This is a genomic window from bacterium (assembly GCA_013360195.1).
Taxonomy (GTDB): domain Bacteria; phylum Electryoneota; class RPQS01; order RPQS01; family RPQS01; genus JABWCQ01.
This window is the reverse complement of record JABWCQ010000016.1, coordinates 57672-115342: the sequence shown is the minus strand read 5'-3', so window position 1 is coordinate 115342 and position 57671 is coordinate 57672. Positions and strand designations below refer to the sequence as shown.

General features: G+C 52.8%; 26 protein-coding genes and 1 pseudogene (2 of these 27 cut by a window edge). 8 read left to right on the top strand and 19 right to left on the bottom strand.

What is annotated here, in order from left to right; all coding sequences use genetic code 11:
- Window positions 1-3804: the 5' portion of a glycosyltransferase gene (locus tag HUU59_11535; GenBank protein ID NUO20071.1), read on the bottom strand. 1998 nt of this gene lie to the left of the window's left edge; the window shows 3804 of its 5802 coding nt (coding positions 1-3804); the start codon lies at window positions 3802-3804; its stop codon lies beyond the left edge, outside the window.
- A gap of 553 nt (window positions 3805-4357) precedes the next feature.
- Between HUU59_11535 and HUU59_11530 the strand changes: the two genes are divergently transcribed.
- Both HUU59_11530 and HUU59_11525 read left to right on the top strand, forming a co-directional pair.
- A complete protein-coding gene (locus HUU59_11530) occupies window positions 4358-5452 on the top strand; it encodes a trypsin-like serine protease (protein NUO20070.1) in 1095 nt (364 codons plus the stop codon).
- Between the two features lie 168 nt (window positions 5453-5620).
- Window positions 5621-7024, top strand: coding sequence for a chloride channel protein (locus tag HUU59_11525; GenBank protein NUO20069.1), 1404 nt, complete (start codon window positions 5621-5623; stop codon window positions 7022-7024).
- A gap of 68 nt (window positions 7025-7092) precedes the next feature.
- Here HUU59_11525 and HUU59_11520 read toward each other — a convergent pair whose 3' ends face one another.
- Together HUU59_11520 and HUU59_11515 are read right to left on the bottom strand one after the other, a co-directional pair.
- On the bottom strand, window positions 7093-8601 hold the full coding sequence (locus HUU59_11520) for a T9SS type A sorting domain-containing protein (protein NUO20068.1): 1509 nt from the start codon (window positions 8599-8601) through the stop codon (window positions 7093-7095).
- A gap of 240 nt (window positions 8602-8841) precedes the next feature.
- Entirely contained in the window at window positions 8842-10284 is a 1443-nt protein-coding gene (locus tag HUU59_11515; GenBank protein ID NUO20067.1) for a deoxyribodipyrimidine photolyase, read from the bottom strand.
- Between the two features lie 326 nt (window positions 10285-10610).
- Between HUU59_11515 and HUU59_11510 the strand changes: the two genes are divergently transcribed.
- The 3 genes from HUU59_11510 (at window position 10611) to HUU59_11500 (ending at window position 19957) form a co-directional block, all read left to right on the top strand.
- Complete coding sequence (locus HUU59_11510; GenBank protein ID NUO20066.1) at window positions 10611-12407, top strand: T9SS type A sorting domain-containing protein; 1797 nt, start codon at window positions 10611-10613, stop codon at window positions 12405-12407.
- A gap of 210 nt (window positions 12408-12617) precedes the next feature.
- Window positions 12618-15245: a hypothetical protein gene (locus tag HUU59_11505; protein ID NUO20065.1), complete on the top strand. Its 2628-nt coding sequence runs from the start codon at window positions 12618-12620 to the stop codon at window positions 15243-15245.
- Between the two features lie 188 nt (window positions 15246-15433).
- Window positions 15434-19957, top strand: a complete 4524-nt coding sequence (locus HUU59_11500; GenBank protein ID NUO20064.1) for a hypothetical protein — start codon at window positions 15434-15436, stop codon at window positions 19955-19957.
- Between the two features lie 77 nt (window positions 19958-20034).
- On the opposite strand, the gene HUU59_11495 is transcribed toward HUU59_11500, so the two are convergent.
- The 13 genes from HUU59_11495 to HUU59_11435 all read right to left on the bottom strand — a co-directional run bounded on the left by HUU59_11495 (window position 20035) and on the right by HUU59_11435 (window position 47375).
- Window positions 20035-21879, bottom strand: coding sequence for an Ig-like domain-containing protein (locus HUU59_11495; protein NUO20063.1), 1845 nt, complete (start codon window positions 21877-21879; stop codon window positions 20035-20037).
- Between the two features lie 61 nt (window positions 21880-21940).
- Window positions 21941-25390: a hypothetical protein gene (locus tag HUU59_11490; GenBank protein ID NUO20062.1), complete on the bottom strand. Its 3450-nt coding sequence runs from the start codon at window positions 25388-25390 to the stop codon at window positions 21941-21943.
- 7 nt (window positions 25391-25397) lie between these two features.
- The gene (locus HUU59_11485; protein ID NUO20061.1) at window positions 25398-26216 is read right to left on the bottom strand and encodes an ABC transporter permease subunit; all 819 of its coding nucleotides are present in this window, start codon (window positions 26214-26216) and stop codon (window positions 25398-25400) included.
- A 1-nt stretch (window position 26217) separates the two neighbouring features.
- Window positions 26218-27093, bottom strand: a complete 876-nt coding sequence (locus tag HUU59_11480; GenBank protein ID NUO20060.1) for a sugar ABC transporter permease — start codon at window positions 27091-27093, stop codon at window positions 26218-26220.
- Entirely contained in the window at window positions 27086-28348 is a 1263-nt protein-coding gene (locus tag HUU59_11475; GenBank protein ID NUO20059.1) for an extracellular solute-binding protein, read from the bottom strand. The genes HUU59_11480 and HUU59_11475 overlap by 8 nt, the downstream gene beginning before the upstream one ends.
- The gene (locus HUU59_11470; protein NUO20058.1) at window positions 28305-30515 is read right to left on the bottom strand and encodes a hypothetical protein; all 2211 of its coding nucleotides are present in this window, start codon (window positions 30513-30515) and stop codon (window positions 28305-28307) included. Before HUU59_11470 ends, HUU59_11475 begins: the two co-directional genes overlap by 44 nt.
- Window positions 30516-30528: 13 nt before the next feature.
- Window positions 30529-31602 carry a sn-glycerol-3-phosphate ABC transporter ATP-binding protein UgpC gene (gene ugpC / locus HUU59_11465; GenBank protein ID NUO20057.1) on the bottom strand — a complete coding sequence of 358 codons (1074 nt, stop codon included), beginning with the start codon at window positions 31600-31602 and terminating at the stop codon, window positions 30529-30531.
- 27 nt (window positions 31603-31629) lie between these two features.
- Entirely contained in the window at window positions 31630-34332 is a 2703-nt protein-coding gene (locus HUU59_11460; GenBank protein ID NUO20056.1) for a hypothetical protein, read from the bottom strand.
- Window positions 34333-34334: 2 nt separating this feature from the next.
- Window positions 34335-38522 carry a T9SS type A sorting domain-containing protein gene (locus HUU59_11455; protein NUO20055.1) on the bottom strand — a complete coding sequence of 1396 codons (4188 nt, stop codon included), beginning with the start codon at window positions 38520-38522 and terminating at the stop codon, window positions 34335-34337.
- A 173-nt stretch (window positions 38523-38695) separates the two neighbouring features.
- A complete protein-coding gene (locus HUU59_11450; protein ID NUO20054.1) occupies window positions 38696-40189 on the bottom strand; it encodes a T9SS type A sorting domain-containing protein in 1494 nt (497 codons plus the stop codon).
- A gap of 63 nt (window positions 40190-40252) precedes the next feature.
- Window positions 40253-41275: a PorV/PorQ family protein gene (locus HUU59_11445; protein NUO20053.1), complete on the bottom strand. Its 1023-nt coding sequence runs from the start codon at window positions 41273-41275 to the stop codon at window positions 40253-40255.
- A complete protein-coding gene (locus tag HUU59_11440) occupies window positions 41272-44739 on the bottom strand; it encodes a hypothetical protein (protein ID NUO20052.1) in 3468 nt (1155 codons plus the stop codon). The genes HUU59_11445 and HUU59_11440 overlap by 4 nt, the downstream gene beginning before the upstream one ends.
- Window positions 44739-47375 carry a TonB-dependent receptor gene (locus tag HUU59_11435; GenBank protein NUO20051.1) on the bottom strand — a complete coding sequence of 879 codons (2637 nt, stop codon included), beginning with the start codon at window positions 47373-47375 and terminating at the stop codon, window positions 44739-44741. Before HUU59_11435 ends, HUU59_11440 begins: the two co-directional genes overlap by 1 nt.
- 332 nt (window positions 47376-47707) lie before the next feature.
- Here HUU59_11435 and HUU59_11430 point away from each other — a divergent pair, with 332 nt between their 5' ends.
- The 3 genes from HUU59_11430 to HUU59_11420 all read left to right on the top strand — a co-directional run bounded on the left by HUU59_11430 (window position 47708) and on the right by HUU59_11420 (window position 52238).
- Window positions 47708-49147: a T9SS type A sorting domain-containing protein gene (locus HUU59_11430; GenBank protein ID NUO20050.1), complete on the top strand. Its 1440-nt coding sequence runs from the start codon at window positions 47708-47710 to the stop codon at window positions 49145-49147.
- Window positions 49148-49722: 575 nt separating this feature from the next.
- Window positions 49723-50418 (top strand): response regulator, encoded by a 696-nt coding sequence (locus HUU59_11425; GenBank protein ID NUO20049.1) that lies wholly within the window; start codon window positions 49723-49725, stop codon window positions 50416-50418.
- 41 nt (window positions 50419-50459) lie between these two features.
- Entirely contained in the window at window positions 50460-52238 is a 1779-nt protein-coding gene (locus HUU59_11420) for a PAS domain-containing protein (GenBank protein ID NUO20048.1), read from the top strand.
- 61 nt (window positions 52239-52299) lie between these two features.
- On the opposite strand, the gene pruA is transcribed toward HUU59_11420, so the two are convergent.
- The 3 genes and pseudogenes from pruA to HUU59_11405 all read right to left on the bottom strand — a co-directional run.
- Window positions 52300-53847 (bottom strand): L-glutamate gamma-semialdehyde dehydrogenase, encoded by a 1548-nt coding sequence (pruA, locus tag HUU59_11415; GenBank protein ID NUO20047.1) that lies wholly within the window; start codon window positions 53845-53847, stop codon window positions 52300-52302.
- A 235-nt stretch (window positions 53848-54082) separates the two neighbouring features.
- Window positions 54083-57138 (bottom strand): annotated as a pseudogene (locus HUU59_11410) (efflux RND transporter permease subunit).
- Between the two features lie 9 nt (window positions 57139-57147).
- A protein-coding gene (locus tag HUU59_11405) for an efflux RND transporter periplasmic adaptor subunit (protein ID NUO20046.1) crosses the window boundary here: on the bottom strand, window positions 57148-57671 show its final stretch. Its footprint extends 934 nt past the window's final position; the window shows 524 of its 1458 coding nt (coding positions 935-1458); the start codon falls outside the window, past its right edge; it ends in the stop codon at window positions 57148-57150.

Genomic DNA, 57671 nt, shown 5'->3' with positions numbered 1-57671 from the left:
GTCAAGGGCAGGCGAGTTTGATGTTACCACAGGTCTGCCGGTCGCCAGTGCGCGCGTCAGGCAAGCTGAGCCTTCAAATCTCTGACTCTTGTAGTTCAACACAATGACGTCGCAGGCCTGCAGCGTGACGGTCAATTCCTCTTCCGGAATGTAATCGGAGAGGAAGCGGATTTTGTCCGTCAATTTCAGTTCGATGACCCGATTCATGCATTGCAGGAGATACTGTTGTCCCTCTTCGCTGGACGGATGCGGCGCGCCGATGATGAGCAGCTTCGCATCGGTCATTTCAAGCAGCTTGGGAAAGGCCTCAATCAGTTCAAGCACGCCTTTGTGCGGGTCCATCATGCCGAAGGTTGCGACAACTTTTTGGGCGGGATCCCAATCGAGAGCGAGTTTGGCTTCGGTAACGTCGGAAAATAGCAGTTCACCGACGGGAATGGGCATACATTTCACGCGTTCCGGTGGCGCGCCGAGTGCAATCAGTTCAACGGTGTTTTGCGGGTGATGTACCCAGCAGGCGTCGCTGAAACGGGCGATTTCCGCGAGTCGTTCATCGCGGGTTTCGGTCGCATGAAAGGTGGTGACCAGGCGAATTCCGTGCGCACGTGCTTGCTTCATGAGCTCAAGGAGCCAGCCGTCCAGAGCGAAAATGCCGCCGTGATTTATGTGCAGGACTTCTATTTTGTGTTTCAGCAGCTGCGGCAGAACATCGCGGCCGCCGTCCTTGTCGCGACTCCAGCAGCGCACGATATTGGGCAAATCCGCGGCGGTCAAATCGGTAGTGCGCTCAGCGAGAATCAGCACGGTTTCGCCTTGATTAGTGAGCGCTTCACACAACTGCTCGGCATAGATAGCAAGTCCGCAGCGCTGGTGGTAGGTGGTCAGGATGGCGACCCGCGCGTCATTCACATCGGACATGAGAACCCCCTTCTTGTCGAGCGGTGTAATGCGACCGTCAGCCAGACGCATGAATCCGTCTTCGAGATAGTATTTGTCGGAGTCATTGAGCATCAGGTCCTTCCAGCGCGCCAACAAGCGTTGGTAGTTCGCGCCGTTTTTGTCGTGCCCTTTGACGGTTTTCGATTCGTGATGAACGATTTTGCTGTCGGGGCAATACCACACTTTGCGGCGGGTTTGCGTGACTTTCATGCAGAGATCAATGTCTTCACAGGAGTTGACGAAACTCTCGTCAAATCCGCCGACCTCCATGAAAAGCTGCCGCCATATCATCAGACAGCTTCCCGCGATGAATTGAAACGCGCGCGGTTTGTTGACGGCAGGATGTGTGTGCTGCAGCTGATTATTATAGATGCTGTGCACGATGCCGCGTTCATCGCAGACGATACCGGCCTGCTGAATTGTGGAGCGGTCGGGATAGAGCTGCATGTTTCCGACGATGCCGATGGAGCGGTCTTCGGAAATGGCCTTGACCATAGCGTCGAGCCAATTCGGCAGCACTTCCGTATCGTTATTCAGAAAGACAACCAGCTGTCCGGTGGATGCGCGCGCGCCGTCATTGCAGGAGCGGGCGAAGCCGTAGTTGCGGTCATGGGTGATGACGGTAACCCTGTCCCCCAGGGACTTCAGATACTCCGCCGTGCCGTCCGTTGAGCCGTCGTTCACGACGATGATTTCAAACGGCGTGTGCTCTTGCGACGCGAGCAGCGAATTCAGGCAGGCCTGTGTGTAGGTCAGGTTGTTGTAAACCGGGATGACAACCGATGCGACAGGTTTTTGTTTTGGCAGCACCGTCACATCAGGTTTGGCGACGAAGATGAATTGTTGAGCGGTGAGCTCGTTCAAGTCGTCAGGACTGACATCGCGCAGCACGAGCCCGCCTAAATCGAGGGTGAGATTGTCATGCGGTAGCGAGGTCATTTGCGATTCAAACAGCGGGTCGCGGACGGTTTCGACAAGTTCAGCTCGCAATCCGGCAGTCGCGAAGAGCCGTTCCATGTCCTTGCGGGCGAAGAAGCGCAGATGAGTGCTGTCGAGAATGCCGTATTCCTGATAGTTCCAAGAGCCTTCGAGCAGCTTACCAATAACGCCGAGATTGCGGACATTGGGCAGACTGGCGATAATGCAGCCCGCAGGTTTCAAATGCACCATCAGTTTCTTGAGGGCTTTCCACGGGTCAATCAGGTGTTCGAGAACGTCACCGCAAAGAATGCAGTCGAATTGCCGCGGAGCGAACGGCAGGGTGTCCGCTTCAACATCGAGGACATGCACATCGGCAAGCACTTGACGCGCGACATTGGCGACTTCCGGATGAATTTCAATTCCGGACACGCGGGCGCCCGTAAGCTGGTTGATGAGTTTACCGGTGGCGCCGTTGCCGCAGCCGACATCGAGCACTTCGCGGGCGGTGACGGGAACCAGTTCAGCCAGATTGCGCCGCGCATTCGCGTAGTAGTAGTCGGGTTTAAGAGTTTGCTTTTCGACTTTTGCGGCCTGCTTGTGCTGAAAATTCGGGCGGCCGTCCCACGGCGCGAGCGTCATATGCGGCTGGTCGAGAAGGTGCTCGTAGTAGCCTTCGTTCGCGTGCTTGATATCCTTGGATTTGTTCCACTGATATTTGCGGACGCGGTCTTCGGCGAACATGTAGCCGAGATGCTCGATTTTAATATCCGCGCGAATCCGTTCGCCTTGCAGGTTTTGCGGAGTCCGTTCGCAATGCAGATTTCCGGCGTGCGCGGTAGGTTCGAAGCGGAGTTCGTTCCACTTCTGAGAAAGCGGCCGGAACAGACAGGGGTGATAGATTCCGGTGTAGATACCGTCGGTGCGATAGTGCCTGCGGTCGTTCCAAAGATAGAGAAATTCGAAATCTATCTGCGAGACACTGGACGGGCAGTTTCGGATCTGATGGAGAATCCTCTGCGGCGCGGTGGGTTCGAGAACTTCGTCGCCGTCAATGCAGAGCATCCAATCGAACTTGTGTTCGAGTGCCATCGCGAACATGCGATTCTTGTCGCGTGCTTTGTCCGTTTCGGATTCGATTTCCTGCCTGTAGGCGGTGACGGCGGGATGAATTCGGCAGATGTCGGGTGTCTTGTCGGTCGAGCCGTCATCATAGACAATTATTCCGTCACAAATGCGGGCGGCGCTGTCGAGAACTTCGCGCAGCCAGCGGTCTTCATTGCGAATATTCATCATCGCGAAGATGACGGGATGACGGAGGGTTTCCGAGTTTGACGCCGTGGCGATAAGCGTGTCGTTGTCAACGCTGATGCTGACGGAGTCGAAGTAGAGTTCAAGTGAATTCCGGAGAGTCGAATCCGTAAAGAGTGTGACGTGTCCGGGATGATAGGCCGCGAGATTGTCAGGCACAGCGACGGTCAGATAGCCGTTGTCGGCCAGCAGGCGCGAACATTCCTTGACCAGCGGAACCGAGTGACCGATTTCAGAGAAGACACCGGTGATGACGATGCCGTCGAAACTGCCGTCAGGGAGGGGAATGCGGGGACCGTCAATGAGTAATGCTTTGACGTTTGCGTCCTCCATGCGAGACAGCGAGCGGCGAACATCTTCGGTGGCGGCAAGCGCAAGCGGAGACCAATCGGCGAGCGTGACTTTATAGCCGAGTTTAATGAATTCTCCGGCTGCAGCACTGCGGCCGTTCCCCAGAACTAAAACGCGGCCGTTGCGCTTGGTATGCTTATGTACGGATTTAACGAGACCTGTTGGTGACGATGGAGTCGTTCCGAGGAATTCGTTATTGCGATCACTACGAACAGAAAACAGCTCATCGCGACGCTGTTTCAGGATATCGAACGGAGACTTGTAAAAAGGGTTTGGGGTGGCCATGGCCGACTGCCTTCAGGCAAAGTTCTGTGAATTGAGAAATTACATATAACATTTAGCAAAGCCTGTACCACGAAAAGTGGAGGTTTTGGTTATTGTTTATATATAATTTACCTCAAGACAGATGTTGCCTTAGGCAGAAAGTACCCGCTTACTCCGAAGGGAATGGCCAGTGGAAAAACAGGTTGGTGCGATGATCAACACAAAGGAATAAATCCGCATCATGGGGAAGGAGACACGGAAGCCAAGCGGCGGCATTGGATTAGCCGGATTGGTGAAACGGTGTGCAAATCAATCGAATCAACGTGCATAATATAATACTGAAATTACGTTTTGTCAAGCTTTTTTTCAAAAATTATGCAAATAATAGATAAACATATGTTCAATTTGAAATTAGGGACAGGTTTGCCGGACAGGATATTGGACTTACGTAGCCGGAGAAATAAAAAAAGGAGGCATGGAGTGAGGAAATGGAGGTGCAACTCAGGTAGCTAATGCAGAGTCTTGTTATATAAGTAATTATAAATTGGGAACAGGTTTGATGAAGGTTTCGCTGTTGTTGCTCCTGCTAGTCTTTCAGGTTAACGTAGATTTGCGTGCGATGATCATGCGGCATGACCGCCCGGATTCGCTTTATCTTGAGTTGGGAAATCAGTTTCCTTGTGTGGGACAGATCATGAGAATGGGCGGGGCAACGCTGATAGCACCGGATGTGGCGGTGACTGCGGCGCATGTTGCCATGGCAATACAGCAGCGAAATCCAACGGTAGAATTAGGCGGCGAGCTATACGGAATAAAAGAGATGCTCATTTTTCCGCAGACATCACAGCGCGAATTCAATCCTGATCTTGCATTGCTGCGACTTGACCGCGAGGTAATCGGGATTGAGCGAGCGAGGCTCTATACGCTTGAGCCTGAAGCAGGGAAGGCAATTTATTTCGTCGGCTGCGGAAACTCAGGGAACGGCAAAGAGGGAGTGACCATTCGCGACGGGAAACGGCGCGGAGCAAGCAATATCGTAGATTCGGTGTCGGCAACCGAACTCTACTTTGATCTTGATTCGGCGGAAGGCGCAACGGAGTTAGAGGGGATAAACGGCCCCGGAGACAGCGGCAGTCCGACACTATATAAAGAGGACGGCAAGGTCTATCTTGCCGGAGTCAGTTCGCGCGGAGTTCCGGGACCGCAAGGTGTGTTTCGATATGGTTGCGGTGATATTCATGTGCGGGTGAAGTCGTTCGCGGGGATAATCGAGGAGCTGTTGATCAACCCGGAGAAGTGGGACCAGGATGGATACCGGCGCATCATTCCGTCAGAGCGTGCCATGCCGGAGCTGCCTGAAGATGCGCGGGGAGATATCATCGGTGAGTTTGTGCGCGTATTTGCCTCTCGCAAAAGCGAGGAGTACGAAAGATTTTCGCAGCGCTATCGCACGGCGGAGGTGCTTGCGAAGCGTACGCCGGAGGAGCGGAGCGAGTGGTACGAACAGAGTTTGATAGATTATGGAGTCATCGAGCCGGTCATCGTGCGGGAAGTGAATGCAGAAGAAATCGAAACGCAGATGATCACGGAAATCGGAGCGTTGCTGACATTCCGGTTCACATTCAGCGGCGATGAGCCCCTTAAGCTCGAGTCCGTATCGATAGAATAGTACAGAGGGGCAGAAGGGGAATCAGGCCGCAGCGTGCTGCGGCCTTTTTCTGTTTACTCGAATTCAGTAAAATGGTGAATTGGGTTGCGGGAAGCAGTCAGAAGGCGTATATTCAGGGGCATCTCGGCGCACGGAAGACAAAAAGCAGGACAGTCAGCCTCAGAACAGATGAGCCACATATCCGATTCAGGCCGCACGGTCGCAGCGACATTCACAGAGCAGTCCGCACTGTTCATCTCACTGATACGGTGGACAATATTGTCACTGGCAGTGGGGGGGATGGTGGGCTGCTCGACGTATGCATTTGTGACGCTGCTGGACAGTGCGAGTAAGAGCACGTCAGAGTTTTCGTATCTGATATATTGCCTGCCGGTGACGATGGTCTTAGTGGTATTCCTCATCAGAAGACTTGCTCCGGATGCGGAGGGACACGGCACGGAGCGAATCATCGACGCTGTCCACAATGAGAGCGGACGAATCCGGCTGCGAGTTGTGCCTGTGAAAACGCTTGCGACCATCATGACGATTGCCGGAGGCGGCAGCGCAGGCAAGGAGGGTCCGGCAGCTCAGATAGGAGCATCGCTGGCATCAGGGTTTGCAGGATTGCTCAAGCTCAGCGACCGTGACCGGAAGAAGCTTGTGGTCTGCGGAATATCAGCAGGATTCGCATCGGTGTTTGGAACACCGGTCGCTGGCGCGATATTCGGGATTGAAGTCTTGTTCCTTGGACAACTGCTGTATGATGTTCTCGTGCCGTCCTTCATCGCGGGAATCACTGCTTATCAGGTGGCATCGTACTTGGGTGTTCACTACTGGAGTCATACAATTGTAGATGTGCCCTCGCTGGAGGGAGGGTATGTGATTCAACTTGTGCTGACAGGCGTGGTGTTCGGAGTTGTGACCGTGGTGTTTATTGAAGTTGTGCGCTGGCTGAGAAAGCTGTTTCCCTATTTATGGCCGAACTCATATCTTCGAGCCGCGATGGGCGGGATGCTGCTCATAGGAGTTTCGGTGGTATTCGGGCACTCGGTGCTTGGTTTGGGGACGAACTATCTTGAGCTTCTGTTTGAAGGAGAACCTGCAGCAAGAACGGATTGGATAGGAAAAATCATCGCGACGGCGATCACGCTGGAGTCGGGAGGATCGGGAGGTGTGGTCACACCGATATTCTTTATCGGTGCCACATTCGGGAGCATGTGGGGATCTTTGATCGGGGTGAATCCGGTGACGATGGCCGCACTGGGAACAACGTCGGTGCTGTCGGGAGCTGCAAACACACCGATTGCGGCATCAATGCTCGCCATAGAGATGTTCGGACCGCAGATCGGGCCATATGCGGCGGGGTGTGCGATGGTTTCATTCATCATGACCGGGCACCGGAGTATTTATCCGAGTCAGGTGTTATCAGCGTCAAAGAGCGATTCTCTTCGCAGTCCGTTAAATCGTCCGCTGGAGAGTTCCTCGACGGGCATATCGGAAGAAGGTCAGGAGGAGCTTGAGCGGGTGTACTCGCTGCCGCGGCGGTTATGGGAATTTCTGTCGAGGGGCATTTGGCTGAGCGGGCGCAAGTGACGAGTCCCGTATGGGAGAGAAAGAGCCGCGAGAAGTCGCGGCTCTTTTGTTTGGCAGCAGAAGAGAGATTACTTCTGCAGGAGCATTTTGCGGGTTTCGGTTTGGACGCCCGCCGTGAGTTGATAGAAATACATTCCGCTGGCGAGGTTGGCCGCATTGAAGGCGGCGACATGACGGCCTTCGGGCAAGGCACCGTTTGCGAGCACAGCTACGCTGCGGCCAAGCATATCGAAGACTTCGAGTTTCACATCGGAAGCGGCGGTCAGAGTGAATTCGATGTTGGCAACAGGGTTGAAGGGATTCGGATAGCTCTGCGGATTCTGAATAGGGAACCAGTTGCCGTCGGCAGGACGGGCAACTTCGGCGGGAACGATGGGCGGCGGGGGGAGTTCTTCATCATTGCGATAGTGGAAGACACGACCGGCATATGTGGAAAAGTAGCCGTTGCCGGGGCTGGTGAAGCAGAGGCTGCTGATGCGGCTGACGCAGGGAGTTTCGAGCTGCGTCCATGTGACACCGCCGTCAACGGAGCGTGCGATGTAGCCGCTGTCACCGCAGACCCAGACGAGATTTTCGGTGACCATTTGCACTTTGAACAGTTCGCGATTGGTACCGCTGGAAACTTGAGTCCAGTCTTCGCCGCCGTTAGTGGTGCGGAAAATCATGCCGTCCGTGCCGACGACGACGCCGAGCTGTGCGTTCCACATATCGATGGAGTGGAAGGTGCTGTCGTAATCTGAAAAGCTGTTTTGTTCAGCCCAGTTAGCGCCGCCGTCGGTTGTCATGTAGATACGACCGCGATTGCCGCACATCCAGCCATTTGACCTGTCCAAGAAGTCGAGGCTGGTAAAATAGAAGAGATGGCCGTGAGCTGCGGGGGTCCACGATGCACCGCCGTTTGTTGTACGGGGACGGAGGCCGTGCCAGCCGCATGCCCAACCATAGAGAGAGTCGGTGAAATGAATGTCGCGGGTAAGTTCGCCGGCGATGTACATGTTTTCCCAAGTGACACCGGCATCGGTAGTGCGGTGTATGTAGCCGTCGTCACCGCAGGCCCAGCCGAGTGTTGGAGTCAGGAATTGGAGTGAGCGTGCGCCTTCGGTGAAGCGCGAGAGAGTCCAAGAGTCTCCGCCGTTTATCGTGTAGTAGACACCCAAGCCGGTTGCACAATAGCCGTGCAAGGAATCGGTGAACACGACATCCTGCAGTCCGAAATTAAATTCAGGCGAAGTAAGCTCGTTCCAAACGGGATCGGTGGAAGTTGCAACATCGAGCGTGGCGCGCAAATTGGAATTGTAGAGGTCGGTGTAGTTATGCGAGCCGCGAACGGTCATACGTCGTGACCAGCTTGCACCGGGCTGAATGATGCCGCTGTAGAATTCACCTTGATAGGTTGTGATGTAGCGGTTTTGTCCGCTTTGGTTCAGCCAGCGCACGGTGTCGCCGATGTCCACATGGAGGTAGAACGGGGAGATGCTGCCGTTTTCGAGAATAACTTCGTGAGTGGTTGCCTTGGCCATTCCAATGGCGAAGAGGATTGAAGTAAAGAGGGAGATGAATCGAAGGTGCAAGCGCATTGTCGTCTCGTTGGTTTGTTTGTATTTGACAGACCTTAAGACAAAGCACGTGCCAGAGGCGAAGATGTGATCGGAGCAGCCGCCGGAAAGCCGCCGCTAAACTACAGCTTGATCAGAGTTTACCAGGGAGAATGTGACGAATGTGAAAATGCGGACGGGTAGGACGGAGGAGATGGAATAGTTGAGTAAAATCTGTGGAATTCGTGCCTCAGTGTGGCGGACGTGTCCAAGAAAATTCAGCTACGAGTATTTGGCAATGTAGTGTTTGACGGAAACTTTGCGGGCGGTGTTTTCGCTGCTCATATAGCGGACTTGTCCGAAAATTTCGCGCTCTGGAAACCATGGGCGGTCATAGCGGCCAAGACACCACAGTATACCGGAGTAGGAATTTGGGTCGCGGCCGTCAAGGGCGAGTTTGTCGTTGAGTTCAATCATAACCTCAAGAGCTTCTTCTGGAGAAGATGTCCACTCGAGAATCTTCTTTCCCCACAACATCCGTAGGTAGTTGTGGATTCTTCCTTCCCGCACGAGCTGAGTTTGTGCGGCATTCCAGAGCGGGTCGTGCGTGGCGGCTTGTTCGAACTGTTCTTTGGTGTAGAGCCACTTCCGCCGGTCGCGCTTGTGTTCATTCAGAGATTTCAGAGCCCACGGAGGCAGAGACGAAAAGTCCTTGTAATCCTCGCGCAAATGATTGAAGTTGTAACCAAGCTCACGCCAGGTAACGAGTTCATCGAGAAAACTCTCGGCATTCGGGCTCATGTTCCACCAGCCTTCCTTTTTCCCTGCGACGGAATCGGCAAGCTTATCAACAGACCAGCGCTCGAGTTTGGCAAGGTCGGAGAACACCCTGTGCGCGCTGATGTGTCCGAAGTGCAGATAGGGACTGAGCCCACTGGAAAAGTCCTGCTCGGGCTGATTTCGGTCTGCGGCATAGCGGGGGAGTTTGTGTGAGAGGAATTGAGCCAATGCCGATTCGGCGGCCGACGTGCCTCCACGGATTGATACAGGCTGCACCTCATGCAATAGCGGTAAGTTATTTGTCCAAGCTAAATCAGCGAGCAGTTTCTCTGGATTTGCGACAGGCCAAGTTGCGGGGATGCGAGAATCCAGCTTCAACGGAGGCAAAGAGACATTTGCAAGCGGGTCGGCGGCAGGAAAACTTGCAAGATGGTCGCGGAGATTTTTCTGCAGGAAGCGGCGGAATGCGAAGGCGGTTGGAAAGGTAACTTCGGCGGCGCGCAGGGGGAGCAGCCCGCAGGAATCAATGGCTTCGATTCTACAGGGGAAGGACGCGGCAGCGTCGGCAACAAGCTCGCGATGCATGGCCATGGGAAAATCGTCCACGACGACAACGCCAGCTTGCGATGCCAGGGCGCGGAGTAAGTCTGCGCGCTGCCCGGGAATCGTCTCTACGAAGGGATAATATGTCACGGGTTTTTTCTTGAGCCGGGAAGCATTGTCGGCCATGCCCTGCAGGAGAAATACATGTTGGCGAGGGCTGGCAAAATCGTATACAAGAGTTACGGATTCGAGAATGAGGAGCGGCAGACCGAGATTGAGAGACCATTGCACAGCTCGTTCAAGAGCGAAATTGTATGTGACCCGACGCTGGGCAAGCATCCAGTAAAGAACAAAGATTCCTTTATGAGGAGCGTGCGAATTCGCTGGTGACAGCCTGAGCATTCGTGAAGGCGTTGAGAGGGTCATTATTTGTGTAATTTAGAGGTGCAAGAACCGGGAGTTAGGACGATGTCCTCTTATTCCGGGACAAAGCGGTCGGTATAGGAATGGGTTATTAAAGCAAACTCTTCACAAAATTACAAGTTACGAGATAAAACACTGGTTCAGGTCGCTATGAGGTAGGCTCTAACTATTTTCGCAACAGGCTCGAAACTACTTGACGAAATAGTAGTGTTAGTATATTTTACATAGTGCATCATGGATTACAACAGAGGTTTAAATAGTTCGATCTTGGTGGTACGAAAATTCCTAAAAAATGGAGTCCCGGTATGCGTAAGTATTTGATTTTGTGTATCATGGCCTTTTTTGGCCTGTCGTCTGCCGTTTTGGCTGACGTAACACCTGGTCCGGCCTTAAAGGGTGACGAAGGTCGGCAAATTCAACGTCCAGTCGATCGGACGGGTTCATGTGTTTTGACCACGCTGGCAGCGACAGCCACGGTCAACTCGTTTGGTTGGGATTTTGAAGACAAGTACGCTTCGTACATTGATCCCGAGACCGATGGTGACGGCAATTGCTCGGCACCGTTTTATCCGTTCCATATTACGTCCGTTGACGTGCCGTTGTTGTTCTTCTTTGACTCAACGGGTATCGGAACGACGGTGAACTACCGTGTGTCAATCCACTGTCCGAAGGATGCCGCTTCTCCAGGCGTGGCTCAGAACATCAAGGGCCCGGGCGCTGAGATTTGCGGCGTCAACGTCTCCTACACGGTGACCTCGGAAGACTACAATTCGCCGAACACGTTTGTTCAGAACGTCGCTCTTGAGTGCTGTGTCAGCGGCCCGTTCTACGTTGTGGCTTCGTTCTTGAGCTATGACGGCGGCGCCGGTCTTGCTCCGACTCCGGGATTTGACCTGACGGTCGGCGGCCCGACCTCAGAGCCGGGTGACGCGTGGTACTACTTCTTCCTCGGCGGCACGCCGGATTACTGCTGGTTTGACGGTTCGCGCGACTTTGGCTGCGGCGCGTCCTGCTATCCCGGTGACGTTGCCTTGTTTGTGAACGGCGATGCCGGCTACACGGCTTGTGAGCCGATCGCCTGCGCACCGTGCACGCGCAACTATCCTGGTGACGACGCTTCGAACCCGATCATTATTGATTCACCGGAATGGTCGCGTGTAATCGACCTCTGCGATTACTGCAGCGACTATGACGTCGTGAATTACGGTTTGGGCACGTTCTCCGGCAGCAGCCCGGACGTTGTGTTGAGCTTCACGTCGATTGTCGATCCGACCTGCTTCAACATTCTGATTACTCCGCTTACTGCCGAGTGCAATCAGTGGTTCCGTCTGCGTTCAATTCTGTTTGACAGCTTTGGCGCACTGTCGGGCGGTACGCCGGTATTCCCGGCCTACGGCGTCAGCCAGACTCACAATTTCTCAGGCAACGGCGGTCCGGATGATTTGGGCTGCTGGTTCCCGGACACCTACTATTTGATCATTGACAATCGTCAGTATTGCTGCTGCCCGATAGAAGTGACATTTGTTGGTGACAATGTGCTGGCCGTCGAGCTGACGAGCTTTGATGCAATCGCCGGCAACGGCCAAGTGACGCTGAACTGGCGCACGAATGCCGAGAGCGATATCGCCCGTTGGGAGATTTCACGCAATGGTCAATTCCTTGCTGAAGTTGACGGACTTGGCGACAATCCGACCGGACACACCTACACCTTCGTTGATAACAGCGTGACGAACGGCGAGACCTATATCTATCGTTTGACCGCTTATGATATCAACGGCGCGGCCACCGTTTTCGGTATGTGGGCAGAAGCCACTCCGACGGCTGGTGCTGGTGTTGTGACTGAGTATGCGTTGATGCAGAACTACCCGAACCCGTTCAACCCGACGACCACGATTGAGTACACCGTTCGTGAGCTTGGCAATGTCGAGCTGAAGGTTTACTCGGTTGACGGCCGTGAAGTTGCGACGCTTGTCAGCGGTCTTCAGGACGCCGGCAGCTATTCGGTGGACTTCGACGCTTCGGGTCTGGCGAGCGGTATGTACCTGTACAAGATGACCGTGAATGGTTTCACGGCCACACAGAAGATGGTGTTGATGAAGTAAGCTTCATCGCCCGTCATCTGGACTTGTAAAAAAAATCGACTGTGGCGGATAGACCGCGAGCAAAACGGCTCGGCGGTCTATCCGTCCGGTGTCTCAAAGAACTTCCAGATACGGGCATGAGCATGTCTCTCATGCCCGTATTTTTTCCGGTGAGCTTTCCGGTTCACTGGGTCCCAACCGAAAGAATTACATAACTTTCCGGAGAAAAGCATGGTCAGTAAAATTGTTTTTCGTCTGGCGCTGATCACAGGAATTGCGGCAATTGCTTATGCCGGTGTCAATCTTGTCAAGGCGCCATCAGCCCCGACGTCTGCATTAGTCGAGACGTACGAGGAAGTAGAAATACCGCTGGATGCCCTTTATGGTCGCGGCGGACGTTCGTTGGATGCATTCGACTCGACGTACGTCATTGACAATATGGAGGCCGTTGGCGGCTGGACGACGGTTGATTACACGGTACCCGGCACACCATACTGGCAAGTAGCGGCAGTGCCGTTCGGTGATCCTAACGCTCCTGCACTTTGGTGCGGTGACGCATCCATGGTTGACAATCTGGTTGCTCCCGGAGGTTATGCGAATCACCAGGAACATTACCTTGAAAGCCCGACAATTGACTTGTCGGCCTCGAGCGCGCCGATTAGGCTTGCCTTCAAAGCTCGTTGGAAAGTCGAGAACCCCGGCGGCGAAACCCCTCCTTATAACATGTGGGACGGTTGGGATGTTCAGGTCTCCTCCGACGGCGGTGACACGTGGACCATTCCTGATCCTTCAGATGTGTCGTTGCCATACACTGGTACCTGTTCCTATGCATGGAGCGACCATTGCTATGAAGGCTGCTATGCAGCATGGGGTGGCACGACGTTCGCGGCGGCCTACCAAACGATCGTCATTAACTTGGATGATTACGCCGGCCAAAGCAATGTGCGTTTCCGTTATGCATTTTTGTCTGATCCAGCCGCAAGCTCTAACGACGGTCAACTTGACTCGTCGTTCTTTGGTCTGATATTGGACTCCATTCGTGTGACCAATAGCACAACAACACTGTTGTCGAATGATGGTGACAACACGACGGGCTGGACAATTGAAGCCTATCCTGTAAGCCCGGTGGGTGACACGTGGGCCTTTGAAGACAGCACGGCACCGACGGGCATGACGGCGATTCCGGATCAGGTATTCTCTTGGAACGCGGAGCACCGTGGCTGGGCTTTGATTGAGAATGCCTTAACGTCTCCGCCGATTCTAATGCCGGATACTTCCCGTCCGGGTCAAGGCGATGCCAACGATTGGCAGAAGCTTAGACTGGCCTATTATGTCTGGGCTGATTTGGAAGACAGCGACGGAGACGATGACGGCTCGTTGGATGACCTTTATGAAATCCACGTTTCAACCAATAACGGTGTCTCGTGGACACGTGTTGCCTACGATTACGGTACAACGGCGTTGACTGGTGAGACGCATCCGGATCAAGGTAACTCGCTGCTGGGCTGGGTTGGCCGTTCGCGCGGTTTGACCACCGGCGGAACGTCAGTTGATATTGATTTGACGGGTTATGGTGAACAGACGATCCTGATTCAATTCCGCTTGCAGACGGACTGCAACAACGACGGAGGAATTGGATCCGGTCTGCATATTGACTATCCGCACTTGATTGCTACTCGCGCGTTTGCAACGGACGCGGCATCGCGAGATCTGGTTGTCCCGTTCCCGACAACGGTTGGTCTGGCCCGCTCGTGGTCATTTGAGTATGTCAATGAAGGCAGCAACGCGATTGGCAACGCGCTTCGTTATCGCCAGCTTTACACGAAGCCGGACGGTACGAACCAAGGTTCGGATTCACTGAAGCAGGCCACGGGGACGCTGCTCACGAATGAGTTCCTGACCATCAACGCAGTATGGACGCCGATCGTCGCAGGAGCGCACAGGATTCGTGTCACGACGACATATCCGGGCGAGCAGGATCGCACGAACGATACGACTCGCACGCCGATTAACGTTCCGCTTGCGGGTAATTTGAATCTCGCGGTCGATGTTCAGCCGGCAGGAACTTATGAGCTCGCTTACCATCTCCGTGATTACACAGCGGTTCTTTCCAATCCGCGCTATGTACGTTATTCACCCGCAGCCGACGGCGTTCCGGCGGCAGATGCGGACACGATGGACATCAACAAGCTGCAAGTGCTGTGGAATTGGGATCCGATCGACATCTCGTCGCTTCCTGACCAGACGGCTCGCTGCCGCATAGAATTCTTCGGACAGGGACCGGATAACCGCACACCGGGTGCGTTGCTGTATACCTATGAAGAGGAAATTGATACGAACGAGACGGTGTCGATTGTATCAGGTACGGATGCACGCTGGTGGGAAGTGAACCTTGCCAGTGTTCCCCAGCTGAAACGCCTGCAGGGTGACTTCTGGGTAGCAGTCAGCGCGCTGGATTCGGTAGCAGGTACAGGCTTGCCGGGACTTCTGGCGTATGTAACCGAGAACAATGACACGACTGACACACACAATTACACGAAGCGTTTGGACTTGCCGGGAGCGCCGATTCTGGCGTCACCAAGCCGTTTCTGTGTTGAAGTAACGACCGGACCGACGACTTGGCCGGATCCAGTGACGACGCTGACGATTTATCGCGACGGCACAACGAATGATTGCACACTGCGTTGGAACGCACCGAATCGCGCGGACGGATATCTTGTATATCGTTCGACCGATCCCAACAATCTGCAGCAAACATTGTTGACGCCGGTTCCGATTGCGGCGACCTCGTACACGGACACGGGAATTCTGAACGTGGGTGACCGCTTCTACTATGTCGTAGTTGCCGTTAATCAGTAGTCCTAACACAATCTGAACAAAGCCCCGCTTGTGCAAACAGGCGGGGCTTTTCTTTCCTTGCCGCTTAGCAAGAAAGCAACGCAAAATGTTGGGAAACGCCGACATTATTTATCGTCTGGATCCTTGACTCCATGGAACATAGTGGCTACATTAAGATGAGACAGTGAACATTTTTGCGGAGTAATCAGATGGAAAGACAAGTCGTTTTACTCATCCTCACAGCCCTGCTTAGCGGTTCTGCGTTCGCCTCGGAGTGGTTTGGCGCCGCTACGACGTTACCGGGGAATTTTTATCAACTGGCCGGACCACAGGACGTTGTGCCGATTCCGGTTGACATTCTGAGCGGGGAGCCGGGCAATGTCATTCTGCAGTTCGGTGAACCGCAAGTTGATATGAGTGTCGTGGTGCTGGAGGGCGCGGAGTATCAGCGAGTAGAGTTATTGAGTGAAGGCTCAACTTTGCATGAAGGGTTTCCGGATTTGCCGCGAGTCAGCAGGCTTGTCATGGTGTCACCTCACGGCGGTGTGGAGTTGGACTATCTTGTGACGGGGACAAGGTCTGAGTATTTAACACGACCTGTGCTTCCCAAACAACCGCTGGAAGGCAACGCCTTGGACGGAGAGAACATTAGCACTTGCTACTCGGTGAATGCGTTCTGGCCGGAGAACATAGTCGAGGTCAGTGAACCAATGCTGTTCCGGGACGTTCGATTCGTAATTTTGGCAGTTCATCCGGTGCAATACAATCCTGTGACAGGCGAGATGCGCGTACATGATAACATCGAAGTGTCGCTGCGAGACACGGGCGGATCGGGGGTGAATGAACGGGAGATTGAGCCTGTGTCCATCACGCCGGGATTCAGGAAGCTCTATTCCAATTTCATAAACTTCGAACACAGCACGCTGGACGAACTGCCGCTTGTGCCGGGTGCACAGCTGATCCTCTGTCAGAACAACGCGACCGTCATCAACAAGTTGAATGAACTCGCGACCTGGCGCAAAAAGAAAGGCATTGATGCGACAGTAGTCAGCACGGCGATAAGCGGTACAACAGTCACGCAGATTCGCAACTACATAAACACACAATATGTCAACGGAGGCGGACAACTTGAATTTGTTACGGTGGTCGGCGACGCAAACGGGTCCGGCGCGTACTATTTTCCGACGGACGAGCTGGCGGGTTATCCGTATGGTGAACTGGACAATTACTATGGAATGTTAGGTTCCGGCCCGAATCCTGATCCACTGCCTGATATCGGAGTGGGAAGAATACCAGCTGCGGACTTCACGCAACTATCGTCCATGGTATCCAAATCGATTAACTATGAAGCTGATCCATTCATGACCGATACGACGTGGTTTACGCGAACTTGGTGTGCCGTGCATACGGGATTCATCCCCTCAAATACCGCAACAAAGGAGTACACTCGGCAAATCATGCTTCAGCGCGGCATGAACCCTGGTGATATGACCGTGTTCACCGGTAATGTGACACCGTCGGTGCTGGAGCAGCGAGTGAATCCGGGATTGAGTGTCTTCAACCATCGTTTGTCGTGGGGTAATTCTGAGATGAACCCTCCGGATCTTGACGGATTGACGAACGGCCGGATGCTTCCGTTTGTGGCCGTTATCACGTGCGGGATGGGTTGGTACAACAATGGCGAATCCGTTACAGAAGCATGGGTACGCAGAGGTACGCCGAACACGCCGGTTGGAGCTATCGGAGCAATGGGAATGGCGGGCAACAGCACACGAGTCGCAGAGAATAACATCGTGGACGGTGGAGCGATGATGGGACTTTTTGCCAGGGACATACGCGAACAATCCTTGATCATGCTGAATGGCAAGCTCGAGTTGTATCGAAACTTTTGGGATGCGGTCAGCCAAACGAGTGTCGAGGAGTTCTCCGCGTGGTGCAACCTGATGGGTGATGCGGCAGTTCCGATTATGATCGAAGTGCCGCAAACCGTGACACTTTCTCAGCCGGGAACGGTGCATCGATATACAAATAACGTTGCCGTTCAAATCACGCGCGCCGGACAACCTGTCGAGAACGCATTGGTGGGGATGTATAAGAGCCCGAACGTGTTCGCGCGCGGCTATACGGACGAGACTGGAAGTGTGAACCTCGCCGCGTCACTTGCAGACACGGGGTGGGTGTACGTAACGGTAACAGGCACCGGGCTCAAAACAAAGCTGGACTCGCTGCATGTCATCAACGCATCGACAACGCTCGCACTCTCTTCAGTTACAGTAGATGACGATAATCTTGGCGGCACGCAAGGCAACGGTGACGGAATTTTGAATCCGGGGGAGATGGTGGACTTGAACGTGGTACTTATTAACCGCGGAACTTCACAGGCGGCAACAGGTATCATTGCCTCGCTGAGCACCAGTGAGCCAACCATTCAAATTCAGAGCGGATCGAGCAGCTATCCGAATATCGCAGTTGGCGCAACCGGCGCACCGAGTATACCATTCAGGATCTTGTGCGGAGCCTTGCAAAACGCGGAGCCGGTTGCCCTCTATCTAGCGGTAACGTCATCGGCAGGGACGCAGAACGTTCGTGTCGATTTGACTCCATCGTCCGCGAACGTGCAGGTTAACTCGACGGACTTTCTCGGCGGAGACTCTCAATTGGATCCGGGAGACTCAGGAGCGCTGAGCGCGACGATTCAGAACAACGGATCGCGCGCGCTTCTGAATGCGAGTGGCATTCTCCGCTCGCTCGACTCCCACGTGACAGTCACTGATTCGGTTGGAGTTTTCGGAGCGGTCGCGATAGGTGCAACTGCGGAAAACCTTGCGGATGCATTTGCGGTGCATGCAAACATCAACACAGTTGGTGGTTACGGAGCGTTGATGGAACTTGTGGTCGTGGATACAGATGGCTTTCGTGATTCACTCGAGTTTGTGCAAATCGTCGGAGTATCGACACCTACGACGCCAACCGGGCCGGACGCCTACGGCTACTACGCATATGACAACACGGAGCTTCAACCTGCGGGAACGGCAACGCAGTACGATTGGACGGAAATATCCGCGATAGGGACAAATCTCGGTTTCGTTGACGAGTTCGAAGATGACGATGATTCGGACGTAATTGCCCTTCCGTTTGAGTTCACGTTTTACGGCAGCAGTTTTGACAGTGTGACGATATGTTCGAACGGTTGGCTGGCTTTTGGAAGCCATGGTGCCATGTTTGATTTCAGGAATTGGCGAATCGGTTCACCGATGGGTCCGCCCAACATGGTCGCAGCCTATTGGGACGATCTCGCGACGACCGGTGGCGGGGTTTACTATTACTATGACCCTGTTGATCAGAGGTTCATTGTTCAATGGAATGTTCAAACATTATGGTCAGATGTCCCCGAAGTATTTCAAGTAGTATTGTACAATCCGGCAACCTATCCGACGCCAACAGGTGACGGGAAGATCCTGGTTCAGTATCAGGAGGTGACTCCCAATTCCAACGAGGGTGTTAACGACATGCCGTGGGCAACGGTCGGCATTCAAAACGAGAATCACTTAACAGGAGTTGAGTACTACTACTCGAATGTGTATGCGCCGGGTGCCGCGAATTTGACTGACGGGCTGGCGGTGATGTACACCACTGCAGGCAGCGGAACTCTGTTCTCGACACTGACTGTGCTTTCCCCGGACGGCGGTGAAGCGTTGTTTATCGACAGCACCGCAACGATAGCATGGTTTCCGAGTTCAACCGGCGGCACGGTGCGCATTGAATTGTCACGGAATGGCCTTACCGGTTCGTGGGAAACAATCACAGGATCGGCCCCCAATACAGGGTTCTTTGGTTGGCAGGTAAACGGTGCAAGCTCTACTGATTGCTTCATTCGAGTAATTTCAAACATCGATCCTGACGAAGCGGACACGTCCGATGCTCCCTTCTCAATCGGGGCATTGACCTACGTGCTGAACGAAAGTTTCGAGGGCGGTGCTAACGGATGGACACTTGACTCGGCAGGGGGGCAGTGGGTCAGCGATTGGCATGTTTCGATAGAGCGTTCACAAACCGGAACTCACTCATACAAATGCGGCAGCACAGGAACAGACACGCACCGGTCCTACAATGACGCAAGGCTGGTTTCACCTGTTATAAGTAACCTCCCCGCGAGTGCGTGGCTGCGCTTCGCACAACAGTACGAAACAGAATTGTCAGGCGCATTCCCGGATTCTGCTTATGACGGTTGTGTATTGGAAGTCTCCGTTGACGGCGGCGCATGGCAAGCGTTAACGCCGATGGGCGGGTACAACAAGACATTCCGCTATCAAGCTGGTGGCGGCAATCCCGCAACGGGTCCGATGCAAGGCCGCGCATGCTTCGGAGGGACTCAGAGCACATGGAGTACAGTCAGCGCGGACTTGAGTGGATTTGCAGGCTCAGCTCTGCAATTGCGATTCAGATTCGGGAGCGACGCGGTGAACAACCGGGAAGGGTGGTATGTCGATGATGTGCAAGTGTATTCTCCATCTGTCAATCCACCGCCGCCTGTCGGCCTGACGATTGCCGTAAGCGGAACGGATATAGTGCTGAGGTGGGAAGAGAGTGGCTTTGACACGTACTTGGTTTACAGCGCGGCAGATGCAGAAGGTCCATTTGACACCTTTGAAGGTTCCACGGGCTCAACGTCGCTCACGATAGCAAACGGTACTGCAGCCTCGAAGCGATTCTATTATGTAGTCGGGGAATAGTTCGGCAATTCCTCAAGTCTGTCAAAAGAATAGCCCTCGCATGTGCGAGGGCTATTCTCATTTCCTATGTGCCGGAATTACGGTTTATAGGCACGAACCTGGAAGTACTGGATATTCAGAAGCGGCGTAACAGTGTAAGTGTCATTCGGGGTGTTGCCGAGAATGGTGCCGTTTTCGATGATGCTGTCAGACACTGTATGACCGAAAACTTCAAAGTGTGCGCGGCTTGGGCCATTCCAGTAGAGGACGGCTTCGGTTCCATTGCTGTAGACGGTCAGTTCCGACGGCGGGCAAACCCAGTCATTCCAGAAGATGTTGCCGAGGTCTTGCGTCGGATTCGCGTCATTGACTTCGAGAGGCCGGTTAGGCACATCTTCCCAAGTGGTTCCACCGCCGATGTGGAAGCGGAACTTGAACTCCTGCGTCCGGACTGAGCCTGCGGGAAAGAGCACATCGAGAGTGTATTGACCGTCAAGATCTCCATCGGCCATCACCTGCCCACTCCAACCGTTAAACGGTCCGGCAACACTGACACTGTCCGGAGTGATTGCCTGGCCGAGGAGACACTCGACATCGCAACGGAATGTCACGGTCACCGGATTGATGGTGGGATTGGGAATGACGTAGGTGACGGTAATGTCATTGGAATCCACCAGCGAGAAGCTCTGATTCGGACCGACTATCAGCCAGTTGTCGTTTTCATCCACGCAGCCCCATTCGAAGTTAGGAGTACCTCCGTTTGGAACCATCTCAAAGCGGCGCGAGAACACGTGATCACCGGGGACGACGTCGCCATTGGTACCGTCATCATAGAGGAGGTAGTTTCCGCCCTGCCATGACGCATCGTACTCGCGATAGAAATTAAAGGAGCCTTTGAACCAAATCGAATCATGAGTGGCACCCGGGTCTTCGACACGGAAGAGGACATCGGAATAGAGCGGGGAGGTCCAAGAAAGCGAATCGAAGTTCGCGTCAATGGGATTTCCGGCGACATCGGTTATGCCTGACAGGAGAGAAATGGCGTATGTTGTGCCATCGGTGAAATTACTGAAATTCCAGATGGCAGCCTGCAGGTCGTTGACATAGCGAATTCCTGTGAAGGGCCAGCCGTGCGTGACATAGTAAGAGGAGTTGTTCAGTCGCACGGGATTCATCGGCTCGTTGAAGAGTAACTCAACCGAGCGTCGATCAATTTGACGCACAGAGAGCAGCCGCGGGGCAACCGCATCACCATAGGCAGTTTGAATGGAATAGGCAAATTGCTGCGACAGCGGATGAGCAACGGCGGCGTTGTCACTCGGGAATGTCGCATCAGCGGGCAGGCATGCAACACCGCCTTGCGAATCCCATGCCGGACGCAGCCACATGGAGATATTCAGAGTGGTGCCAAAGCCCGGGGTGCCGATTTGATTCTTGCGTATGGCAACTTCAGTCCACTGATTGCCACCGCCGGCATCGGTTGTGATTTCCGGCTGCTGCACCCACGTGTTGATCGTCCATGTATTGAGTCCGGTGAACTGTGAGTTTTGGTTGTCGGTATTCCACTGCATGACGAGATCATACTCGGGCTTGTAGGTGTGCGTATACGCGACATTGTTTGCGCCCCAGCAGGCGAAGGTTCCGCCGACCGCGGTGCTGCCGACATCGAATACGATGTGAACGTGAACGCTTTTTCCGTCAGCCCAAGGGTCGTTGTCGGCATCGTATCCGAAATAGACCCACTCGGCATCGTCCGTGACATACAGGCCGCCATCGAGATTAAACTCGGTTGGCAGAGCCTGAGAAGTTGAACTGTGGTCAGGGGTGTTTCCCCAACCGGCGTCCTTTACCCCGTCAATGACGGGAGTGAAGGACGGGACCGCGAAAGCGGCTGCTGCGGCACACAAGAGTGCCGCGACAAACATCGTGCGCATGGCTTTCATCATTTCTCCTTATTCCGTTTCATAGGATGATTCGTGCAGATTTGTAATATGTGAATTCGTGCTATATTCCACCGCGGGCGCGTACAAAATAGAACGCAGCGGCACCGGGCGGAGGCGTCAAATCGTCAAAGGATAGAGTTTGTGTTGACCCGATGAGTGAGAATCCGCTTTCGGAGTTCTCAGACCGATAGATGTCATAGGTGTGTGCAGAAGGAACCGCATTCCAGTGCAATCTCGGAGTTCCGCTCTCCCAGAGAATGACGAGGTCGTCAATTGGCAGGGGATTATTCACAAGAATGTTCTTGGTGCGCACACCCATGAGTGGCAAAGGTCCTGAGGCAAAGGGCGGATAGATGCGATAAAACTGCGATAGGGTAACGAAAGCACCCGTGGGATTGCCGGGAGGCAGAGCGCGGGTGGTCGTCGTAGTATTCTCTTGCGTCACATGCAAAGACAGCGCGATACCGGCAGGGTTTCCCAGATCCGCCCATGGAATACGCATTTCGGTAAAGGGAACGGATGCCCAGCCGTTGTAACTGGTTGCGTCATGCTGGCCGAAATTCTGAAACACCCAGGCTGCTCCGTTCCAGTAGTTCACCTGAATGTTTCCGGGACCGCCCTCGATAGCAATTTGAAACTCAATCTTAAATGGGTTGGAGAACTGCACGCGTCCCCAAGAGTCGGTGGTCGCTCCAGAGTTATTGAGTTGATCAGTATCAATGTTTACAAACAGGTCACCGGTAGCCAAGTCTTTTCGCCAATAGCCAATGTAGAGTGCGAGCGAATCCCATGTTATTGTCATAGTATCAGCAGCGGCAATCAGACACTCATTTTCAACGTCAAAGTCCTGTGTACCGTCAATCACAATAGTATGCGGCGTCAGACCGTTTGGCGCACTCAAGACGGCCTGATCAAATTCCGGATGAACAGGATTTCCGCTAAGATCCGTAACATTGAAGACGGTGACAAGGCCGGATTCCCCACCGGGAATGGACGGAGTCACGGTCAGCCGGACCTTTGTCCAATCACCCTGACGAACAGCCGACGTTACCGTAAACGAAGTTGAGAAGTCGGACAAGTTCCAATTGGCTGAAGTCTCGGCAAGCGCTTCGTTGACCGCTTCGCTGAACGTCAGCTCGATTGTATTGTTGTCAATGAAAGCGGCCTGTGCATTCATACGAGGACCGAAGCTGTCGAGATTCAGCAGCGAGAGCGCATCGAGCTCTGTGATACGGCCATTTACGTCAGGCGCCGACGTCGTGCCTGCGAACAACAGGTAACCAAATTCACCGCGACCGCGGAGTTCGTCTCCTCTCAGCAACGTGCCGCCGAATTCGGTGATATGCGCGGTTCCTCCGTTGTTGCGAATCAGCGCACCGGTTGCGCCGCTGTTGGGATTGCGGAATCCGGAATAGGCCTGATCGGGATCCCAGACTCTGTCCATTTCAGCATCCCAAATCATGCCGAGCAGATCCGGGCTGAACCCATGGCGGATGTAACAATCCTGATTGCCGACGTCGTACTTCGCGGTCAGATAGGGAGTTCCGGGAGTCACCTCTATGGTTTTTGTCACGGAACCGTAGCTCAACCGGATTCTTGCATGGTCGTTGGAGCTGGAGTCAATCGAGAGCGCATAGAGATCGTTGCGGTAAGTCGGACTGACATCGGCGAAGGCTGCCTGATGATTGTTGGAGCCCGGCTCGTCATAATCGCCATCTGTTTCCGCCCAGTAGGTGTTACAGCTTCCGACAATGGAGAAATTCTCTCCGCCGGGTCCTTTGCTGAAAATGTACTGTGCACGTCCGCCGATAGACTCAAACACGGCGAAAACTCTGTCGTTATGAATAACGAGTTCATCCACACCGTCAATATCAATGTCCACAAAGTAAGTGGAACATACATTTGCATACAGGCCGGCAGCCCAGCGAGCAGCCTCCGCGTAAACAGCGGCGTTCTTGATGTGTGCGCTGTAGCGATGCTGCCAACCGCTGATGGGACCACCCATGTAATCGTGCCACGCCGTTTCGTGCAAGTTTGTCATCAATACGTACCATGCGGTCTCGGAGATGTTGTTGGATGGGACAGACAAGAGCTGATTGTAAACGGTTGTCCAGATGTAGCCGTAGTTCCAGCCTGGAGTGTGGAAGTCTGATAGTGAAACAGTGGACGCCCAATTACCGTACCAGCTGTTATTGGAGCCGCCATAGCCGTGATCACCGCCGATCAGGCCGTATGTGCCGTTTCCGACCTCAATACCCCATCCGTTGAAGTCAGGATTATTCAGCGCATTGTCAAGCTTCCACAATTCAACAGCCGGGTAGTTGTCAGCCGCCCAGTTCACGACTTGCGAGTAATTTTCCAAACAATCAGGACAATTGAAGTCTGCCATCTCTGCGGCCGCTTCCCAATCCGTTCCGTAAACAACGAGTTGGTAGCGGCCGGTTCCCTGAATTTGAGCAATTGCCGCACCGGGGTTGTAATGGCAGTTTCCGGTGAATTCTCCATCAATAGGAATCACGCGAAGGGTGATACCCGAGCCGTTGTTCATCCAATGAATTTTGCGGTCACTATTTCCGGCAACGTGCGGCCAATCATCCAAAATGACGGCATCAATACCGTGCTGTGTCCAGTTGTCACCCAGCCACGGGTCGTTCAAGTGGGCATCGGGATAGTGACCTTGTGCACACCACACCCTTTCGGGAATCCAAGCGACACGCGCCTCGTATCCAAGTTTGTACTCAATCAAATCCTGTTCGATGCTCACCGCCCAGTTGTTCATGTTATCCGTCACAAAGGGCATGATGTGCTGAGCGTAGGCTGAGCCGAGAACACCGAGCCAGCCTTCGGTTATACCGTCCTGCATCCAGTCGAGAAAGGGTCGGTCATACCAGTCAGCCGCAGTAATGAGAGTTCCGGAAAGATGAAAGTTACCTGGCACTTGCCGGCCTTGATGGAGTTCAAGTATCTCATCGAATCCTTCGGTTGTATTCTGACCACGAAAAACATCGGTGTAGGTCAAGCCTTGATTACCGTGATGTACCATTGCCACATTGCCGACATCGCCGTCCAATGAACGGTGGGTATCTCGCGACCACTTGATTTCGTCATAAGGCAATCCTTCAATGCTCGTGACGACGTGAATGCTCGAAACATCCGTCCAACCGGCAGGTCGGGCAATCGCCCATTCCAGAACACCTCGCCGGGAGTCGGCACAAACGGCATCGCTCGACATGCCGTCACTTTTCAGCCGCGCGACAAATCCCTTTGCATCAGTAACTTGCCACGAAACACCGGCGGTTCCCAGCCAGTCCGAACGCAACGTGGTCTTACAATAAATCGAGTCGCCGGTCTCGCGGTAGAAGAGATTACACAGGTCTGCGTCACCCCGCGCGACTTCATTAATCCCGTCTTTTGCCAACCAATGCTCTGTCCTCCACGGAGTAATCCTGTAATCCTGCGCTGCGAAGACTGTGGAGCAGGTCAGAAGCAACAACACAAAAATTCTTATCATCGCCATACTATCCTTTCACACTTCCAAGCGTCAAGCCTGACACCAACCATTTTGACAATTTCATAAACAGAAGAATCACGGGAATACTGACCACAATCGAGCCGGCTGCATAGAGTCCCCATTCGGTAGTCATGCTGGACTGGAATTGTTTCAGACCAATCGGCAGCGTGTACATATCTTCGGTCAATAGAACTTGCGCGGCAACGACATACTCGCTCCATGCAGTCAGAAAACTGAATAGTGCGGTAATTACAAGTGCCGGTGCGGCCAGCGGCAGAATAACGAGATAGAAGGTCTTAAACCGTCCCGCACCGTCGAGCATGGCAGCCTCTTCCAGTTCCTTTGGAATGGTGTCGTAGTAGCCCTTCATCTGCCAAACAGTAAACGGGAGTGCAGTTGCCGAGTACACGACCATCAGTCCGATATAAGAGTTGATGAGGCCGAGTTTGGCAAGCATCAAGAAGAGCGGCAGGAGAAGCATGGTGGCAGGAAACATCTGGGTAATCAGAAGCATGCTCATACCGACTTTGTACCCGGGAAAACGAAATCGAGAAAACGCGTAGCCGGCAGTCGACGCCAGCGCAGTGGCAAAAATAGTCACGGCCGCGGCGACAAGCGTGCTATTTAACATCCAGCGCAAGAACGGCCGCTCGGTAAACAAGGCGACGTAGTTCCCAAGCGTAGCGTCTTGCGGAACAATCTCAAGCGATGTTGAGAGGAGCCTGTCCGCCGGGCGCAGAGAAACGGTGACCACAGTTAAGACAGGATAAAGGGTCAGAATCGTGACTGCACACAAGACGACGACAAGTATTGCTTTCTTCAACATACTACGACTCCGTACCGGCGCGCATGCGTCGCATAAATGTCACTGAGAACAATACAAGTAAAAGGAATATTATCATTGAACCTGCGGCCGCATAGCCATATCTGTACAAATTAAAAGCCGCACGATAAACATAGGAGACAAGAATATGCGTTTGGTCGGCAGGTTCACCACCGTTGGAAACAAGCCAGACGATATCCACCTTGTTGAAAGTCCAGACAAAACCAAGAATGATTGCAGGCGTCAATACAGGTACGAGCATCGGCAGGGTAATGGTCCTGAATCTTTGCCACGCCGACGCGCCATCAATCATTGCGGCTTCATACAGCTCCTTGGGAATGCTTTGCAATCCGCCAAGGGCGACGACCATCATGAAGGGAAACCCAAGCCAGACATTTGTGATTACACATGCGGCAAAGGTGCCGATGGGGTCATTTAGCCACTGTATAGGAGTTTGCGCGAAGACCTTTGTGAGGATGAGATTGACGGCTCCATACTCGTAATGGAACATACCGCGCCAGGTCAACGCCGTAACGACCGCCGGAATCGCCCAGGGGAGAATCAGCAGCGTTCGGAACAATCGTTTGCCGGGCACGTTTTCGTGCAGAATCACAGCCAGTGCAACACCGATCGCCACATGGAAAAAGACATTGACAACAGTCCAGAGCAGAGTCTTGCCGAGAACGGAGTAGAAGATTGAGTCGCTGAAAACCTTCTCATACTGACGCGGCCCGATGAATTCCCAATCATGAATATGCAGCAGGCTCATGTTGGAGAATGACAGAGCGATGTTATAGATGAAGGGCCAAACAACGACCAAAGCCACGACCACAGCGGCAGGCGCAACCATCCACATCGCGAAGTTGCGGTCTCTATTCATTCATTTCCCGAATCTTTTGTTCAGCATCTCGCTGCATTTTTGCGGCAGCATCTTCGGGGGAAAGATAGCCGCCGAGAACGGACTGGTAGGAGGAGCGCATGGCGTCCCAGACGGCGCGCAACTCCGGAACGATGGGCATGGGCTTGCCGACTTCAAACTGCGACAGACTCTCAGCAACGTGCGGACGAGACAGATAAGTTGAGTCGGATCGAACAGCCAGCGAACTTGGAATGATGCCTGTCGCCTCAACAAACTGCTGCTGAACGCTGTCGCTAAGCAGGTACCTCAGCAAGTCAACGGCGGCTTCAAGCTCCTTGCCGCTGCTATGCACATTGATTGAATATCCGAGTGGCGAGACCATCGGTGCCGGCCAAATTCCGGTTGCGGTGACCTTTGGAATGCGGGCCAATCCGTAATCAATACCGGCGGCTCCATAACCGCTCCATGACCACGGACCGTTTATCAGCATCGCCGCTCTGCCTTCCTTGAAGAGCGCGTCAGCCGTATTGTAATCGCAATCCGGTGGAACAATCTTGTGTTCATCCCGCAACGATCTTACAAATCGAAATGCACTTGCCGCGGAAGGAGAATTCAAAGTCGGCCGCGCACTATCATCGAGAACCCATCCGCCGAATCCTGATAGCCACGGAATGAAGAAGAAGGGTTCAGTGAAATTCCAGACCAGTCCCCATTGGTCGGTTACACCGTCGCCATTCACGTCTTTTGTGGCATCACGACCCATGCGAATGAGTTCATCAGTATCCTGCGGCGGCGCAGGAAGCAGGTTCTTGTTGTAAACAAGAGCCAGATGATTGCCAATCCGGTCGGCAAGCTGATACGTCTTGCCCTTGAAATTAACAATCGCGCGCGTATCCAGTCGCTCAAGTTCAGAGGCATCGAAAAAATCATTGAGAGGGCGCACAAACTGCATCGTTGCCAAAGGTCCAACCTGGTCGGACGGTCCGTAGAGCAGGTCAGGGCCGAGTCCTGCAAGAGCGGCGGATTGGAAATTTGAACGAAGTTCCTCGGTTTCCTTGTAGATTACCTCAACGCTCACAGCAGCGTGCCTGGCATCAAATGCCTCGACAACGCGCAACAAAACGGCGCGATCCTCGGGCTGCATCTGGTGCCATAGTTGAATGCGTGTGATACCATCATCACTGGTGCAGCCCAACAGCGCAAGCAGGCAAACCAGACAAAGCGCTCTCACTTTAGTCGCGCTTTCCAAATATGTCATGGCGGATGATGATTTCACCCGGCTCAGATTCCACCGTGAAAGATCGATTAGCGTGAGGAAACTCCTCCGTTGTCCAGGAACCGGCTTCGCCAGAATTCGTGAATTTGTACTGCACTTCAGTGCCAAGCGGTAATTCTACCTCAATTGACCAAATTCCGTCGTTTGCGATCTGATCGCCAGCCGCACCGTCATCACGCATTCGCTTTACATTGGGTTGCCAATCGGCAATTTCCGGTTGATTGCCAACGATAAACACAGCATCCGGAACGATCTCGGCGCTGGCATCGCAGACAAAACGCACGGTGCGCTTTTCTCCACCACGCTGCATGACGCCGCCGGACTCCTGAGTGGCAATTTTTGCTTGACTAAGAATCGGCATGAACTCCGGAATCATGATTTGCACACCTGCCTCATTCATATGCCGATACACTGCACGAAGATGTGAGAAAAAAGCCTCCTCAAACGGGCGATCTCCTGCCGGCGCGCTCTGATCAGCGCCGTACCACCAGAACCAGTCGGAGCCCTCAGCGGCATACATCGCCTCATACGCACGGTAGATTGCAGCGCCTTGAGCGCTCTTCTCCATTGGAGCGCGAGGATCAGGCTGTGGCAGCTTTGACTTTTCAAGTGCCTGACGAGCCTTGAGCAGATACTCCCATGCTTTATTCTCTTCAGGTTCGCCAATCCAAGTATCAAAGTTCGCGTTGATCCAAGAGCCCGGCCAAAGATCAGTAATCTCGGAAAGTGCGGAGATCGGGTGAGGAGGGATATTCCGCGCCGGATTGCCTCTGAAAAACTCTGTCGGGTGCACACAGGTTACAAATCCCTCTTGTCGCAAAAATGTAAGCCGTGCATACAATCCATTCAGAAATCTCTTGGCATCCACATCGTGCCGATACCATTCCCACGCGTTTTCACCGTCGAGAATCACAGTGAGCAAACGATCCTCCTCGCCGTCTCCAGGAATGTACTTCAGAATCTCGCGGGTAAAGTGTTCAACTGAAGAATCGGGGTCCAAATTCTGGTACGTGAAGCCGATATGATCAGAGAGCACAGTCTCACGAAAAACAATTGCGATATCACCGGACGGTGTCTTCAAACGATATGGCTTGGCAATGTCAAGCCCTTCAGGTTTTGAACGATTAAGCACATGCATGTCACCGCAGACCCACTTGATGCCGTGTTCAGCAAAGATCCCGGCTGCCGCGGGTGAGATTGAGCCTTCGGCCGGCCACATGCCGTTTGGTGCGCGCTTAAACAGCCTCTCGTAGAAGTTGATTCCCTTGATGACTTGAGCGTGGGCGTCTTGTGGATAAGCAAAGACTGAAGGCAGTTCGCTCTTTGGCTGGCAGGCTTTCGTGATGTCCGTGTCGATGAGTAGCGGCAGGATCGGGTGATAGAAGGGAGTGGTGATGATCTCCAATTGACCCGTGGTGAGCAGACGCTCGTGAACGGCAACCACTTCCTGCATGACTCTGACAGCGTCGGCGACGACTCGATTGGCATCGCGCTCCGTGAAACGACGGCCCCCACGAATAAAGAATTGTCCTTCGCGCTCTTCGACAAGATCGCTCAAATCAACATCAAGACTTGAAGTTCCGCGCAGAAAGTCGGGGTCAAAATGTGCGACGAAGAACCAGGTCTTCACATCGCGGAGATCGGCAGTTGTCAATCTATCATGCTGTGCATTGCGCAGCGCGGCATACTCTGGGAATCGTTCAATTTGAATATCGGATATTCCAAACGCGTTCCACGGCTCACTGACCAATTTTGCACGCTCGGCGTCTGTGAATTTCTCGGTATTCTTCAGAGCCAAGTCAATCCAAGGGTCGGTCTTCAAACCACTCGCAAAGTATGCCTCGGCATCGATTTCACGTTGGCTGTCATATGGATTGACTGAAAGAAAGGAGCCAAGCCGATTGACGTAATATAGTTCCAGCTGCTGAAGAAGTGACGACGTGAGATTCACCGTCGCGTGAACCTCCGGGTACTTCTCGTGCATAGCAGCCATGTCATAATAGTCTTTGGTCGCGTGGGTACGTACCCAAGGCCCGCTAAGTTCGTCTGTGTCAGGATTGACATAAAGCGGCTGATGCTGGTGCCAAATTATGTTCAAGTAGAGGTCACCGGCGTGAGCCATGGTAAGCGAGAAAAGTATTGCAGTTAAGAAAATTCTGAATCGCATGAAAGGACAAAAATTAGTCGCGAACTATTGATCGTTCGTCCCGCGCATCAAAGTAGTGAACTGTCTCAGGGTCAAAGAACACAGGCAGACTTGAATCGGGAACAACGTCAGTGCGCGGATCACAGCGAACAACAAGTTCCTGTTTCCCAAAACGTCCGTAAATCAGCAGCTCATTTCCAATCGGTTCCACGACATCAACGATTAGGTTGAATCCAACCTTTCCCGTCGTTGGTGTGCCAACTGCAATCTGCTCCGGTCGCAGGCCAAGTGTAATCTTGTCAGGACAGTCGGAAGTCAAAATGCCCGGAAGCGGAAAGTTTAAGACGTCCGTAAGAAAAGCGCCGTTTGTGCGGCTGCCCGGGATGAAGTTCATTGCAGGCGATCCAATGAATCCGGCGACAAATTTGTTGGACGGCTTGCGATACACATTCAACGGTGTGTCAATCTGCTGAATGACTCCGTCTTTCAAAACAACAATTCGCTCTCCAAGCGTCATGGCCTCGATTTGGTCATGCGTAACATATACCATCGCCGTTTTCAGGCGCTTGTGCAATCGAGAAATTTCCGTGCGCGTATGCGCGCGTAATTTGGCGTCGAGATTGGACAGCGGCTCATCAAAGAGAAACGCAGACGGGTTCCGCACGACCGCCCGGCCTAACGCCACTCGCTGCCGCTGTCCGCCGGAAAGCTCCTTTGGTTTTCGGTGCAGGAGTTCTGATAGTTCAAAGAAGGACGCAGCCTCTTTGACGCGCTTGTCAATCTCTTCGGCGGAGATCTTACGCATCTTCAGGCCGAACGCCATATTGTCATAGACGCTCAAGTGCGGGTAGAGCGCGTAGCTTTGAAACACCATCGCAATATCACGGTCACGCGGGTGCATGTTCGTGATGTTTTTGCCGCCAATCCAGATTTCACCGGAGGTGGGAGTTTCAAGGCCCGCTATCGAGCGGAGTATGGTGGATTTGCCGCAGCCGGACGGTCCGACGAGAACGACAAATTCATCTTCGCGAACGGAGAAGCTGATGTCGCGCAGAACAATTGTTTTGCCAAACTGCTTGCAGAGATTTCGCAGTTCAATGCTTGCCATGAATAATGCTTCGCAGGAAAACGGAAATTATTGGCCGAGAGTGCTCAGCCGGTCATATATGTTGGAACCGTTATTAGTATTGCCGCCACCGCTCCAGCGCTCCGCGATGGCCTTTACCAACCGAAACTCGCCAATGCCAGCCCCTCCGTGATCGTCCTGCGCGCCACAAAGGACGGTCCATTCCCAACTGTCGTCGTGAGTGGGGAATAGCGATTTGGGCAGACAAAACGAAATAGTCGAAGTAGAGACATCACCGAATTGATCTTTGTTATCGCGCGGAATGAACTCGCCGACAATCTTGCCGAAACCATCTTCTACGCGCAAGCCGCCACCAACATAGATGATGCGGTCGAACGGTGTGTCGAGTTCCAAATTGGAATTGGCGCGCACGTCGGTGCGTCGTGAATCTTTCGTGTGCAGACAGATAGCAGCGTAGGTCAACTGAAATCCGTATTCAGGATGCCAGCCGGGTTGGTGTAGTTTGTCTGTTTTAAGTTCGAAGTAGTAGCTATCCTTGTTGTCACGGACCTCAAACTGCGTCAAGTCGAGAATGCCATCTTTGAAATTCTCGTCGGTGGGATAGGTGTAGGCCTCATCGCCGACGGGGTCTGTCACTCTATCCATCAAAAGTGATAATGCGATATCACGATGAATGTCTTTGCCGGTTAAAATCTTCCAATCGGGATCCTTCAACGAGGCGAAGTCCAGCTTCTTGATGGGCGGAGCAAATTTTAGGTCTTGCGGGCCTTTGTCATAGGGCCAACCGGTGAGCTTGTACTCCGCAGTCGGCTTGCCGTCCACCAGCATGTAGCCATCTTTGTGGCGATAGACAACGTGCAAAGGATCAGTCGTGTTGATTTCGCCAGTGATACCGCGTGCGACATCGAAAAACTTTACAGGTAAGGGACTTTTCGGCGCTGTCTCCGCTTTTAAGTCAATCACAGTAGAATCGCCAAATTGCTGCATCGTAACCCAGATTGGCGTGCCGCTGCAAATCACGCGCGTCTCGACTTTGCCCCACTCGTCGGGAATTCGTGGTGCAAAGAGCCAGAACGGATCAACCCGGCCATAGAGTACTGGGCGAATGCCGAGGAAGTCCTGGTAGGTTGCGCGGAGGAACTCTGCAAGGCTCCACGCTTGCGACGCGGTGCCAGACCAATTGATATAGTCGTTTTCGGGACGTTTGACGGCATCGAAGAGTTCAGGCAGCGATCCGACCATGCCGCGCTCGCGCATGTGCCATGCTTCGTATTCCATCATTTTCAGCGCAAGATCCCCTCGGCCTTGACGAATCAAGAGCGATTTTGCGGGGCCGCTGTTCCACACCCACACGATACCTTGATGATAGGCGTTGTCTTTGGGATAGTGCCAATCCATGTGAAACGGATGAAAGCATGTATCCCGCGGACTTAAACTTAGAACGCCGTGCTCATAAAACAACTCACTCGCGACACTCTTGGTGACGGTCGTTTCAAAGGATGGCGGCACGAGCGGCGTGTAAGGAACCGTGAACGCGAACATCTGATTGGGCCGCATCGTGGTATCGGGCGTGCCGTCAGCCATCAAGCGGTCGTAGAAATAATCCTTCGATGGTGCGAGATAGTTCGCTAAGAAATTACGACGAATCTTCTCCGCCGTTTCGCGCCACTTAGGATTGACATTGTGCGTCATGCGCGTGGCGTTGTCGAAGGCGGCGTAATGCAAAGCCTGAACTTCAATGGCGCGATTGCCGCGCGGTGTGTGCGGACCGTCGGGACCGACTGCGTCCATCCACGTGTCGGCGTCGCCGTGCATCAGAAAACCGAGCGAGTCACTCTTCAAGACTGCGGCATCAAGTGCGATGCGCATTGCGCCGCTGTCGGAAAGTAATTCATCCCAAAGGGAATAGTCGCCGGAATAGATTCCATATTCATAGACTTCGCGCATCCACCACGGCGTGCCGTCGGCGGTGTTGTAGGCGATATCTTCCCCGGGCCGCACGCGATTGGGAATTCTGCCGTAAGTCGGGCTGTTGGGATCGCGGTCAATCCATCCGGCAAACCGCATCAAGAGTTTGCGTGCGATGTCGTGATGGCCGGTGACCAGCAAACCGGGGAGTGAAATGAACGTATCGCGTCCCCAACCTTCGTTGAACCACGGGATTCCGGCGTAGAGCAGGGAAGCATCCTCAGCAAGCAAGTTAAGGAGCTGGGCCTCTGACCAGTTCAAATCGGCATCAAGCGCCCAATCGCCGGTAATTGTAATGCCCTGAATGAACGGTCGAACCTCTCCATCGAGATACAAGCGTGGTTCAGGAGTGAATCCTGCCATTGCACTTGTATCAATCGCGGGCGGACGGATGTAGTCAGATTGCTCGAATACCATACCTGCTAAGCCCCAATATCGAAGTGTATCTGACAACGGGTCAAGATGAAGAACAAATAGCTTCTGTGAGTCCCCCCAATGCCACTCAACAGATCGAGGACGGATCACACAATCAGCATGTGAAAGCCTCAGCAAGTTGCCGTTCTTGTCAACAACGCGTATTGGCCCCACCACCCGTTCTCGATTCACCCACAAGCCCATCCACCCTTCATCCCACTCGTCACCCGTTGAGCCGTAGAGGTACGTTCCGTTTCCGTTCGAAATCAGAAACGACCGATTCTCTCCAGCCTTCACCGTGATCGGAGTGTTCGCCAAACTCGCGGTAGCAATCAAAACCACCGTGAGGGAAGTGATGAGTCGCTTCAACACTATTTCATCAACACCAATTTCCGCGTCTGCGTCAGGCCATCCGCCTGCAGCATCACGAAATAAACACCGCTGGAGACACCTGAACCATCCCATACAAACTCGTGCTTGCCTGCGGATAGTTGATCGTCAATCAAGCGCGCCGTTTCACGTCCCAAAACGTCGAATACTCTTAATGTGGCACGTGAGGCTTTTGCCAATTCAAACGGCACCGTCACTACGGGATTAAAAGGATTCGGGTAGGGAACGAGAAGCTCAGATTTCCGCGGCAATGCTGGCAGGTCCGGAGCGTCCGTGTAGATTGCTGAATCGCCTATCACCCATACACGGCCCGAGTAAGCGGACAAGCTGGTGAAGATTCCGGTTAACTCAGAACCCAAACGCGTGAAGCTGGTGGCCGTCGTAATTTCAGAAACAACGTAAGTTGAGTCTGGATGAATGCCGAGCAAGTTTGCGTCAAGATTCACAGTCACGAGTTGTGAAGTCGAGCTAAAATTGCCCAAGAAAACTACCGGATCCATCCCATCTCCAGTTCGTGCATAAGCATAGCACGGGCCGGGTTGGTCGGTCGTAAGTAAATCGAAATCGCCGATACGCATCGCAGGTAAGCGCTTGCGTGCATTAATCAGGCGATAATAATGTGCAAACAACCCATTCGGGTCACTGCCCCAGTTGATAGTTCCGCGCTGGGAAGTCTCGCCGATTTCCTGACCGGCATAAATCATCGGAACACCGGGAATAGTGAGCAGCAATTCGGAAACGAGTTTCGTCTGTGCGGGAGTCTTAATGGAAACGTAACGCGACTCATCATGATTCTCCATAAAACGGAACGGATTCTTGTAGTCCGGCCACGGGAACCCGTAATTCGTAATCAACTGGGTGAGATTCGTAAGATTAGGAATGGAGGGGAACATATTGGTAAATCCAGCACTCCCTTCGTGATGCAATGCCCAATCGTACGCAAGGTCAAAGCGATTTGTGAGGATGTTAAAGTCACTCGCACTCGCTTCTCCGAGCAGGAATATCTCCGGTTTGATCTTTTTCAGTTCCCTTCGCCAGTCCACCCAGAATTGCGGCGAGCGATCCATCGGCCCCCATGCCACATCGCAGCGATAGCCGTCAATGTCATACTCCTCAACCCACCACTTGCACATATCAATGAAATAGCGCGCCGTCTCGGGATTGTCCAGATTGATATTGGGCAAAGAAAGCCAATCGTAGTAGTAGGTGTAATCACCCGCGTTGTTACGATCATACCAATCCCAATAGAACGAGTTTCGGCCGTAACGAATTGCATCCTGCATAAACGGGTGGCCGATACCCGTGTGATTGATGACCATGTCGAGAATCACCCTGATGCCGTGCGCATGCGCCGTCTCAACGAGTTCCCGCAAATCTTCGTTGGTGCCGTAATCCTGTTCGACCGTGTAATAATCGGTGATTTCGTACCCGTGGTCCGACGGACCTTCAAAAATCGGCATCATCCAGATTGCACTTACACCGAGGTCGGCGATTCGTCCCATATCTGACGTAATCCCGTCCAAGTCACCCTCAGCGGAATACGAACGGGGAAAGATCTCGTACACAATGGCATTGTCCACCCATTCAGCGCATTGATCATTCTGAAACGCGCTCTCGCCGTCGTCATTCAACCGCACAAATGTCCGTGAGCGGTTGGAGTTTCCTTCGTCATCGGTTACAATTAAGTCAAAGTAATACTCACCGTGTACTTGCGGAATAGTGAATGTGACGATGCTATTGCTTGGACTTCCGATATCGACAGGCGAGGGATTATCAGGGTCAACGATCCACTGAAAAGTCAACGGATCGCCCTGCGGGTCGTTGGAGCTTGTGCCGTTCAGCTGTATACTTGCATCCCCGATATTGACGACTATCACGGAATTGGGCGCATGGTCAACAAGCAGTGGGAAATTCATCTGCGCGGAGCGGCCTGTGTCGGCATTGACGTCTCGCGCGAACAAGGAGAATAGATTGTCGCCTTCAGTCAGAGTAACTTGCAGCGCAAAACTATCGCCGGTCATCGTCACCGGATGCATATTCTCGTTCTGCATCAGCCATACATTGGACAACGCTACTTGCGAGATGACACGTCCCTTAATTGTCTTGCTCGCTACTCTTGTTGGAGCGCCGCGTGTCATGATTCGACAAAATGGACCTTCATGCATCACGCCTTCTCCGATGTCGTCCGGCGCGATGGCCGCAAGGCCTCGACCGGGCGCATCCAAAGTCACCCGGCGAGTCAGTCCGTAATTCTTCACATTCTTCTCTTGGATGTCACTTGCATCGTAGAAGAAGGAATCAAAGAAGTCGGGCTCTTCCAGGCCGTCGGTTCCGCCCTCAACCGCTGTCACTTCATGCACGTATCTCTGCCCTTGGAGCGGTGCGGCGATTGCACTGACGCATGTGAACTGCCACTCGGACTGATAATTTCCGAGTGCAGCCTCAAGGTCTGCTACTGAGACATAGCATTGAATGTAAGTTGATGAGTTCTCGTAACGGGCTGGAACGCTCGGTCCGCCGATTCCGCCGTAATGCAGCCGATTGTGTACAGCGGGATCAAAATTCGGACTTGCAGCCGCAAGCATTGGCAGCACAATCCCGCCCGATGACAGGCCGGCGACTTCATACTCGGCGTCCATCTCACCGATCGAGCCATAGGCTCCCTGCTCGTTTGTAATGGTCACAATGGCCATTGAATTGGCAGTCAAATCGTCATAGAATCGCGGTCGTATTTCAAGCGAATCACCGTCCGAATAGGCGTACAGCACGAAATCCTTCAGGTCAACCGACTCTGTCGTGGAGTAAATCTCGTCATTTCGCGGATCAACGGCGACATAGAAATTGCCTTCACTGAAGTAATATGCTAAATAGCGAGTGGCGCTCCGTCCGGCGCTATCGGTTGCTTGAACTGATAGCTCAACAAAAAGCTGGTTAGTCGGCAAATTGACTGAAAGCTGGCCCGTTGCGGGGTTCCACGTCGGCGTGACTTGAACGCCGTTAATTCGAGTAACCGGAGTACCGGAGATTCCCGGACCCAAATCACCACTGCGCACTTTGCATGTGATGGTCTGTGCACTGCCAAATTCAAAGACGCGATTATCTCCGGGAAGTACGTCGTACACTTGCGGCATCGTGTCAAGGGCGACGGTCAGGAGCGAATTGTTAAACCCGCCCGGAGCATTTCGCGGATTGTCCGGATCAATCTGCCAATTATTCCCGTTGATAACGAACTTATATTCATTTTCACCAACGGGCATGGCAACTTCACCCCATCGGTTTCCATGCTCGTCAATTCGCGTCAACGGAGTAGCCGTAGTGCTCCAGCCATTGAACGCGCCTGCAAGGTTCAAGGAATTGATTTGACCGCTGAATTGTGAGAATGCCGAACGCGGATCAAATCGGAAAATGACATGAGAAAGCTGTGGCACGGGTGGCTCTTCAAGCAATATATCCCAGTTCTGATTCCCGTTATTGTCCCAGTTTGTGCCGTCGGTTGTCACAAAGTGTACAGAATAGATTGTGTCCAGTGTGCCAATAGTAACGCTGAATACTCCGTTACCGTTATTCACCATTGGCGTGCGCGCGGCCTGACCTTGGGGCACGGTGCCCGCCGGCCACATCGCTTGCGGCGGCAATCTCCAGTTGCCGTGTCCTGCCTCGTTTACTCCCCAATGCAATATGACATTGGTCGCACCATTAGGCAATGTACCGGCAATGGCATCATAGTAAATAGTAATTTCGTCTCCGGGTTCCGGCTCTGCAGGTGACCACCAAGCCACTGTACCGCCCGCAAGAAGTTCAAGCTCCCAATTGTTGCCTGAATTGTTATCCCAATTGTTTCCCCTGTCTGTAAACACGAAGGCAATCGCCTCCGTGGTCATATCAAAGTCGACCGTGACAGACCAAACTTGGTCGCCCGCATTTGCCATTGGGCTTTGCAGCGCGATATTGTCGGAATGAAGCAGCGAGCCCGCTGGCCAAATCTCCTGGGGCGGAGTGCTCCAGCTCCCGTTATCGCCGAGAATTCCCCAGTGCATCCAAACTTGCGAGCCGTTGTCAGGCAGCGCACCGGCGACTGCGTCATAGTAGAAGGTAACAAGATCGCCCTGTCGGGGAGCGGAAGGTTCCCACCACGCCGTTTGCGCCATGAGCGAAGTTGCGAAAGTCAAGAGTAGAACGGCTATACGAATCATAGTGAGACACCTCATAAGGGCAGGGCGGGGCGCAGACTCGTGGTCTGCGCCCCGTCCATTGTGAAAGTCCAAACTTTTCTAAGTGTTACCGCGAACGATACTGGTGACGTATGTCGCGGACGCGCAAACAGTCCAGCATAACACGCTGGTTACTTCAGCAAAAGCATCTTGCGGGTTGCATTGATTGCGCCGCTTTCAAGCTGGTAGAAGTACACACCGCTTGACAGATTACTTCCGTCGAATGACACGGTGTGACGGCCGGCGTCCATCCTGCCGAAGTTCATCGAGGCAACCGTTCGTCCGAGAACATCAAACACCTTCAGAGAAGTCAGGTCACTGCGTGACAGCGTGAAGCTAATGGAAGTGGACGGATTGAACGGATTCGGATAATTTTGCTCGAGGGCAAATTCGGCGATGACGGGAGCGCCATAGTCAGCATCGGAGACAAGGCATGGCCAGTCCTGATAAAGCGTATCCGGTGAGCCCCAGCAATCCACATCCATGCGGAAGTCAGCCTGTGAGTCGTCAATCGTCCGTTCATGGTTGCGGGCAAATCCGGCCTCCACGTCAAGTTGGTTTGCGCCATACTTGTAAATCAACGCGCGGGGTGCACCGGCTGCAAATGGCAACGTGACCGACCAAATGTCATCACCTGCGACGAGGTCGCCGTTAGTACCGGCGTCGTTCATGAAGTAATTCTGAGCGAAATTACCCCACGGCCAATTGTTGAAGAATCCTGCGGCCTGGATACTTTCGATCGTGTAAATCGTATCGCCTGTTTGAACGTCATAGACATACCCTTCGTCGGCAATACGGCCATCAAGCGGAGTAACTTCAACCTGGAATATCACGTTGACATCGTTGGTGATAATGTCGTCTGGTGTGATATTCGCGAAATATACAAGCTCCGGATTGATCTCACCGTAACCATTTCCACTCGGCGGCGGAAGCAAGTCAGGTTCGGTGCCGGTCGGGGTAAAACTGCGGTTTGCGCTGGATTCCCAAGAAGCGGCATTGGGGTCACCACCCTCAAGAATCACGAACTTGTACTCAACGGGCGCATTTTGCGGCAGATCGTCGAATTGCACGCGAAGAGAATAGATACCCGGATTACCGGTTTCTTCGATCAACTGCGTCGCACCGCCCCAGTTGCCGATATTGGCGTGATTACCGCGTACAACGACCCAGTCACTCGCCGGGTCAAAGTTGCCGGACAAATCCTGCACAGTCATGTTAACCCGGAAGTTCACTTCAACGTCGGCGCTTGCCGATGAGGAGATGTTGTTGAAATAAACGACCTCAAGAATCTGTGTATCGCCGGAAACAGTTGCAGTACGGTTGTCCACCGACTCCCAAACATCTTGAGCCGGTTTGACAATCACAAACTTGTACTCGATAGCGCCTTCTGCAATATCAAAGGTGCCCACATAGACGCCAGAGCCGTTGTCCTCCACTTCATGCGTATTGCCCGCCCAGCCATTGATAGTTCCACGGACGACAACAATATCTTCCGCCGGGTTGAAGTTTCCAAGATCCTGCTGTACCGTCATGTTCACCTGGAACGTGACTTGAGTTGCTAATGATTGCGCAATACCGATGGCGAAAATGGCCAGCAACACTGCCAAACTTTTAATCTTAAACATGATTGGGTCCTCCTTGACCAAACCTATTTGTGAGTGAAGTTCTATTTATAATGTGCGAGATAGCTAATAAGAGACTCCGAGCGAATACTTGTAGATGGCATCAAACCTGCCGAAGTCTTCGTATGCTGCGTCGAGCGCGAACGACGGACCCCCGCGCGTCTTGAAGTGAAGTCCGAATCCTAAGGTAATGCCCTCCTCGGATTCGTCAAGGAACAATGATTTGTATCCTGCGCGGAAGAAAAGTTGTTCACGAAACGCGTACTCGGAGCCGAAATTAACTGACTCATCATTGTCATTTGGATGCAGCGCGTCCGCCGCAACCGACAAACGGTGCTTCTCGTCTTGAAAAGCCTCCATTGCCAACCCGAACCGCATGGTAAGGGGAAGCGGCCATTTGTCCGTGCCGAGATTCGCGACAACACTTGTATTGTTTCCTTCACGCGTTTCGTCTACATCGTAAAGCCTCGTCAAATCGCGGCCGGTCATTTGCATTTTGCCGCCGAAATTCGTGATGGAAATGCCGATACGCATGCCGTTCAGATCTGTCCGATAAACACTCCCGAGGTCGATTGCGGCAGTCGCGGCAGATTCGTGCCAAATCCACTCTCTGACATACTTTCCTGTCAGTCCGAGTTTAAATCTATCCGTAAATTGTTTCCCGTAAGTCAACTGAAGCGACATACTGCCGGCGCTGAAGAAATAGCCGGCCCCGTCCTGTTCGTCCTGCTGAGTCGTGGTGACTTCCTGATCCGGCATGGACAACAGCGTAATTTGCGCGCCAATCGCGTCATCGTGCTGCAGCGGCAAGACAGCTCCGACAACATCATACCGCAAGTCAGTCAGCCAATCCGTATGGATAAACGCCGCCTCAAACTTTTTAATGCCGGAAATTCCTGCCGGGTTCCAATAAAGCGCCGTGGCATCGTCTGCCATTGCAGTGAAGGCGCCGCCCATGCCAATAGCCCGGGCCCCTACAGCAATGTTCAAGAAAGGCGCCGCGGTTGAACCCACTTTGCTGACGGCATTAGCGGACAGGGAGAATACGAGCAAGGCAGTCGCGATCGATATGTATCTGAACACTTTCACTTGATCACCGCAAACCTTCCCGTCTTTTCACCGTACGGTGAGTCAACGTGATATAGATAAACGCCGTACGCCACGTTCAGGCCGTCGCGATTGCGCATGTCCCAATTCTCCGTGCCGTCATCAATACCTGCGTTGTGCTCGATAATGTCCACAAGATCACCTTTTACAGTGTAGATCCGGATTGTGCAGCGGTCAGGCAGGTGATTAAAGGTTATCCTGCGCTCTCCTCGACCTTCATTGAAGGGATTCGACGGCTCTTGCACGTTTGCCGATACATAAGGATTTGGATAGACATTGATGCGGTCGAGTTTGACGGCATCACGATTTACCCGGGCGGCGGACGTCGAATATCTGAACAGATCAGCATCAGAGTAGGGCTGATAAAGTCTTAAGATGATCTCATCTCCCGCCGTCGGTCGAACAGTATCTCCTGTAGCAGAACGCGAACGGAATTCCAGCGCCCAGGTAACAACTGAATCTTGCATGAAGATAATAACTTCTCCATTGTCAACAACGCCATTCATCGTTGCCGGCTGCTCGTCAAAGGCAAACTTCAAATACTCGTTTGTGCTGAGGTTCTTGACTCTGAAGTCAACCGGTGTGGCTGGAAGCACGAACAGGTCAAACCAATTGAAATCCTCGGACGTGTCGGACACGCCTTCCGTCCACTCCACAAGGAAGTCCCCCGGAATGCTCTCGCCAACAAGAAAATATTGACTGTAGTTTGTCAATCCGAACCTGAACTCATAAAGCCCCTTGGTCGTGTCCGCCCAGCCGGACGCCTGTTGAATCAACGATACCTGTCGGGGAACCAGCATATAAGCCCGCTGCCCGTCAAACAGCTCAGTGCCTGCCACACGGAAGTACTGCGCCGGATCATAGGTGCCCGGGGGCAGGTTAAACAACGAATCATAGTAACTCGCAAATCGCTCAGCTTGATTAATCAAGTTGTCCTGAGTCGCGAGCGGCTCATTTTCGATAATTGGTTCTTCGCCGTCAAGGTTTGTTCGCGTTACCGTATAAGTTAACGCCGACGTGTCGCTTTCCTGATCGAACGAAAACCGGTACTCAGTGTTGTTGCCGATTAAACGCGGGTCAACTACTTCCAAAGCAATCGTTCCCGTTGCCGATCCCGAGACATGACTAACCGTGCTGAACTGCGGGTCTTCATACCCCAGAGCCGGCGCCCTCGGTACGATGACGGCGGTGTTGATGTCAAGAGTAACATTGCCGCTCGCATCAACGACGATCGTCTTGCTGTTCTCTGCGGGCAGTATCTCTTTTTCCACATCTCCGCGATCGTAGGCAACGACTGCATAATAATAAGTCTGCCCGTTCTCAACCGTCGTATCCGTCCAAGCGTGTTCCAGGCCAGTGTCATTTCCGAGGAAATAAATCACCGAATTACGAATTACCGGAAAGAACCCGGCGTTTCCGTTGTCAAGGTCAAATTGGGCGATCGGTTGATGGAAGACTTTGCGGCCAAGTCCGTCTGTAATCGTAAACACCTCGTTGAAACCCGGATCGGTTGAGCGGTAGATCTTGTAACCCTCAAAATCGAACCCGGTGACCGGATCATAGGAATCCTCGGCGATATTATCCCAATAGAGCGTAACTTCACCGTCGCCGGGTACGGCCCACATCGTCGGCTTTTCCGGTGGTCTCGCGAAATTGTAATTCTCATCATAGATCTGCTGTACCGTAATCTTGTTATCGGTTATGTCCAGCAAATCCTGTCCGTACGCGAGCGCCATGGAAAATCGCTCGGTCTGCCCCGGTCTCAGAGGGAAGTACCCGGAGCCGTAGATGAAATCCCCGTCTTGCGGCTCGGTTGAAACAACATCAAACCGTCCCGGGGTCATGCGTTCCCATAGCGCTGCGTCGTCGCGCATGCGCACCGCGCCGGGTGGAGAAAAATACTCAAAGGACGTTAAGCCAATCTGATCAGACTCATCCACGTCCGTTCTGTCAAAGTGCGGCTCGCCGTTGGTCGGCTGACCATCGCCTTCTCCTGCATCTCCGGTCAACGCAACACCATCGGCGCCCACGTCATCGGTCAGTGGATCCCAGTCCCCGTCGTTGTCAATTCCGTCATCGCGCGCTTCGTCAAGAAGAGGGTCGTTAGTTCCTCGGCCTGTTGTATAGTCAATATACGCGAGGTCCTGATGGTCAATTCGCTCGTCTATCAAGCCATTGAGGTTGTCATCAATACCATTCCCCCCGTTTTCAACGACCTGCTGGCCGGGGTTAAGCACAACCTCGCGGTCGCGAATCATGTAGCGCAGCGGTCCATTCAGCGGGAATGTCGTCACCGTGCGTTCATAAGTGTCATAGTCAACAAGCACGATTGTCTGCCCCGGCCCGAAAGAGCGCGGCTGCAGAAACAGTCCGAGAACATCCCCTGTCAATCGCGGGCTGTTCGGATCCTGACTGTCACCGTCATTGTCGATACCGTCGAGCGGATTGCCGGGTGACTCCAAGAACGCATATCCGACGTAACCGACATTATTGGTTTCTGACACTGGAACCCAACCGGGCGAGCCTTGATCATCGCTGTCAAAGCTATAGGTGATATCGTTCTCGAGGTCAAAATAGGCCAGGTCATCCTCGGAGTCCTGACGACCCCCGGACAAAGTGCCGACGACCATACCGAATGCTACTTTATCATAGGTATGCGTGCTGACGTTTGTTATCTCATAGAGCCAGAAAATAACATCTTGTGCCAGGAAGTGAGACCACTGCAGGCCTCGCACCGACACTCGCAATCCAAGTCCGCGCCGTGCCGTATCCGCCTCATGCGGATAATAGCGATACACATTTCCCAAGCTGTCCGTGCGCTCGAACCACTCAAGGTCGGCATTGTCGTCCATCTGAAAATAGCATTCTTGATCGGCATTGGATACATTCTTGCCGAAATACCCGTTCCACGCACGTGGCCAGCCGGGATCCGTTTGGTCGCGCACCCATGCTCTGTCCCCGGAAAGGGAATCGGTAATACTCTTGTCCGGCCACGCTGGGGGCCACGTGACAGGTTGATTACTCATTGCAACGAGCGGATCTTCTCCGATAGCGGGCGGTGCCGCAAATCCCTTCAGCGGTTCAAAACCCCAGAACGCTCCGCCGCCCGGAGGGCCGTCCGGATTACCACGCGGACCGTCTGATGTGCAAACAGCGCGGATAGTATCACCTGACGGGTGAATAAACTCGACCCCGACCAATGGCGAAACGTCGCCAACGTACTCATTACCGGTGCCAATTGGCCATTCGCCCGAGATTTCGCCGATATTTCCGACCAGTCCATAATTATAGAACGTCGTGCGGACAAGGTTGCCACTCATGATATTCTTGGCACGATAAAGCGGATTGCCTCGATAATTCAGCATCGAGTCGGCTTGGGCGAACACATGTGCAGTCATGCCGGCCAGCATAACTGCGCAAATGAATATTTTGATGTATGATTTCATTAGAATTCGTATGTCAAGCCGATTTTGACCAACCGCGGACGTGAGTAGTGCGAGGGATCAGGATAGACCTCGTTAAGAGTATTGATCTCCGGGACTTCAACCGCATCATTTTCGACAATCGAATAACCGGCGCGGCCGGTGTCGCTGTAAACGCGATCTTCATTCCTTATGTCAAACAGGTTCTGAATCGTTGCCATCAGCAGAATTTTCTTGCCGCCGACAGGGAATGCCTTGAAGGCGTTTAAATCAACGTTGTAGTAGTCCGGCCTGCGCCCATCGTTCTCAAATCCTGTCCGGATGCCGTCGTCGGTTGGCGAATACGGAAGTCCGCTGCCGTACTTGCCGAGCAGCGTTGCTCCGTAACCGCGGTTGCCCGGTACGGCATAGGTCAAACTCGCGTTGAACGTATGACGTCTGTCCCAATCAAGCGGTACAAGCTGCTGCTCAGGTTCGCGCGGATTGTTGCCCTTCAAGTCATTGTATGCCGACTGCGGGTCGCTCGCATTGCCTTCAGCAATTTGATAAGTGTAATCTACGAACGCGCTGAAATTGTTGGCCATGCGTTTGTCTAATGAGAGTGTGATACCCTTGACCTCTCCAAAGCTGCGATTGACGTATTGCGCGTACTTTGTTCCCGAAGAGTATGTCTCGACAATCCTGTCCGTCGCGACCAGACTGCGGATGTCGCGGAAATAGAGTGACGTCGAGAGGGCCACGTCTTCATGAATTTGTTGCTGGAAACCGAATTCGTAGGTAACGGTTTCCTCCATATCCAAATCAGGATTCCCCATCACGGTGTTCAATCCGACGCCCGATTCCAGTTCGTATTCCGGGTTGGCATACATCCGCTCAAAAGTCGGACGCTGCACAAAGTGTCCGTAAGCAAAGTGGAACACACCCTGGTCCGACATCGGATAAGCGATGCCCAGCCGTGGCGACAACCGGAACTTGGCATCTACATCGTCGTACCAGTAACCAAGTCTTTCTTCGAGAGTTTGTGCTGCTCGTTCGGGAAGCAATGGGTTATAGACGTTCGGATCCTTCGGATCGGAGGGAACGCGTCCGTCCGGCTCGAAATAATCGAGCCGTAAACCGAAATTAACTATCAGGGAAGGCAGCTCAAACTTGTCTTGTGCAAACAAGGCGAGCTCGTAGGGGTTATTCCTGTACAAGTCGTGTGACGGAAACGAAATAGGCTCAACAGAAAAGCGGAAGCTGTTGCCTTGCTCAACCGGCACAAGATTGATATCCTCATAGAAAAGCTCATGCACTTTTGCATCAAACCCGACCTTCAGCAAGTGCAGTTTGCTGGCTTGATAGGATAGATTTCCCGTGAGCTGGTTCGTGTTCGTCCAGCGGCGGAATCTGTTCAAATCTGTTCCGGCAACATTCAGCGTATAGGGCGGATTTATCTCCTGATACTCAGGATGCAGGTACCGTGGATCAGTGGCCTCTTCAAACACAAAGTGATGGTACTCACTGAACGTGTTGGTTGCCGCAAGTTCGTAGAACATCGCGCTGTTCAGCGCGTGATTCATCTTCAGGACATTGGTTCTGCCGTCACGGTAACGTCTCAGCGTGCCGTCCGGAACATACTTCCAATCGTGTGAGTAATCGCGATAAGCCCTGCCGCTGTAGAAGGTGGAGTAATTGAGCTTGATCTGATCCGTAAGCGGATATGTCAGTTTCAAGTTGCCCCACCGCTCCAGATTATTGTTCATCGCAGCATAACTGTTGTCGCCGTCGCGGTTGATAAGAGAAGAGTCTCTGTTGTTCGGCATGAACACAGTCCAACGGCGTTGTCCGTACTGCCAGCCGTCATCGTCTAAATAGCGAAAGCTCCCATAAAAAGAGAGCTTGTCCGCAAATGGCACGGGGCCGTACAGAGTTGCGCTGTAATCTTGAATATCGAGCGGAGAAACGTGGTCTATGTTCATCCACGTCGTCTTGTGCTCCGATACATAGTCACCGAACTCTGTCGAGACCGTGCCGTGATAGTCCAGCGCACCCTCTTTAGTGACGATATTCACGATTCCTGACATGGCCTGACCGTATTCCGCGTTGAACGTTCCGCTGATGACCTGCAGTTCTTGCACGGAATTGTCGTCAACCTGCGTGCCCTGACTATTGTCATACGCGTCGGTGACTGAGATTCCGTCGACCAAATACATGACCTCGTTTGTGCGGCCGCCGCGGAAGTGCCCGTCAACAACTCCGGCCTGTATCTCGATAACCTGGCCAAGATTCGTCACAGGGAGCGCTTGAATGTCTGAACTGCCAACCGTGGACGTGGCAAACGTCCGGTCATTCTCAATCAGTTTGCGTTCAGCAGTGATGACGACTTCGCCCGTGGCAATTGCTTCCACGCCGAGCACGAAGTCGGCCGTCGCTGTCTGATCGGTAATGACTCGAAGTCCTTGCAGCGTCTTTGGTGCAAAACCGATCGCGCTGACACGCAGATTCACGCTGCCCGGCGGAACATTCAGAATGAAATATTCTCCATTAATATCAGCGGCAGCGCCAAGCGTGGTGCCTTCCACCATGACTGCGGCTCCAATAATTGGATCGCCGGTTTCAGCTTCGGTTATCCTGCCAGCGATCTTGCCGGTCGTACCAGCAAAAACAGCCGAGCACATGACTAAAAATAGCCACAGCCCGGCCGTTCCACCTCGGAAACTCCGATTTCCCAACCACATATGTATTCCTCTAGACTATCCGGTCGCCACAAAAAGCATGGCAATTTTCCTTATTTTTCTTCGTACCTTTAAGTTAAGGGAGAGCTTTATGTTTGTCAAGTGTTTGCGTCACAATTCTGCATTTTCACCCCCTGCAATTCTGCATATTTAAGTTGAATAGTGGTGATTTAAGCCTCTTTTTGAGTCTTTATTAGGTTCCTCCGGGGCGTGCATTTTAATCAGAACAGCCATATATTCAAGTACTCACGTTTCATGACCGAGGAGGTGCACTCATGCGCCTGATGACGATAACAACGTTTCTTGCTGCTTATGCCTCTCTTGCGATGGGGCAGACATTCAGTGCCTTTCTGTCCCGCGTTAACTCGGTGCCAAATGCCGAGCGTCCGGCGATAGTGGATAGCTTTATGACTGCGGTACCCGGATTCCCTTATATAGAGGAGACAATGCAAGTCCACTTTCTGTATCGCGGTCCTGCCAACAGCGCCCAAGTGCCTGGAGACATGAATGGCTGGACTCCGTCTGCCGCAAATATGACACAAATAAGTGGAACGGATCTTTGGTACTACAGCCGGTTCTTTGAGGCCGACGCGAGACTTGATTACAAGTACGTGCTTAACGGGTCAAACTGGATTCTGGATCCCAGAAATCCCTATACGGTCACCGGCGGATTTGGTCCAAACTCTGAGCTCAGAATGCCGGAATTCGTACAACCCCCGGAGATCGAAAACTACCCTGACGTCGCACAAGGTGCGATTCGGGATACCATGTTCACGAGTTCCGTGATGGGAAACACTCGCAGGGTTCGAATCTACACTCCACCCGGATATGAGAATAGCGGCCAGAGCTATCCGCTGCTATTAGTCCACGATGGGCTGGAGTTCATCACGCTGGCTCGGTGCGAGCGGGTGCTCAACTACCTCATTCATCACAATCAGATCCGGCCACTGATCGCCGTATTTGTTCCTCCGGTTGACCGGACCCCGGAGTATGCAGGGGATAGGCAGGATGAGTTTGGTCAGTTCATCACCACCGAATTGCTCCCGTTTGTGGACTCAGCGTATCGAACGGATTCCGATCCGCAAAACCGGGGGACAATGGGCTCGTCAAATGGCGGAAATATCGCTCTTTGGCTAGGCGTTACATTCCCGGAGACCTTCGGTCAAGTAATTGCATTTTCAAGCAATGTTGAGCAAAATATCACCGCAGTGTTGGAGCAGAACGACGATTTGCCGCTTCGATTTTACCTCGATATTGGCACATACGATATTCCAGTATTAATCCCCCGAGTACAGGGACTTGTGCAGATTCTGGAAAATCAAGAATATCCATACTTCTATCAGGAAATTCACGATGGTCACAGTTGGGGAAACTGGCGTGGTCATATTGATGACGCACTCAGATTCACCTTCCCGTCCACAACTGAAGCGCCCGAAGGAGTAGTACTTCCAGTTAGTTTCAAGCTTGCGCAGAATTATCCAAATCCATTTAATCCAACAACTACTATTGAGCTGGCGTTGCAGGAAAGAATGTACGTATCGCTCGATGTGTTCGACACAACCGGCCGGCTTGTGGAATCACTGGCAAATGGAATGTATGACATTGGAAATCATGAGTTTGTCTTCAATGGTACACAACTACCCACCGGTAGCTATCTTGCCAGAGTTGTTGCCAATGGGAGAGTAAGTGCAATTCGTATGATTCTGGTCAAATAATTATTGAGGAGAATGCTATGAGAATATTATTATTGATTTTGACCTGCTTCATGCAATTAAATTTGAGTAGTTTGTCATTGGCTGCTGGCAACCCCTTCGACTATCCGTTCTCCTCATGTCTGACTTGCGGGGATGGGCTTGGCGACAGCACTGTCACTCTGACACATTCGGGCAGACTTCTCAAATTTTGTTGCATCGAGTGTGTTGGGTCTTACACAAAGTCACCGGAAACACATATTTCCAATCTGATGGAGTCGATTCGTGCGGAGCAGCGCGAGACATATCCCCTTACAACGTGCGTGATCTCCGGGCACGAGTTGGGCTCAATGGGAGACCCTGTTGAGTATGTGCATGGAAATACATTAGTTAAATTTTGTTGTGCAGCCTGCATCGAAGATTTTGAGAAGAACCCCACCAAACATCTGGCAAAACTGGACGAAGGTCAAAAGCCCGAACATTGAGATGAATTTTTCCAATTTACAGAAAGTTGGAAAAATTGATAATATAGAGTGTACAGCTCCTCATATTTCCCTTACAATATTCTCGTATTCTTGGATATTCCAAACTAACGTCCTATGAGTACGAAAATGAAGAACTCGGTTCTGGTTGTAGAAGATGAGCACGACATTCGTGAGATATTGGAGTACAATCTCTCGCGGGATGGATTTAGCGTCCGTGCGGTAGAGACAGGTGAACAAGCTCTGTCCGCAGTTGGTGCGATGCCGCCCGACATCATTTTGCTGGACCTGATGCTGCCAGGAATTGACGGATTACAGGTCTGCCGGAAGCTGAAGTCGGACGCTTCGACCGCCAACATTCCGATATTAATGTTGACGGCCAAGGATGAAGAGGCGGACGTGGTGGCAGGGCTCGAGCTTGGGGCAGACGACTATGTGACGAAACCTTTCAGCCCCAAAGTAGTTGTTGCCCGCGCACGTGCCGTGCTGAGACGGCTTTCGGAGCCTGTGCATGGAGAAGATGAGGTCTTGAATTTCGACCAATTGACCATTCATCCCGGTCGCAGGGAAGTCCTGGTGGACGGAAAGCTCGTCGAACTAACCAACAGCGAATTCCGGATTTTGCATCACATGGCCCGGCGGCCGGGTTGGGTGTTCACCCGCTACCAGCTTGTGGACTCGGTTCACGGTGAGAAGCACGCGGTATCCGACAGGTCTGTTGATGTGATGATCGTAGGCTTGAGGAGAAAGCTTCTCGACTGCGGGAACTACATCGAAACGGTCCGCGGAGTCGGGTATCGTTTTCGTGCCTAATGTTCAAACCGGGCAGGCACGTATTGAGAATCAACTAAGCCATGGCCCGCCAAAAGCCTCTATATAGAAGACTTTTTATTCCCTATGTTGGGGTCGCGCTTGCCACGCTTGTGCTCCTGCTGTTTTTCATCGGGTCGGCCTTCAGACAGGCAGAATTGCAGCAGCTTGAAACCAGCATCCGCCAGCGAGTAAGCCTTACTTTGCCGCACATAGCCGCGGAAATGGAATCAGCGACCCACGAAGACCTGAGCAGCCTGCTCCGTGAACACGCGGAAGCAGGCTCTTTTCGTTTAACGCTGATCGATCGTGCCGGGAATGTCATTGCAGAAAGTGATACCATCCCGGAAGCCGTGCCCAATCTACGCAACAGACCGGAAGTGCTTGTCGCGTTGCTGGGACGAACAGGAACGTCGGTTCGGGAAAGCAATGAATTCGATTACATGTATAGCTTTGTCGCCGAACCGATTCTCATGGATGGAACGGTCATCGGTGTGTTGCGCGGTGGCGAGCGGGTTGAAGAGTCACGGTGGGAGCTCTTGAAGCGGACGGGAGGGTTGATTGGAGTTTCCGCTTTTCTTATTGGATTTGGAGTGATTCTGATATTCTTAGTCGTACGCCGAGTCGTGGTTCCGATAGAAACATTACGGCAAGGCGCAGTCCGTTTTGCGGAGGGCAAGCTCGACGAACGGCTTGAAGAGCCGGACACAACCGAGCTTGCTTCCCTGAGCAGGGCATTGAATCACATGTCCCATCAATTGGATGACCGGATACGGACTGTGGAACGGCAACGGGAAGAACAGGAAGCAGTGCTTGCGGCCATGGTGGAGGGCGTACTTGCCGTCGACCGTGACGGCAAAATCATCATGATGAACAATGCGGCCGCAAGACTTTTTGAAGTCGAACGAGAGAGAGCGAAAGGCCGAATTCTCGAAGAGGCTGTGCGAAACACGGATATACACAACTTCGTGCGATTTACCCTCAAGGCGGGGCAGGCAGTGGAGCGGGAAATCATCCGCTATGAGAATCAAGAGCGCATTCTGCAACTTCGCGGAACTCCAATACTCGAGTCCGGCGAAGTCGCAGGTGTTGTCGTAGTCATCAACGATGTGACAAAGATGCGCAGGCTTGAAGCGACGCGCCGGGAATTTGTTGCGAACGCCAGTCACGAACTAAAGACTCCTGTCACGGCAATCAAGGGTTCGATAGAGACCTTGCGTGAGGGCGCGCTTGCCAATCCGCGTGACGCAGAGCGATTTCTCGACATGATGGGACGGCAGGCCGATTATCTGCAGTCAATTATCGAAGACTTGCTCAGTCTGGCAAGAATTGAACAGGCGGCAGAAGAAAACAAATTGGCGGCCGAGCGTCAGCCGATATCTCCTGTGCTGCAAGACGCGATTGAAGCAACATCAACATCCGCCGAGGCGCGCGGTCAACGGGTATCGCTGGACTGTTCACCTGAGCTTGAGGCCACGTTCAATCACTTTCTGATTCGTCAGGCCGTGATAAACTTAATCGACAACGCATGTAAATACAGCCCGGAAGGAACGGGAATAGATGTGAGAGCGGAGATTGCTGAAAAGCAGCTTGTCATTTCGGTTTGCGACCAGGGGCCGGGAATAGCGGAAAAGCATCTGACCAGAATCTTCGAACGATTCTACAGAGTAGAAGCCTCGCGAAACCGAAAGTATGGCGGAACTGGATTGGGGCTGGCGATCGTGAAACATGCGGCATTGGCACACGGCGGAACAGCAGAGGTAGAGACGCAGCTTGGCAAAGGAAGCACTTTCATTATACGCATTCCGATTGAAAGGCAATAGGCACACAAGATCAAAAAGCCCCGCAGCTGCGGGGCTTTCAATTAAAGTCCAGCTGAGACGATTAGAATCTTTCGGTCACGCTCTTGCCTTGCAGAAATAGCTGCAGGTAATCGCGACCGCCGGCCTTGCTGTCGGTACCGCTTTGATTGAAGCCTCCGAAGGGCTGAACACCGACCAATGCACCGGTGCACTTGCGATTCAAATAGAGATTACCGCAATGAGCATGGACTCTTACCTTTTCAAGATGCTCGCGGCGTTTGCCGAAGTACCCGCCCGTCAAACCAAACTGAGTGTTATTGAAAACGTCGAGTCCTTCATCGAAGGATTTCACTTTGCAAACGGCGAGAACAGGTCCGAAGATCTCCTCTTGCATGATGCGCGCAGTCGGGGCAACATCGGCTATAATGGTCGGTTCAATAAACCAGCCAGGGAATCCTGCTCTATTTCCCCCGGCAACAAGTCGGCCTTCCGACTTGCCGATTTCGATATACTCGAGAATCTTGTTGTATGCTCCTTCTTCACTCACCGGACCGTGCCAATTGCTGAGATCCTTCGTGGGACCTGTTTTGATTTGCTTCGTTCGGTTCACAACCATATCCAGCAGCTTGTCGTACACCTTTTCGTGAATAATCAGCCGCGAACATGCGCTGCACTTTTGTCCCTGGAACCCGAAGGCGGCGGTAACGATCTGCTCGGCGGCAAATTCGAGGTCGGCATCATCATCGACCAGTATGGCGTCCTTACCGCCCATTTCCAAGATTGTTCGCTTCAACCACAGTTGTCCGGGATGAACGACTGCCGCGCGCTGGAAAATTCGCTGGCCGATTTCCATTGAGCCTGTGAAGGCAATAAACCGCGTGAGTTTGTGATCGACAATAGTGTCGCCGATAGCTCCGCCGGGTCCTGGCAGGAAATTTACAATGCCCGCGGGCAGGCCTGCTTCCTCGAGAATCTCCATGAAGCGGTATGCAATCACTGGAGTAATAGATGCCGGTTTCAAAATGACAGTGTTGCCGGTCACGAGTGACGCGGTTGTCATGCCGGCCATGATAGCGCCGGGGAAATTCCATGGCGGAATGACCGCGCCCACGCCAAGCGGAATGTAGTAAAGATTGTTCTCTTCACCGGGATATTCATTCACAGGCTGACGCTCGTTCAAACGCATCATTTCACGGGCATAGAACTCCAGAAAGTCAATGGCTTCCGCCGTGTCTCCGTCGGCTTCCATCCAGTTTTTGCCGATTTCCATAACCATGGTTGCGCTGAACTCATGTTTGCGGCGGCGCAGAATGGCAGCGGCGCGGAGGAGAATGCGTGCGCGCGCATCCGGGTCAAAGTTCTTCCACCACTGAAACGCGGCGTACGCGCTTTCTACTGCACGCAACGCAAGTTCCTTGGTTCCCTTGCTGACATAGGCCAGCACTTGGTCGGGATTTGCGGGATTGGTTGACTTGATTGAATCATCGGTGAAGATGCGTTCGCCACCGACGATGAGCGGGATCTTCTCGCCGAAGCGGCCTTCAACAATTGCTAAAGCACTTTCAAAAGCCTGCTTGTTTGCAGAATCGCTAAAATTTGTAAACGGTTCGTTCTTAAACGGAGGGAGCATAGGAAGTATTCCTTAGAATTCAACAGTGCGGAGTTGTCGGCCGCAGTTTATAAGTGGACGGCACTGGACGCAGACGTTGTCTGGCATGCCCCAATATAGAGGAAAACCGTGAGAATTTCAAGCTCGTAAACAATTGAATTTACTGAGTAGTAGGGGATTGGTGAGGCAATGAGAAAACGAAACACCCCCGGCACATCTGATGCAACGGGGGTGTTTTTCGAGAAAGTTGTCTATTTCAATTCAGTTGCTTGGTCCGTGCGCCAAACCTCCAGTAAAGTGCGGGGATGACGACCATGTTAAGTGCCGTCGAAGTAAGCAAACCGCCGAGAATTACGATTGCCATTGGCGTCTGAATCTCTTTACCCGGCTGTCCGCCTCCCAATGCCAAGGGCAGGAGTGCCAGACCTGCACACAGGGCTGTCATTAGAATGGGATTCATCCGCTCGAGGCTGCCGCGAATAATCGCATCTCGGACGGGAACTTTTCCGTTGTCAATCAAATCGTGGAAGTGCGCAATCATCAAGATACCGTTCCGTGCGGCGATGCCAAATAGCGTAACAAATCCTACCAGTGCGGCGATAGACACAATCCCGCTGGTGAAGAAGATTGCAAAGACACCGCCAATCAACGCGAGTGGAAGGTTGACCATCACCAGCAAAGCATCACGGAATGTCCGGAACTCAAGATAAAGCAGAACAAGGATTGCGCCGATTGAGAGCAACGAGAGAAGAAACACAATCCGGCTAGCCGCTTCTGCACTTTCAAACTGGCCGCCATAAGATACGAAGTAACCGTCCGGCATTCGCACGTTGTTCAATACTTTCTCTCTGACTTCTTCGACGGCACTTCCAAGATCACGTCCGGCAATGTTAGCCTGGACAACGATCTTGCGGCTGACGTTTTCGCGGCTGATGGAATTCGGGCCGCTCGACTTGTACACTTTTGCCAGCTCGTTCAACGGAACTTGCGGTCCTGCCGGTGTAGCGAATAAACTGCTTGCGATGACATTTTCATTCACCCGTGAGTCTTCGGGGAAGCGAACAACAAGGTCGAACGGAATCTGTCCTTCAAGAACTTGTCCGACCACTTTGCCGTTAAACGCTGTTTCGATGTTCTCGGCAAGATCTGCTACTTGCACGCCATAAAGCGCCATTGCGTCACGGTCCATTTCGATACGAAGTTGCGGGACGTCAACCTGTGGCTCTACGGCGACGTCAACGAGTCCGTCCACCGTTTCCATTTCAGCCTTGATCTGCTGAGCTATCTGCCTCAACTCGTAGAGATTACCGCCGAATACTTTGACTGCCAACGCTGCTTGTGTCCCGCTGAGCATGTGATCGATGCGATGTGACAACGGCTGACCGATGCTGATAACCGTACCGGGAACGTCGGACAGCAAGTCACGAAGTTCATCAAACACCTTTTCCTTATGATACCCCTCTTGACTGAGCCGTACTTCAAGCTCTGTCTGGTTACTTCCAAACACATGCTCATCCAATTCTCCTCGGCCCGTTCGGCGCGCGACGGACAATACTGCTGGATGAGACATCAACTTTCTCTCAACGAATTCACCGATGTCGGAAGATTCCTGCAGGGAAGTGCCCGGAGGAGTAATGGCGATAATCGTAGCCGAGCCTTCATTAAATTCAGGCAGAAAGGAGCTGCCGAGTCTGGAATAAACCGCCAGCGCACCAACGATTAACAGAGCTGTCGCAAGTATCACCGTTGATCCATGCTTGAGGGCCCATTCAAGAGTTGGCCGATACCAGGACTTCAGCGTGCGCACGAGCCATGTTTCCCGTTCTGCCGTGTGTTGCTTCATCTTTGGCAGGAGGTAGTAACTAAGCGCGGGAACAACGGTAAGCGCGACGAACAGCGAAGCAAAGACGGAAATCACGAATGCAAAACCAAGGGGGAGAAGAAGTCTTCCTTCAATTCCGGACATGAAGAACAGCGGAGCAAAGACGGCGATAATAATAAAGGTCGCGATGACCATCGGTTGCCGTATCTCATTTGAAGCATCGAGTATTACCCTAAGTGTTGGGCGCTTTTGGTCGTCCGGCAGGACGCGGTTCTCGCGCAATCTGCGAAATACGTTCTCAACATCGATGATGGCATCGTCCACCAAAACACCGACCGCGATTGCCATACCGCCAAGAGTCATTGTGTTGATTGTAAGCCCGAGCCAATACATGGCCAGCACAGCAACGATTAGCGAGAGGGGAATGGCAACAAGACTGATAAGCGTCGTGCGGACATTTGCCAGGAAGAGAAGAAGTATGATTGCGACTAGAATTGCGCCGTCCCGAAGCGCTTCAATCACATTGTGGATGCTGACCTCGATGAAATCGGCTTGTCGAAAGACGTGATTATCAATACGCACGTCAGCAGGCAGGAGCGGCTCCAGTTCTTCTATGACGGCATCAATTCGGTTGGAGAGATCAAGAGTGTTCGCATTCGGCTGCTTCTGAACTGAGAGAATGACGGCGTCCCTGCCGCTGACGGAAGATGTACCGAATCTCGTGGCCGCGCCAATTTGCACGTCGGCCAGATGTTCGACCAGGATAGGGCTCCCTTCACGAACAGAGACAACGGATCGTTTCAAATCCTCGATCGCGTCGATGAGACGTAGAATCCGCCGGTTGAATTCAAGTTGGATTTCTTTACCGCGTCCTGAAGTTCGCTCAAGCTCACTTGAAAGGCGGCAAGTCGCTCCGGACTCGCAAGAACCTGATACTGCTTTCTTTCTCCGCCGATGGCAACTACCTGAGAAACTCCCGGAACGGCCAGCAATCTTCGTCTCAATATGTTATCGGAAAACGACCGCAAATCCATTTCCGAAAGCGAGTCGCTGGAAACTCCAACAAGCATGATCTCACCCATCAACGACGACACAGGCGCCAAAGACGGTGCATCCATGTCCGGCGGCAAGAGCGCAAGGACGGATTGCAGCTTTTCAGCAACGATTTGCCGTGCTTGAAAGATATCCGTACCCCACTCGAACTCCACCCAAACGATGGCGAATCCGGTGGCAATTGAAGAGCGAACTCGCCGCACTCCGGACGCTCCGTTCATCGCAGTTTCAATCGGAAAGGCTACGAGAGTCTCAACTTCTTCGGGAGCCATGCCATGCGCGTCGGCAAGTATCGTTACCGTGGATGCGGTCAAATCCGGGAAGACGTCAACCGGTAGCTGAAACGCTACAAACATGCCGAGTATCAGGATAAGTGCCGACGCGAGTACGACAACCAGCCTGTTCTCGAGCGAGAACTTTATGATATTCTGAAACATGGCCGCTCCTTAGTGCGAATGGCCATGATGGCCGGCTTCTTCCGGTGTGATCTTGAGCGACGCCAGTCGAATCTTATAGGCGCCGATAGTCACGACCGTATCTCCTTCTGTCAGTCCGTCTGTGATTTCAACAAAACCTCCGTCGCGCAAGCCGGTGCGAACGACTCTTCGTTCGAAAGCCTCCGGACCTGTCTGCACATACACAACGTACATATCGTCTTCATCAATAAGTGCGGTCTCCGGAATGGCCAAGGTCTCGATTTGCGTCATTGTTTTCAGGTTAACCTTTGCAAAGCTTCCCGGCCTGAACAGTGAATTGGTGTTACGCATCTCGAATATTACAGGCACCCTTCTTGTTATCGGATCGAGAAGTGTGCCCACCGTAACAAGCCTTCCATCAAGGTCCGACACTCTGTAAATTTCATTTGAACCGGTGAGTGTGAAAGTCGCGTCGTATACCTGGCTTAAGCTGCCAGATTCGGACGCAGGGACTTGAACCTCCAGCCAAATCCAGGATGGATCGATGATGTTGA

Bases quoted from the DNA above. Each gene is read 5' to 3' on its own strand.
- HUU59_11525 (NUO20069.1), top strand. From the start codon at position 5,621: ATGAGCCACATATCCGATTCAGGCCGCACGGTCGCAGCGACATTCACA.
- HUU59_11520 (NUO20068.1), bottom strand. From the start codon at position 8,601: ATGCGCTTGCACCTTCGATTCATCTCCCTCTTTACTTCAATCCTCTTC.
- HUU59_11515 (NUO20067.1), bottom strand. From the start codon at position 10,284: ATGCTCAGGCTGTCACCAGCGAATTCGCACGCTCCTCATAAAGGAATC.
- HUU59_11510 (NUO20066.1), top strand. From the start codon at position 10,611: ATGCGTAAGTATTTGATTTTGTGTATCATGGCCTTTTTTGGCCTGTCG.
- HUU59_11505 (NUO20065.1), top strand. From the start codon at position 12,618: ATGGTCAGTAAAATTGTTTTTCGTCTGGCGCTGATCACAGGAATTGCG.
- HUU59_11500 (NUO20064.1), top strand. From the start codon at position 15,434: ATGGAAAGACAAGTCGTTTTACTCATCCTCACAGCCCTGCTTAGCGGT.
- HUU59_11495 (NUO20063.1), bottom strand. From the start codon at position 21,879: ATGAAAGCCATGCGCACGATGTTTGTCGCGGCACTCTTGTGTGCCGCA.
- HUU59_11490 (NUO20062.1), bottom strand. From the start codon at position 25,390: ATGATAAGAATTTTTGTGTTGTTGCTTCTGACCTGCTCCACAGTCTTC.
- HUU59_11485 (NUO20061.1), bottom strand. From the start codon at position 26,216: ATGTTGAAGAAAGCAATACTTGTCGTCGTCTTGTGTGCAGTCACGATT.
- HUU59_11480 (NUO20060.1), bottom strand. From the start codon at position 27,093: ATGAATAGAGACCGCAACTTCGCGATGTGGATGGTTGCGCCTGCCGCT.
- HUU59_11470 (NUO20058.1), bottom strand. From the start codon at position 30,515: ATGCGATTCAGAATTTTCTTAACTGCAATACTTTTCTCGCTTACCATG.
- ugpC (NUO20057.1), bottom strand. From the start codon at position 31,602: ATGGCAAGCATTGAACTGCGAAATCTCTGCAAGCAGTTTGGCAAAACA.
- HUU59_11450 (NUO20054.1), bottom strand. From the start codon at position 40,189: ATGTTTAAGATTAAAAGTTTGGCAGTGTTGCTGGCCATTTTCGCCATC.
- HUU59_11440 (NUO20052.1), bottom strand. From the start codon at position 44,739: ATGAAATCATACATCAAAATATTCATTTGCGCAGTTATGCTGGCCGGC.
- HUU59_11435 (NUO20051.1), bottom strand. From the start codon at position 47,375: ATGTGCTCGGCTGTTTTTGCTGGTACGACCGGCAAGATCGCTGGCAGG.
- HUU59_11430 (NUO20050.1), top strand. From the start codon at position 47,708: ATGCGCCTGATGACGATAACAACGTTTCTTGCTGCTTATGCCTCTCTT.
- HUU59_11425 (NUO20049.1), top strand. From the start codon at position 49,723: ATGAGTACGAAAATGAAGAACTCGGTTCTGGTTGTAGAAGATGAGCAC.
- HUU59_11420 (NUO20048.1), top strand. From the start codon at position 50,460: ATGGCCCGCCAAAAGCCTCTATATAGAAGACTTTTTATTCCCTATGTT.
- pruA (NUO20047.1), bottom strand. From the start codon at position 53,847: ATGCTCCCTCCGTTTAAGAACGAACCGTTTACAAATTTTAGCGATTCT.